The sequence below is a fragment of the Mesorhizobium sp. M1348 genome (assembly GCF_040317925.1).
Lineage (GTDB): Bacteria > Pseudomonadota > Alphaproteobacteria > Rhizobiales > Rhizobiaceae > Mesorhizobium.
Genome location: NZ_JAMYLH010000039.1, coordinates 1 through 48,072, shown reverse-complemented (window position 1 = coordinate 48,072; position 48,072 = coordinate 1). Strand labels below are relative to the sequence as shown.

General features: G+C 61.2%; 35 protein-coding genes and 7 pseudogenes. 24 read left to right on the top strand and 18 right to left on the bottom strand.

Annotated features, from left to right (window positions below; translation table 11 throughout):
- Positions 1-57 precede the first annotated feature (57 nt).
- Together NKH13_RS32465 and NKH13_RS32460 are read left to right on the top strand one after the other, a co-directional pair.
- Positions 58-270: pseudogene (locus NKH13_RS32465) on the top strand (ATP-binding cassette domain-containing protein); the annotation flags it as partial.
- Positions 271-479: 209 nt separating this feature from the next.
- Entirely contained in the window at positions 480-2,099 is a 1,620-nt protein-coding gene (locus NKH13_RS32460; protein ID WP_352916912.1) for an amidase family protein, read from the top strand.
- Between the two features lie 182 nt (positions 2,100-2,281).
- Here NKH13_RS32460 and NKH13_RS32455 read toward each other — a convergent pair whose 3' ends face one another.
- Both NKH13_RS32455 and NKH13_RS32450 read right to left on the bottom strand, forming a co-directional pair.
- A complete protein-coding gene (locus tag NKH13_RS32455) occupies positions 2,282-2,455 on the bottom strand; it encodes a hypothetical protein (protein ID WP_352916910.1) in 174 nt (57 codons plus the stop codon).
- Between the two features lie 272 nt (positions 2,456-2,727).
- Entirely contained in the window at positions 2,728-3,033 is a 306-nt protein-coding gene (locus NKH13_RS32450; RefSeq protein WP_352916909.1) for a hypothetical protein, read from the bottom strand.
- Between the two features lie 87 nt (positions 3,034-3,120).
- Here NKH13_RS32450 and NKH13_RS32445 point away from each other — a divergent pair.
- A pseudogene (locus tag NKH13_RS32445) lies at positions 3,121-3,327 on the top strand (transposase); the annotation flags it as partial.
- A 368-nt stretch (positions 3,328-3,695) separates the two neighbouring features.
- On the opposite strand, the gene NKH13_RS32440 reads toward NKH13_RS32445, so the two are convergent.
- Positions 3,696-5,339, bottom strand: a complete 1,644-nt coding sequence (locus tag NKH13_RS32440; protein ID WP_352916907.1) for an MFS transporter — start codon at positions 5,337-5,339, stop codon at positions 3,696-3,698.
- Between the two features lie 690 nt (positions 5,340-6,029).
- Here NKH13_RS32440 and NKH13_RS32435 point away from each other — a divergent pair.
- Together NKH13_RS32435 and NKH13_RS32430 are read left to right on the top strand one after the other, a co-directional pair.
- Positions 6,030-7,988 carry a putative bifunctional diguanylate cyclase/phosphodiesterase gene (locus tag NKH13_RS32435; RefSeq protein ID WP_352916914.1) on the top strand — a complete coding sequence of 653 codons (1,959 nt, stop codon included), beginning with the start codon at positions 6,030-6,032 and terminating at the stop codon, positions 7,986-7,988.
- A gap of 5 nt (positions 7,989-7,993) precedes the next feature.
- Positions 7,994-8,685: pseudogene (locus NKH13_RS32430) on the top strand (class I tRNA ligase family protein); the annotation flags it as partial.
- A 463-nt stretch (positions 8,686-9,148) separates the two neighbouring features.
- Here NKH13_RS32430 and NKH13_RS32425 read toward each other — a convergent pair.
- A pseudogene (locus NKH13_RS32425) lies at positions 9,149-10,689 on the bottom strand (MFS transporter); the annotation flags it as partial.
- A 331-nt stretch (positions 10,690-11,020) separates the two neighbouring features.
- Here NKH13_RS32425 and NKH13_RS32420 point away from each other — a divergent pair.
- Positions 11,021-11,293, top strand: a complete 273-nt coding sequence (locus NKH13_RS32420; protein WP_352916905.1) for a hypothetical protein — start codon at positions 11,021-11,023, stop codon at positions 11,291-11,293.
- 217 nt (positions 11,294-11,510) lie between these two features.
- Here the strand turns inward: NKH13_RS32420 and NKH13_RS32415 are convergent, their stop codons facing one another.
- The 6 genes from NKH13_RS32415 to NKH13_RS32390 all read right to left on the bottom strand — a co-directional run bounded on the left by NKH13_RS32415 (position 11,511) and on the right by NKH13_RS32390 (position 17,923).
- Positions 11,511-12,986, bottom strand: coding sequence for an NAD-dependent succinate-semialdehyde dehydrogenase (locus tag NKH13_RS32415; protein ID WP_352916904.1), 1,476 nt, complete (start codon positions 12,984-12,986; stop codon positions 11,511-11,513).
- Between the two features lie 259 nt (positions 12,987-13,245).
- Complete coding sequence (locus tag NKH13_RS32410; protein ID WP_352916902.1) at positions 13,246-13,446, bottom strand: hypothetical protein; 201 nt, start codon at positions 13,444-13,446, stop codon at positions 13,246-13,248.
- Positions 13,447-13,498: 52 nt separating this feature from the next.
- Positions 13,499-14,380, bottom strand: a complete 882-nt coding sequence (gene nadC, locus NKH13_RS32405; protein ID WP_352916900.1) for a carboxylating nicotinate-nucleotide diphosphorylase — start codon at positions 14,378-14,380, stop codon at positions 13,499-13,501.
- A complete protein-coding gene (locus NKH13_RS32400; protein WP_352916898.1) occupies positions 14,380-15,921 on the bottom strand; it encodes an L-aspartate oxidase in 1,542 nt (513 codons plus the stop codon). Before NKH13_RS32400 ends, nadC begins: the two co-directional genes overlap by 1 nt.
- A complete protein-coding gene (gene nadA / locus NKH13_RS32395) occupies positions 15,918-16,892 on the bottom strand; it encodes a quinolinate synthase NadA (RefSeq protein ID WP_352916896.1) in 975 nt (324 codons plus the stop codon). The genes NKH13_RS32400 and nadA overlap by 4 nt, the downstream gene beginning before the upstream one ends.
- A 65-nt stretch (positions 16,893-16,957) precedes the next feature.
- Positions 16,958-17,923, bottom strand: coding sequence for an NUDIX hydrolase (locus NKH13_RS32390; protein WP_352916895.1), 966 nt, complete (start codon positions 17,921-17,923; stop codon positions 16,958-16,960).
- Positions 17,924-18,261: 338 nt separating this feature from the next.
- Between NKH13_RS32390 and panB the strand changes: the two are divergent.
- Both panB and panC read left to right on the top strand, forming a co-directional pair.
- Positions 18,262-19,085: pseudogene (panB, locus tag NKH13_RS32385) on the top strand (3-methyl-2-oxobutanoate hydroxymethyltransferase).
- Positions 19,086-19,101: 16 nt separating this feature from the next.
- Positions 19,102-19,995, top strand: a complete 894-nt coding sequence (gene panC, locus NKH13_RS32380) for a pantoate--beta-alanine ligase (RefSeq protein ID WP_352916893.1) — start codon at positions 19,102-19,104, stop codon at positions 19,993-19,995.
- Between the two features lie 286 nt (positions 19,996-20,281).
- Here panC and NKH13_RS32375 read toward each other — a convergent pair whose 3' ends face one another.
- Complete coding sequence (locus NKH13_RS32375; protein ID WP_352567429.1) at positions 20,282-21,169, bottom strand: LysR family transcriptional regulator; 888 nt, start codon at positions 21,167-21,169, stop codon at positions 20,282-20,284.
- 129 nt (positions 21,170-21,298) lie between these two features.
- On the opposite strand from NKH13_RS32375, the gene NKH13_RS32370 reads away from it, so the two are divergent.
- Complete coding sequence (locus NKH13_RS32370) at positions 21,299-22,210, top strand: DMT family transporter (protein WP_352916891.1); 912 nt, start codon at positions 21,299-21,301, stop codon at positions 22,208-22,210.
- Positions 22,211-22,617: 407 nt separating this feature from the next.
- Here NKH13_RS32370 and bioZ read toward each other — a convergent pair whose 3' ends face one another.
- The 5 genes from bioZ to bioB are packed head-to-tail and all read right to left on the bottom strand — an operon-like array spanning position 22,618 to position 27,626.
- On the bottom strand, positions 22,618-23,601 hold the full coding sequence (bioZ, locus tag NKH13_RS32365; RefSeq protein WP_352916890.1) for a 3-oxopimeloyl-[acyl-carrier-protein] synthase BioZ: 984 nt from the start codon (positions 23,599-23,601) through the stop codon (positions 22,618-22,620).
- Complete coding sequence (locus NKH13_RS32360; RefSeq protein ID WP_352916888.1) at positions 23,598-24,863, bottom strand: adenosylmethionine--8-amino-7-oxononanoate transaminase; 1,266 nt, start codon at positions 24,861-24,863, stop codon at positions 23,598-23,600. The genes bioZ and NKH13_RS32360 overlap by 4 nt, the downstream gene beginning before the upstream one ends.
- Positions 24,860-25,498: a dethiobiotin synthase gene (gene bioD, locus NKH13_RS32355; RefSeq protein ID WP_352916887.1), complete on the bottom strand. Its 639-nt coding sequence runs from the start codon at positions 25,496-25,498 to the stop codon at positions 24,860-24,862. Before bioD ends, NKH13_RS32360 begins: the two co-directional genes overlap by 4 nt.
- The gene (locus NKH13_RS32350) at positions 25,495-26,643 is read right to left on the bottom strand and encodes an 8-amino-7-oxononanoate synthase (protein WP_352916885.1); all 1,149 of its coding nucleotides are present in this window, start codon (positions 26,641-26,643) and stop codon (positions 25,495-25,497) included. The genes bioD and NKH13_RS32350 overlap by 4 nt, the downstream gene beginning before the upstream one ends.
- Positions 26,640-27,626, bottom strand: a complete 987-nt coding sequence (gene bioB, locus NKH13_RS32345) for a biotin synthase BioB (protein WP_352567428.1) — start codon at positions 27,624-27,626, stop codon at positions 26,640-26,642. Before bioB ends, NKH13_RS32350 begins: the two co-directional genes overlap by 4 nt.
- Positions 27,627-27,921: 295 nt before the next feature.
- On the opposite strand from bioB, the gene NKH13_RS32340 reads away from it, so the two are divergent.
- Complete coding sequence (locus NKH13_RS32340; protein WP_352916883.1) at positions 27,922-28,707, top strand: GGDEF domain-containing protein; 786 nt, start codon at positions 27,922-27,924, stop codon at positions 28,705-28,707.
- A 706-nt stretch (positions 28,708-29,413) separates the two neighbouring features.
- A complete protein-coding gene (locus NKH13_RS32335) occupies positions 29,414-29,626 on the top strand; it encodes a cold-shock protein (RefSeq protein ID WP_352567414.1) in 213 nt (70 codons plus the stop codon).
- Positions 29,627-29,814: 188 nt separating this feature from the next.
- On the opposite strand, the gene NKH13_RS35815 is transcribed toward NKH13_RS32335, so the two are convergent.
- Positions 29,815-30,123, bottom strand: a complete 309-nt coding sequence (locus NKH13_RS35815; protein WP_502899340.1) for a MucR family transcriptional regulator — start codon at positions 30,121-30,123, stop codon at positions 29,815-29,817.
- 412 nt (positions 30,124-30,535) lie between these two features.
- On the opposite strand from NKH13_RS35815, the gene NKH13_RS32325 reads away from it, so the two are divergent.
- From NKH13_RS32325 to NKH13_RS32275, 11 genes and pseudogenes are all read left to right on the top strand, one after another.
- Complete coding sequence (locus NKH13_RS32325; RefSeq protein WP_352567413.1) at positions 30,536-31,168, top strand: hypothetical protein; 633 nt, start codon at positions 30,536-30,538, stop codon at positions 31,166-31,168.
- A gap of 1,043 nt (positions 31,169-32,211) precedes the next feature.
- Positions 32,212-32,400, top strand: coding sequence for a hypothetical protein (locus NKH13_RS32320; protein ID WP_352916880.1), 189 nt, complete (start codon positions 32,212-32,214; stop codon positions 32,398-32,400).
- Between the two features lie 180 nt (positions 32,401-32,580).
- On the top strand, positions 32,581-33,480 hold the full coding sequence (locus tag NKH13_RS32315) for a DUF3991 and toprim domain-containing protein (protein WP_352916878.1): 900 nt from the start codon (positions 32,581-32,583) through the stop codon (positions 33,478-33,480).
- A gap of 336 nt (positions 33,481-33,816) precedes the next feature.
- Positions 33,817-34,422 (top strand): DUF1419 domain-containing protein, encoded by a 606-nt coding sequence (locus NKH13_RS32310; protein ID WP_352492053.1) that lies wholly within the window; start codon positions 33,817-33,819, stop codon positions 34,420-34,422.
- Positions 34,423-34,432: 10 nt separating this feature from the next.
- The gene (locus NKH13_RS32305; protein ID WP_352603802.1) at positions 34,433-34,831 is read left to right on the top strand and encodes a DUF3085 domain-containing protein; all 399 of its coding nucleotides are present in this window, start codon (positions 34,433-34,435) and stop codon (positions 34,829-34,831) included.
- Positions 34,832-34,917: 86 nt separating this feature from the next.
- Positions 34,918-40,008 carry a helicase-like domain-containing protein gene (locus NKH13_RS32300; protein WP_352916877.1) on the top strand — a complete coding sequence of 1,697 codons (5,091 nt, stop codon included), beginning with the start codon at positions 34,918-34,920 and terminating at the stop codon, positions 40,006-40,008.
- A gap of 938 nt (positions 40,009-40,946) precedes the next feature.
- Positions 40,947-41,417 carry a Ros/MucR family transcriptional regulator gene (locus tag NKH13_RS32295; RefSeq protein ID WP_352567408.1) on the top strand — a complete coding sequence of 157 codons (471 nt, stop codon included), beginning with the start codon at positions 40,947-40,949 and terminating at the stop codon, positions 41,415-41,417.
- A gap of 663 nt (positions 41,418-42,080) precedes the next feature.
- Entirely contained in the window at positions 42,081-43,823 is a 1,743-nt protein-coding gene (locus NKH13_RS32290; protein ID WP_352916875.1) for a ParB N-terminal domain-containing protein, read from the top strand.
- A gap of 97 nt (positions 43,824-43,920) precedes the next feature.
- Complete coding sequence (locus NKH13_RS32285; RefSeq protein ID WP_352567406.1) at positions 43,921-44,397, top strand: UCP036055 family protein; 477 nt, start codon at positions 43,921-43,923, stop codon at positions 44,395-44,397.
- Positions 44,394-45,277 (top strand): annotated as a pseudogene (locus NKH13_RS32280) (DUF7007 domain-containing protein). The gene NKH13_RS32285 and the pseudogene NKH13_RS32280 overlap by 4 nt, the downstream one beginning before the upstream one ends.
- Positions 45,278-45,351: 74 nt before the next feature.
- On the top strand, positions 45,352-45,600 hold the full coding sequence (locus tag NKH13_RS32275) for a hypothetical protein (protein ID WP_352916873.1): 249 nt from the start codon (positions 45,352-45,354) through the stop codon (positions 45,598-45,600).
- A gap of 13 nt (positions 45,601-45,613) precedes the next feature.
- On the opposite strand, the gene NKH13_RS32270 is transcribed toward NKH13_RS32275, so the two are convergent.
- A complete protein-coding gene (locus NKH13_RS32270) occupies positions 45,614-45,922 on the bottom strand; it encodes an alkylphosphonate utilization protein (RefSeq protein WP_352567402.1) in 309 nt (102 codons plus the stop codon).
- A 510-nt stretch (positions 45,923-46,432) separates the two neighbouring features.
- On the opposite strand from NKH13_RS32270, the gene NKH13_RS32265 reads away from it, so the two are divergent.
- Positions 46,433-47,020, top strand: a complete 588-nt coding sequence (locus NKH13_RS32265; RefSeq protein WP_352567400.1) for a hypothetical protein — start codon at positions 46,433-46,435, stop codon at positions 47,018-47,020.
- Positions 47,021-47,354: 334 nt separating this feature from the next.
- Positions 47,355-47,975, top strand: a pseudogene (locus tag NKH13_RS32260) (ArdC family protein); the annotation flags it as partial.
- Positions 47,976-48,072: the final 97 nt, after the last annotated feature.

Here is a 48,072-nt window from a genome sequence, read left to right as displayed (position 1 = left end):
GGTTGAATAGCAGGGGTCCGTCAGCGGTCGGATCGTGCTGGAGGAGCAACAGTGAACATGCATGGAACCCCGCCCGTCCCGCTTTCAGAGGTTGACGCGTTGGTGAAAAGCGCCGTTTTGCCGCAGATTGAATTCCGCAGCGTCACTAAGACTTACGGGAAGATCACTGCGGTCAGAGATTTGTCATTGACAGTTAGTCGTGGAGAGTTTCTGACCATTCTCGGTCCGAGCGGTTCGGGCAAAACTACAACCCTGATGCTGCTCGCCGGGGGATGTCCCGCTGAATGTTGAAATTGGCGACGGACGTTACTGGATTTGACATTATGCAGCTTGCTCCAAACATACAAGCTGATCGGTGTTTTCAAAACTGGCCTGATGGGCCAACAGCGCAGCTTTGAGCAATGGCAGTTGCTTGTGAGCTTTCAATCGCCGGAAACCCTTTGCCGCTTCATATGCTTCCTAGTTGTAGAGGACATGGTGTGAGTAATTCGCTACGCTTTGCCGAGACCCTCGATCTGACCCGCGCGACCGTTGCGGACCTTCAGACTGCCTTTCGATCGAGAAAGTTAAGCTCGGAGAAGCTGACAGCGCTCTACCTCGCCCGTATAAAGGCGTATGATAAACAAGGTCCATCGATCAACTCAGTAATCATGCTCAACCCCAACGCACTTCACGAGGCCCGTGCTCTTGACCGCGAGCGCAGAGCCGGACACGTGCGCAGCCCGCTTCACGGCATTCCGATCCTCGTGAAAGATAACTTCAACACCACAGATATGCCGACGACGGCGGGTTCCCAGCTTCTCGCGGGATCAGTCCCGCCAAATGAAGCTTTTGTCCTTAGGAAGCTGCGTGCGTCCGGTGCCATCATCATCGCAAAAGTTAATATGAGTGAGTTCGCCGGCAGCGGCGGCACCACCGTAGGTGCTACGGATCCGGAGATCATCAAGAAGGGTCACTGGGCGAGCGGCTTCAGTTCACTAGGCCTTCAGACGCTCAATCCCCACGCGCTCGATCGGAGTCCTTCGGGGTCCAGCGGCGGAACAGGCGCTTCGGTCGCCGCTGCGTTCGGCCAATTGGGCCTCGGGACCGACACCGGCGGCTCGGTCCGCTACCCCTCGTCCGCCAATGGGATCGTCGGGCTCAAGCCAACCTACGGTCTCGTCAGCCGCGCCGGCATCGTACCCCTTGCCCGTAGTCTCGACACAGCAGGACCCATGGCCCGCAGCGTGTACGACCTGGCGGTAGCCCTCGGGATCATGGCCGGCGTCGATCCGGAGGACCCGGCCACTCAAATGTCCGCCGGCAAGGCCGAGACCGATTATACGAAATATCTGAAGCGTGGAGCACTTAAGGGTGCACGGATCGGGATCGGACGCGACTTCATGGGCTGCAATCCGGCTGTTGACAAGATCACCGAGCAGGCAATCGCGACACTCAGGTCCCTCGGCGCAGAGATTGTCGATCCAATCAGACTTCCGGATTATCTCCTGCAAGCGCGCAGCGGCATCTACGAACTCCTCGTGAATGCGGAGTTCAAGGCCCAGATTACTGACTATCTTCAAACGTTGAAGCCGGGGTTCCCGCGCAACTTCGATGAAATCGTGGCCCTCGCCAACAATCCTGCTACCCGCTACCGCAACCCTGGCAAAGCTTTTGCTTTGAAGTACAGCCAGCAGCGTGCGGTTGGCGTTAGTACGCCCACCTATCTGGCAGCTCGATATCAGGCTCTACCTGCGATCAAGGCCGGTATGGAAGCTGTCTTTGCCGAGCAGAAAGTGGATGCCATCTTCACACCCACGATGTCACGGCTCGAGCCCCTCATAACCGAGGGGCCTCAGCCTGCAGACCAGGAAGCATCCGGGCTTGCAAGCTGCCGAGCAGATTCCCCGGGAGACCTAATAAATGAGTCATGGCTGCCGGAGATAGTTGTCCCCGCCGGAATGACCAACGAAGGCATGCCCGTCACGATTTCATTCATCGGAACCGCCTTCAGCGAAGCCTCGCTGATCGGATATGCCTACGACTTTGAGCAAGCTACACGAGCGGTCCGCCTACCAAAGAACACTCCGCCCCTGAGCAGCGACGTGATCTCCTACTAGCCGGGATCTACAATCAGCGGAGCCCGATCATGGCCCAAGCGAGGTGGACCAAACCGGTGAAGTGGACGGTGCGGCGGTCCTAGCTAGCGGGTCGCCAAGCGGCGGAAATGCTTGAGACGGCTAAAGCAACGCTCGATCCGATTCCGGTGCTTGCAGATGGCGGTGTCGTGCGGGATCAGACCTTACGATTTCGCTTGGATGGGATTACTGCCTGGCCTCCATGCTGGCGATCTGTTTTCACGTAAGCCATTGCTGTCATAGGGATGGTCGGCGAGTACCGCATCAGCCTGCTGGCCTTCCAGAAGATCCGGAGTGGCGGTGATGTCGCCGGGTGCAGGGCCTTTGTTTTCGGCCATATCGTCTCGACGGTGACGAGGCGTAACGATGAAATGCCTCGCGAGCAGGTGAGTGGGCGCATCGCGCGAAACGCCTCCGTGGCGCCCGAATGTCGTGAACAATAAGGCTTGTACGCGTCCTCAACTGCCGCAGCTTTCATCTGCTCCGCACTTCGCCATCCGGACTTGAGACAGTGCCGGCTCTGCTTCCGTGCAACCTCCGCGATGGCGGCTCGACTCCTCGGCCGAGACGCCATTTTTGGGCGGCAATTCCAGCGCCGGCCTTGAACGGATCATGCCGCATATCTTTTGGATGCCCCATCGTCGTCGTGGCCCCGCTTAACCCGGCCGGGCCTCCCGACCGCCGGATCGATAATGATGATCGCCTCTGGAGAATTGTTCTTGTTGTCGAGCGCGACGGTCTCCACCGTCTTGCCGTGTTCGACTCTTTGCCAATGGCCGGCACGCGGCCGAGCGATGTCATGGGCGTCGCAGGCCTGCGCGACGTGCTGGTCCCTGACGCCATGTAGTCTTGCGATCTCGGTCATCGGTTTGGACCAGACAAGCCCATGAAGCTCGGCACGGGTCATTTTCAGCATGTTTCTTTCCGCTCGTATCAAGTCATGAGCAACGCCAGCTAGCCTGCCGACACGTTCGACGAGGTCCCCTGCATTAAGTCTAACGTCTCGATTGGTATGCTGGAGCGGCTGAACCAGGAGATCAAGCGGCGCACCCTGGTCGTTCGCATCTTCCCCAACCCGCGGAGCTGTCTGCGGCTGGTTCGGGCATTGGCGGTGGAGATCCACGAGAACTGGCTCGAGGCGACCCGCTATCTCAACATGGATCATCTGCGCGAGCACAAGAAGGAGAGCCTGAGGGCCCTGGCCGCCTGAGCACCGTCATGTGTCCGCCGCTCCGCTAAACACGGGGGCTGCGCGGCGGACACGCCGACGTCACCGCGATGCCACGCCATTTTGCAGAACTTGACGCACACAACTCAGGTTCTGCGGCGCGGACCTTCCTGGATGCGAGAGCCAAACAGCCCGACCCACTGGGAATGCTTGCTGGCTAGACCTCGCTCCGGCCGGCCGAGGGCCCTTTGCGGTGTCGGCGGTCTATCCGGACGATCCGACGGCAACGTCGCCGAATCCGTTCATCGCTCAATCGTGATTGTCCATTCCACCGCCATCGCTTCCTCGTAAAACAAAGCGAAGGTGATGGACCGCTCAGGCCTGACGACCAGCTTTCAACTGCGGAAGCGTTACGGACGGGACACAAAGGGCACAGGCTGGACTTGGCTGCCCGGGGCTGGTCTTGTCGACCGCTCGATCGAGAGTGCCAGGCGAGGAGGACAACCACCGACCTGCAGAGCGGCAAGGCGCTCGCCTACCTCCCTGTCGGTCACCGTTAGCCGATGGTTTAGACGAAGATAGTCCGTCCATGTCGGCGTGCGAAATGTCTCTGTCCAAAGCGTGGGCTTCTGAAGGTCGCGCTGGAGGGTCCAGTCCCGCGCACCGGCACGGCTCTGAACGCGCCGCCTTTCGCGCATGCAGCGCAGAAATTCCTCGATGTTCTCCTCGGGGATCGAGTACTCCACCTTGATGACGATTGGGCCGCTCCTAGGCTTCGGATCGAGCGCCAGTTCCGGTGGCGTGAAATCGAAGGCCCCTTGATCAGATTCTTCCCATAGTTGTATCGGCAAGCGCTTCCCCGCTGCTGCAACCAGCAACAGCGCCCCTGCAGCACCTTCCAAAGCCCAGGTCAGGGAATAGTTCTGCGCGACAGCACCCCAGATCCAGCTGCCGGCTGCCATGCCGCCATAGGTCAAGGCGTAATAGATCGACAGAGTGCGACCAACGACCCATCTTGGGCTTGCCAACTGCACACACACGTCGGTTCCGGTCCAGGTGACAACCCAGCCTGCGCCACCAATTGCAAGCGCGATCGCCGCCACAGCCACCGATGATGTGAGAGCCAGTAAGAGACAACACGTTGCGCAGGCAACGGACGCGAGCGTGATCAATCGATTTTGGGACGTGATGCCTCTCAAGTAGCTATTGCTAATGCCGGCGATCAAGGCGCCTGTGCCGAAGCCGGCCAACAGGACGCCGTAAACGATTGGCCCCCCTGCCAGTTGGTCGCGAACCAGGAGGGGGAGCAGGGCAAGGATCGAGATGCTCGACAGCCCGAACAGGGTAGCACGCACAATTGCCACTCTGATCTCCGAGGAAATCGCCGTGAAGCGCATGCCATCATGAATGGCCGTTGTCATCCGCTCGCGCGGAAGAGGCGAAGAGCGAACTTGCCATTTGGAGCGGAGTACTGCGCTCAACGGGACCAGGTCGCTCAGCGCCGCGAAGACGAAAGCCGACAACGGTCCCAGCAACGCCAAAATCACACCGCCAAGCGCCGGTCCTATGCTCCGAACGACGTTGTACCCCACTGACATCAGAGTCACTGCAGCGGGTATCTCGCGCTTTTCCAGGATGTCGCCGACGGAGGCGTGCCAGGCTGGATCGTTCAACGCAAAGCCGCAGCCAGCCAGGAAACTAAGCCCCAAGATCAGCCATGGACTGACAAAGCCCAGCCCCACAGAGAGCGCCAGGACCGCGGATGCCATTGCGATCAGGCAATGTCCGGCAAGCATCACCCCGCGCCGGCTGAAGCTGTCTGCAATTGCTCCAGCAACAATCGACAAGAAGAAGGCGGGCAGCGTCGATGCAGCCTGTACGAGCGCAACCATCAGATCAGAGGCCGAAATCGTCGCCATAAGCCAGCTTATGGCAACGCTTTGCACGAGCCAGCCAAGGCTGGATATCTGCGTGGCTGTCCAGATCGAACGAAAGACCGGGTTCTGAAGCGGGATCAGTGTGGTTGCCGCGAAGGGGCGGGAATCTCGACGCATGACTTCTCACCTCCACCACGTAGTTTTTTCGCTCACTCACTTGCTGACAGCGGTGCGCTTGCGCACAGTGCGTCACAACCAAGTTACGATATCGCGCTCGCAACAAAGCCGATGTCGCATCCACGGTGCTGATGCGCGATGTGTGTGCCGGTTGGCGTCAGTTGGTCTGGGTCGCGCAGCCCGACGGGGTGCGGTCTGCCCTGCGACTCTTGGCCTTTCACGGTGCTACCGCGCGGATGGCTGCCTTGTCAAACTGCCGCGGTCCTGGCAGCGCCCATAGCATCGGCTGGATGGTTTCAGGCAAGCAACGATGACACGAAAAGGGTGAACAGCGAAGCCAGTTGACGTCCAGCGAAGACCGCTGGACATGTCCGATCTGCCCGGCCGACTACCTGCATGCTCGCGAGACATCTCCCTACCGTTGCTAGACTTAGCCACACCTTCGCGCGCCGCTCTGCATAAATGCGCCCGAGCCTCATCGTCAGGTAGAGCCGGCTATCGGTCAGCGCCTCAAGCATTTTTTCACTTGCGAAAACGTGGATCAGGTTGGGTGGGCGTTTCCGCTTATCTTCGAATTTCCGCGGACCTTTCCCCGCCAAAGTTGCGGTTGAAATTTACTTTTTCCGAATTGTTCAATGCTACGGACCAACACGCAGCGACTTACTCTGGGGCGGGGGAGTGAAACCAGTGATGCAGCGTCTGTCTACCGCAAGGTTAGGTGACCTTCTGGCGGGAGATCTGCGGGCTTTTGGCGGGCCCACGACGATCGAACCACTTGCCGGCCGAATAAGGGCGGAGCAGGTCAGTATCGTCCTTCGCAACACATCTCTTGGCATGGTTGCGAATATACTCAATGCGGCGACTTTTGTTATGGCGGTCTGGGGCTCGCCCGACCAAACGAAAGCCATTCTCTGGGCGAGTGTCATCATCGTCGCCGCTGGGTTCGTAGGCCTAAAAGCGAGATCATCGTTTCAGTCAGTCAAACCAAGGTCAGTGTCTCGCCGGACAACCCAAAACCTGGTGCGGAACGCCCTCTTGTTCGGCGCTTGGTGGGGAGCACTTCCCGTTCTGTTCTTCAGCGGGGCAACAAGCGCAGCCCAGGTTGTCATAACCTGCCTGAGCGCGGGGATGATCGCAGGTGGTGCCGCTTCTTTTTCTACAATTCCTATTGCGGCCATCGCCTATACGCTACCGATCTTCGTCGGTTCGGCGGTCGCGATTGTGTGGGTGGAAGACGCCGTCAACCTGCCCGTCGCGATCCTGATAGTGAGCTACGCCATCACGCTGTTTCGTGCAGTGCTTGCTCACGCGTCCGAATTTACCCAACGCTTCATTCTGCAAGCGGAAAGCGAAAATGCCATTCGCAGGGACGTTCTAACCAGTTTGCCAAACCGGTTCAGCTTCAACGAGCGGCTGGAGAACGCGTTGGTGGACGCAAAGCAGTTTGACCAGCACTTTGCGCTGCTTTTGTTCGATCTCAGCAATTTTGACGAGGTGAATGATCACTTTGGCCGAGCCATGGCGGATGCCGTTCTGGTCGAAGTCGCTGCGCGACTTCGCAAATCGACACGGGAGAGCGACGGCATCGCCAGATTGGAGGGTGGCGAATTTGCAATAATCGCTGCGCGTGATATCAGGCCAGATCAAATCAGGTCCTTGGCCAAACAGATCATAGATGCCATGCGCGGCCCCTTCTTGATCGAAGGGCGCGAGATATATTGCAGGTCCTCTCTCGGCATCGCTTTGGCGCCCACTGACGGTTTGGATGCCAACCAACTCCTACGGTGCGTCGACACCGCGCTACACAGGGCGAAGACGCTGGGGGCGGGCTCCATCCAGTTTTTCAGCCCAGGCGACGATGAAGCCGCTGCAAGGCGCCATGCTCTTGAACGCGATCTGGCTTCTGCGCTGGCCAATGACCAGCTTTCGCTCGCTTTTCAACCCTTTCTCGATCTTGCCAGCGATCGCATTCGAGGTTTTGAAGCCCTGCTGCGGTGGCAGCATCCGACCCTTGGCGCGATCCCTCCGTCGGAGTTCATACCTATCGCTGAAGAAACGGGTTTGGTTCACTCCATCGGACACTGGGTCGTCAAAACGGCTTGTTTGGCGGCTGCGCGCTGGCCGCGCGACTTGCGGGTCTCCGTCAATTTGTCGGTAGTGCAGCTTAAGGACAAGGCCTTGCTGGATGGAATTGAAGTGGCCTTGGCTGAAGCCGGGTTGGAGCCCCGAAGACTGGAGGTCGAGATCACGGAAACTGTGCTGATTTCGAATTTTGAGGAAACGATTTCATTATTACAATCCTTAATTTCGTTATCCGTCACAGTTGCACTTGACGATTTTGGCACCGGCTATTCGTCACTCACTTACCTTCGTAAATTGCCTCTTTCGCGGCTCAAGATCGACCGATCTTTTGTCCAGGATATGCTGACCGATGCGGACTGCGCCGCGATTGTAAGATCATTGATTGAACTGGCGCATGAGCTTCGAATTGAGGTAACAGCCGAAGGCGTGGAAACTCCACAACAGCTCGAGTATCTGCGCCGCGTCAGATGCGATGAAGCTCAAGGCTATTTGATCGGGAAACCTGTGCGGATAGACGACATTCCTGGCATTGTTACGAAGCCGTCTGGTAAGGAGCTAAGTACTTGAATAGCGACTGGTACCTGGAACTGCTGAAGCCGATGTTCATGGGCGCCGACGAGGCGGCCAAGGCCGAGAGCCGCGCCTGCGTCGCCATTGTGCTCGAGGTGATCTTTTAGCTCCTGCATCCGATGATGCCGTTCATGTGTGAGGAACTGTGGGCGCAGACCGCGGGCGAGGACAAGGAGCGCGCCTCGCTGCTGTGCCATTGCCGCATGGCCGTCGCTGGACTTCGAGGACGCTGAGACGGCCGCCCGACATCGACTGGCTGGTCGACCTCGTCTCCGGCATCCGCTCGTTGCGCTCGGAGATGAACGTGCCACCGGCGGCGATCGCGCCGCTCGTCGTGGTCGGCGCCAACGACGTCACTCGTGAGCGGCTCGCACGCGAGGATTCGGCGATCAAGCGGCTGGCGCGGGGTCGACGCGGCACCCAAGGGCTCCGGCCAGATCGTGCTCAACGAGGCGACGATCTGCCTGCCGCTTGGCAGTCTAATCGACCTGTCTGCCGAAAAGGCGCGTCTTGAGAAGGCGATTGCAAAAACCGAGCAGGAGACCGCTCGGTTTGCGGCAAGCTTTCGAACGAAAAGTTCGTTGCCAATGCGAATCCAGATGTGGTGGCCGCCGAACGGGAGCGTCTCGGCGAACTGGAAGGACAAAATGCCAGCCGCAAGGTTGCATTGGCCCGGATCTGCGAAGCGGCCTGAGGAAGACTTCAAACTCAGGCTCGGCACGCGGCGATAGTCGTGCGCTGTTGCAGTCGCAGGCTCCGCCAGCACAGGAACAGCGGTTTTCCTTGGTTTGTCATGGACAGTTTGACACGGCAGCTTCAATCCTGGAGCAGTCGATATGTCCTCTGCAGTCATGTTTTATAAACAACTCGCGGCGGCTTGGCAGTCGATGCTCTTCAAGCGGGGCCGATCGGTCGCACTCGCAGCCTATTGTTCTTCTCCGCCACTGACCATCGCATCTTGGTGGATCGTCCGCCTTCGCCCCGCACCATTTGAGCGCGATAGGTAAGCGATCGCTGATGCCCAGATATGTGCCGGCCAGGCTTCAATGACGGGGATGGCGAAAAGCTGAGTGCTCGGGCTTGCGGGCCGAGCTTGTCGGCCGCTCGATGGAAAGTGTCATTTGAGGTGGGGTCTCGGCCGCGTGCAGCTGAAAGACACGCTCGTCCAGTTCCTTGTCCACTTCCGTCAGACGATGATTGAGGCGAAGGTAGTCCGTCCAGGTCGGCGTGCGAAACGTTTCTGTCCAATGCATAGGCTTCTGCAAGTTCCGCTGGAGCGTCCAGTTCCGAGCACCGACGCGGCTGTGTACATGGCGCCGCTGCCGCATGAGGTCGAGAAGGCCTCGAGATTTCTCTCGGCTATCAGATATTCGATCTTGACCACGATCGGGCCGCTCCTCGGCTTCAGATTGAGAGCGACAGCTGGGGCATCGAATTCCTCCAAGGGATCGGGCTCGGAGTCGCGGCGCTCTCGAAGCGGAAAGAGAACGCCGGCTGCAGCGACGATCAACAGGGCTCCAGCGGAACCCTCTAGCGCCCAGGTCAACGAATGGTTTTCGGCCACCATGCCCCACACCCAGCTGCCGAGCGCGATGCCGCCGTCTATCAAAGCATAGTAGATCGAGATGGTGCGCCCCACGACCCAGCGCGGGCTCGCCAGCTGTACGCTCACACCAACCCCGGACCAGGCGGTCACCCAGCCCGCGCCGCCCAAGGCGAGTGCAATTGCCGCCACGGCAATCGAAGATGTCAGTGCCAGGGAGAGAGAACACGCCGCACAGGCGACGCAGGAGAGCCTCATCAGCCGCTCCTGCGACAAGCTCCGTCTGAACAGGCTGTTGGAGAGGCCGGCGAAGACGGCACCGGTCCCGAAGCCGGCCATGAGCGCGCCATAGGCGAGCGGGCCTCCTCCCAGCTGGTCGCGGACAACCACCGGCAGCAGCGCGAGTATGGCGATGCTCGCCAAGCCAAAGAGGGTTCCGCGCGCGATCGCTGCCTTGATCTCCGATGACATCGCCGTGAAGCGCAGCCCGTCATAAATTGCCGTCCTCATCGACTCGCGGGGAAGAGGGGAAGAACGAACCTTCCACTCGCAGCGCCAAATAGTAGCCAAGGGTACGAAATAGGTGAGCGTGGTTACGGCGAATGCCGCCATAAGGCCAAATGAGGCAACCACAATGCCGCCGAGCGCCGGACCCACAGTCCGGACGGTGTTGAAGCCAACAGAAAGCAGGGTGACGGCAGCGGGAACATCGCGTCGATCCACGATATCGCCAACCGACGCTTGCCAGGCCGGATCATTGAGAGCACCGCCGCTTGCGATCAAGAAGCTGAAGCCGAGGATCATCCACGGACTGACAAAGCCCAGCGCCACGGATGCGGTCAGCATCGCGGACGCAATCACCATAAGGCACCGACCGGCGAACATGACCTGGCGCCGGCTGAAATTGTCGGCGAGAGCCCCGGCAAAGACGGACAAGACGAAAGCGGGCAGGTTCGATGAAGCCTGCACCAACGCAACCATCAGATCGGAAGTCGAGATCGTTGTCATCAGCCAGCTGATGGCGACAGTCTGCATCAACCAGCCGAGGCTTGAAACCTGCGTCGCGAGCCAGATCGAACGAAAGGTGGGCTGCAGAAGTGGCCCAAAGGTCGTTGGTGCAGCCAAATCTTCGTTTGATCCAGCCACCCTACTCATTTTGCGAACCTTTGCTTTCCGTTATTGTCGCTTCCCATGTAATCTAGGCTGAACCGTGGCGGCTGGAAGAATAGATGGAGCCATTTGCCCCCGACAAATGTGGCCACAGTTCCTCCTGGCCAATGGTCAGGCGGCCGAGACGCAGACGTGGGCCGGCTCACTCGCCTTCGAAGACATCTTGGTGAGCCGGGATTCACATGGCATTGGAGGCGCCATGCTTGATCGACGCCGCTGCCGAGATTTTTTCGCGAAACGCGACCCTGTTCTTTTGTTGGAACTCACTCATCAGCGGCGTTCGATGCTGAGTGTGGCTTCCGGAGAGTGAGGACGCTTGCCGATCTTTGACAGGATCGAATCACTGATAGACTTGGACGATTGCGGGACCGCGATAGAAGAGGCGCGCGCCTTGCTCCTCCGATTCGAACAAAGGTCCGATGCGCTCACGCATGCGATCGACGAGTTTCTGCTCGACCTGATAACGCTGGCTTTCATTGTTGAATGTTACGGACACGGCTTTGAACTTTTGGCGCGAACGCTTGCCCGTAGAAGGCTGGCGAAGGTCAGGCTTTTGTCGGAAGGGGTCGATTCCGCCAGAGAGAAATGACGCCCAAAGCTTGTTGCTAACCGGCTATCCCGCCGCGTTCCGCCACAGTGACGAAGGCAATTGACGACGTTCGACCGCCAAAAAAATAAGGCGCAAAACCGGGGCCCTTTATGAGGCAGACTGGGTGTGAATTGTTCCGCGAATCTGAAACTGCGGGTCGATTTCGTGGCGTCCGGCGGTCCGCTGGCCTTCATCGCGGCAGTCGCCGCCCGCCGCCTCAGATGCCGCCCATGCAGAGGTACTTCATTTCAAGATAGTCTTCGAGGCCGTGGCGGGAACCTTCCCGCCCGATGCCGGACTGTTTTATCCCACCGAAGGGCGCGGCTTCTGAGGACATTCGTCCCGTGTTGATCCCAACCATGCCGTATTCCAGGGCCTCCGCTACACGCCAGACACGCTTCAGGTTTGAAGCATAGAAATAGGCGGCAAGGCCGTAGATCGTGTCGTTGGCCTCACGCACGACCTGATCGGCATCCTCGAAGCGGATAATCGGCGCCAAGGGTCCAAAGGTCTCTTCTTGTGCCACGGTCATCTCCCTTGTAACGCCGCTGAGGACCGTAGGCTGGAAAAACGTGCCGTCTCGACCCATCCGGCCGCCGCCACATCGGATCGCGCCGCCCTTGGCGAGGACATCTGCAATGTGAAGTTCGATCTTGGCCAGGGCGTGCCTGTCGATCAGGGGCCCGATCGCGACACTTGGATCGAAGCCGTCACCAACCTGAAGCTCACGGACACGCTCAATGAATTTGGCGACGAATTCCTCATGGACGCCCGACTGGACGTAAAGCCGGTTGGCGGAAACGCAGGTCTGGCCGGCATTGCGGAACTTGGCCTGGATCGCACCGTCGACGGCAGCATCAATGTCGGCATCATCAAAGACGATGAAAGGCGCATTGCCACCCAACTCGAGACTGACTTTCTTGATCTGGTCCGAGCACTGGCGCATGAGCAACCGGCCGACCTCGGTCGAACCGGTGAAACTGATCTTGCGGACCTTGGGGTTGAAGCAGAGTTCGCGACCGACCGCATCACCCTCGCACGCATAGATCAGGTTGACGACGCCTTCGGGAAACCCGGCAAGGTGGGCCAGAGCAAACATTGCACCCGCCACCAGCGGCGTCTGTTCAGCAGGTTTGAGCACAATAGTGCAGCCGGCGGCGAGAGCCGGCGAAATCTTGCGCGCAACCATTGAAGCGGGAAAGTTCCATGGCGTGATCGTACCAACAACGCCGATCGGCTGTTTGATAACCAGCATACGACGGTCTGTAGAGGGCGCCGAGATCGTCTCGCCGTAGATGCGGTTAGCTTCTTCGGCGTACCATTGCAGATATGCGGCCGCATGCGCCACCTCAGACTTCGCTTCGGCTAGCGGCTTGCCCATCTCCGCAGTGAGGATCGCTGCAAGATCGTCGGTGTGGTCGACGATCAGTTGGTGCCAACGCCAGAGGATGTCGCTGCGCTCGCGCGCGGTCAGTGCGGCCCATTCAGGTTGCGCCACATGAGCTTTGTCGATTGCGGCGCGCGTCTCCTCAACACCCATGTCGGGCAATTCCGCCAGCACCTCGCCGGTCGAAGGGTTCGATACCTCGAAGGTCCTCTCACTTGCTGGCATGCCAAGAGCCGGCACCCGGTCGATGGCTCCGAACAGCTCGGGAGATTTCAGGTGGCGAAGCAGTGGCTCGTACAGGGGCAAACCCGAATCCTCCTCGATGCGTGTTTAAACGCGACGTATTTTGGATTTATCCGCGCGCCTCAGCTATCGCATAGGGCCTCGGTGAAGGGCCACTAGGCCCACTCGGTTCCACTCTGGGCATCGACCCATATCGTTTGAGTTCGCGCAGACGAAGTCACCCTGCCGCGCTGTCAAATACTCCAACTGATCGTTGCGGCCAACCGCTCAAGGTTGGATCGTGTGAGCTGAAGCTGCACAGGGCTCAGTTCGCACCGCGGGGCTATCCCTGATCTACGATCTTGCTTTGACGATAAGAGCGTTCCTTGCGGACCATATCGTACGATTCGATGTAGGCCATCCCAAGAAGGTATCCCAGCAAGTGCAGTTTGTGAGAGGCTGCCACCAGATGCAGTTCTTTGAGATTGGCACTGATGAAGGCAAGTGCCTCGCCACGGTTGCTAACCAGTCCCTTCTTTTTCATAGCACGAACCCTGCTGCCACAATTGATCCCACCTTGATTGAACGCGCTCTCATCAGTTCAGATGCTTCTGGACGCATGCATCGATCGGCACATCCATGCCGATGTCGAGGATTGGCGCGCTATGCGTAAGCCACCCAACAGAAATGAGATCGACTCCCGTTGCCGCGATGGCTGGTGCCGTTGCCGGCGTTATGCGCCCCGAGGCCTCGGTGGTCGCGCGCCCGTCGACCATTGCGACCGCCTGGGTGAGTTGCTTGACCGACATATTGTCCAGCAGGACGGCGTCGACCCCGGCGGCTAGCGCTATCTCGAGCTGGTCCAGTGTGTCGACCTCGACCTCGACCTTGACCATATGTCCGACGGCGGCGCGCGCGCGTTCAATGGCCGTGCGGATGTCGCCGGCAATGGCGATGTGATTGTCCTTGATGAGCACCGCATCATCGAGCCCGAAGCGGTGGTTGGCGCCGCCGCCAGCGCGCACGGCGTATTTTTCCAGCGCGCGCAGGCCGGGCGTTGTCTTTCGCGTGCACACGATCCTTGCTTTCTGTCCACGCACCGCCTCGACAATCTCGGCCGTTGCCGTCGCAATGCCGCTGAGATGGCATAGAAAATTGAGCGCTGTACGCTCGGCCGCAAGCATCCCACGCGCCGGTCCGCTCACCGTTGCAATGGTCTCACCCGCCGCGACCCTGCTGCCGTCCAGGCGTCCAAACTTTATGTCGATCGACGGATCAACAAGCATGAAAGCGTAGGCTACCAGATCAAGCCCGGCGAGAACGCCAGACTGCCGTGCTCTGAACGCAAAGATGGCCCTGCAGTCAAACGGCACAATCGCGTCGCTGGTAAGATCGCCGGCTTTGCCCAAATCCTCCAGAAGAGCGCTACGCACGATCGGTTCGATCACGATACCCGGAAGAGGTGGAGGTGACGTCATCAGGCACTCCGTTCCGCGAGCCGCAGACTAAGTTCGGCCGCAGCCGTCATCGCTGAGGCGAGGGTCAAGCGCGAAGACCGGGCCTGCGCGCTGCGTGTGGGGAAGTCCGACCTGTAATGCGAGCCGCGGCTTTCCTCGCGCCGAAGCGCTGCAATAGCGATCATCAGCGCGATCAAAGCAGGATCGGAAGCGGCAGTGTTGCGAACCGCGATCGGCAGCAGCATTTCCACGGTGTCGGATAGTGCTTGCCCGTCCCGTATAACACCGAGCCCATTCGAGACCACGTGGCGAACGGAGGAGGGGTCGGGCCGCGGGGGTGCGGTTGCGACAAGCCTTGGCCACTGCCAGCCTGCAGGAGCGGCAGCTACGCTTTGCGCGACCCACAACGAGGTCGTCACGGCCTCGGTCAGCGAGTTGCTGGCAAGCCGGTTCGCCCCGTGCAGACCGGTGCAGGCAACCTCGCCGCAAGCCCACAAACCCGGCACCGTGCTGCGGCCCGCGGCATCCACGGCCACGCCGCCCATATGATAGTGTGCCGCTGGGCGAACCGGGATGGGCTCGACTGCCGGATCGATTCCGGCGTCCCGGCAATGCCGGGCAACAGCTGGGAAGCGCTTGGCGAACTTCTGGCCGAGGGACTGCCGGGCATCAAGGTAAACACGATGTCCGGTGGCAAGCTGCTGCCACACGGCACGCGCCACGACATCGCGCGATGCCAGCTCGCAGCCAGGCGTATCGCATAGAAAGCGGTGCCCGCACTCGTCGATCAGCACTGCGCCTTCGCCGCGGACCGCTTCGCTCACCAACGGCATAGGCCGCTGCGAAACGTCGAGCGCCGTCGGGTGGAACTGGATGAATTCCAGATCGGCGAGTTCTGCACCAGCGCAGGCGGCGAGCGCCAGGCCGTGCCCAAATGAGCCGGGCGGGTTAGTCGTGTCTCTGAACAGCGCGCCGATACCGCCAGTCGCAAGAACGACGCGGCGGGTCGGAAAGACAATCGCCTGTGCACCTTTTGCCGCCAGCACGCCGCTGACGGCACCATTTTCCACAATCAGCCGGCGGGCTTCCATGCCTTCCAGAATTGTGACCGAAGGCGTTCGCCTCACAGCGATGATGAGCGCGCGTACAAGCTCGCGGCCCGTAGAGTCACCCCCGGCATGGACGATCCGGCGACGGGAATGCGCTGCCTCGAGCCCGAGCCGCAGTGTCCCGTCCCACGAGCAGTCGAAGGCGACGCCCAGGTCCATCAAATTCTCGATGGCTCGGTCTGCCGCATTCAAAACGCGTCTGACCACACTTTCGTCGCAGAGGCCATCACCTGCAGCAAGCGTGTCTGCAAGATGGAGGTCTGGACTGTCGTCAGCGCCGAGGCTTGCCGCCAGCCCGCCTTGCGCGAGTGTGCTGGAGGCTTCGGTCCCGAGCCGCGTTGGGGACAAAAGGTAAACGGGATGCGGCGCCAGATGAAGCGCGGTCATCAGCCCGGCAACGCCAGCTCCGATGATCACGGGCGCTCCCCTGATGTCGCCGACCTCTGGCGTCATACGGCAAGCATCCGCTCGACCGCACGCCGAGCACCATCAACCACTCGAGCATCGATGGTCACGATGTGGCGGGTTTCTTGCAGCGCCGTGCGAATGTTGGCGAGCGTGATACGCTTCATGTGCGGACAGAGATTGCAGGGGCGCACGAACTCGACGTCGGGGTGCTCGATGGCCACGTTGTCGCTCATTGAGCATTCGGTCATCAACACGACGCGCGCAGGCTTGTGCCGTCCGACATAGTCCGACATCGCCGCGGTCGAGCCGGCGAAATCCGCAACCGCGACAACTTCCGGCGGGCATTCGGGATGGGCAAGCACGGTAACGCCAGGATAGGCATCGCGCAGCTCGCGAATGTCGGCTGGCGTGAAGCGCTCATGCACTTCGCAATGACCGTTCCAGGCGATGATCTCGACCGAAGTCTGTGCCGCGATATTTCTGGCCAGGTATTCGTCGGGCAGCATGATCACTCGCTGCACGCCGAGCGAGTCGATTACCGCCAACGCGTTGCCAGAGGTGCAGCAGATGTCCGACTCGGCCTTCACGGCTGCGGACGTGTTGACGTAGGTCACGACCGGCACGCCAGGGTAGCGTTGCCGCATCAGCCGCACATCGTCCGCCGTGATCGAGTCAGCCAGCGAGCAGCCCGCGCCAAGATCCGGAATGAGCACCGTCTTGTCCGGATTGAGAAGCTTCGCCGTCTCGGCCATGAAATGCACGCCGGCGAGCACGATGATGTCCGCATCGACCGTCATTGCCTTGCGGGCCAGCGCCAGGCTGTCGCCAACGATATCGGCCACGCAGTGGAAGATCTCCGGTGTTTGATAGTTGTGGGCCAGGATGACGGCGTTGCGCTCGCGCTTGAGCTCGAGAATAGCCTCGATGTCGTCGCTGAAAGCTACCCATTCCACTGGGGGGATGATGCGCTGGACGCGCTGATACAGGGACGCGGCCGAAGGTAGCGTGCCACTCACCGGCGCCTCCCAATTATAATCTGTTTGACTATAAGGGGAATATATCTACGTCGACTATAAGCGTGTCAACCCCGGGCCAGCGGCAATTTTGTCCCCGCCACGGCTGTTTCGTCCAGCACGACATGGCGGAACTGATAGAGCTTGGCCGGCCGGCCACCCGTATCCAGGGACGTCTCGCCAGTCTCTTCGACCAGCTCTTGCTGCTCGATCAATCGGCGAAAGTTGGGCTTGTTGATCAGCCGGCCTGCCAGGGCTTCCACGGTCCGTTGCAGCTGTAGCAGCGTGAACACCGGCGACATCAGCTCGAACACAACTGGCCGGTATTTGATCTTCGAGCGCAAGCGCGCAAGGCCGGTCGCCAGGATGCGGCGATGGTCGGCAACCATCGTTGTCCCGGCTGTTGAGTCGGATGCGATCGACCGTTCGTCGCGGGTGGCCTCTGCCACCAGACCCGCCTCGTAAAGCAGCTCATAGCGCTGGAGCGCCAACTCTTCATTCCAGGGTCGGTCCTCGAACGCGAAAGCAATGGCAGCCCGCCGCCGTCGTTCACGGACAATCGCAGCCTCCTCAACTGCAGCCGCCCAGGCAAGCAGACGCGGCTTCAGAACATCCGCAATCAGTTTCGGTGTTCCGAGGCGGTGGTCCTCCCACGGAAAATAATCGTACCAGCTCCGCCAGGCGCAGGCGGATGCGCCGGTGGCATGTTCTTTCCGGGTCAAAGCGAGATAGCTGATGGAAATGACGCGCTGCTGACGCCCGTCGGCGCGGTCGCGATCAGCGAACGTATAGAGCTGCTCAATATAGCCCAGGGGATGACCAGTCTGCTTCTCGACCCACGCCCTTAGACCTGACTGCAGCGATCGATGCTCCAGCGCGAACGGCCCCGAGGGTAGGCAATCCGCCTCCCCGATGGTGAGGACCGCTGGTTCACCGTCATTGACGGACACGACAACGGCAATCAGCTCCGCTTCGACTTGCTTGGCCTTTGCGGCGGCCCTACCGTTGCGTGTTGCTTTTGGGCGATCGTCCATGGTTGCCTGGGTTGGGCAGAGTTCCGTGAGAAGCTTCTCAATCGATTTAACCAGCGTGTAGCAGCCCCTTTAGCCTGTCAACACCACACTCTCCGTAAAGGCCTAGACCTTCGGTCTACACGAAGAGTGTCGCAAACGCGAAGCCGCTCGGCAGTGACGCAAGGGAAGTGGACTGGGCGCGAGATTAAGAACCCGCTTTCGCACTCGTGCGCATTCGAAGCGGCGTCGCAGCTCGCGGAATAAATAGTCAGCAAATTATTGTGCACTGCAATTTCTTCTTCGCATCTGCACAAATTTGTGGCAGATGGCTTCGGGTTGACGTCACGTGAGGGAAGTCGGTGAGCGCAACGCGAGCAATCAGGGCCTTGACCCCACCGGACATTGCCGCGCGCAAAGGTGCGACGCCGTTGGTCTGTCTGACGGCCTATACAACGCCCATTGCACAACTGGTCGATGCTCACTGCGATGTCGTGCTTGTCGGGGACAGCGTCGGCATGGTGCTTCACGGCCTGCCTTCGACGCTCGGCGTTACGCTTGAGATGATGATCATGCACGGACAGGCGGTGCGGCGAGGCCTCGAACGGGCGCTGATGGTCGTTGACATGCCGTTCGGCACCTATGAGGAAAGTCCTGGGCAGGCCTTTGACAATGCCGCCCGCGTGATGGCGCAAACCGGCTGCGCGGCGGTCAAGCTCGAAGGCGGCGAAAGCATGGCCGCGCGATACGCTTCCTTGCTGCGCGTGGCGTGCCGGTGATGGCTCATGTCGGGCTGACGCCGCAGGCGGTGAATGCACTCGGCGGCTACCGCGTCCAGGGGCGAGGCGACGATGCTGACCGCATCCAGCGTGATGCGGTCGCGGTGGCCGAAGCAGGCGCCTTCGCGGTCGTGCTGGAGAAGACACCTGAAGCCCTGGCGCGGCGGATCACGCAAGAGATCGCGATCCCGACCATCGGCATTGGCGCCTCGCCGGCCTGCGACGGCCAGATCCTGGTCGTTGACGATATGCTGGGCCTGTTCGGCGCCTTTCGTCCAAAATTCGTCAAGCGATACGCCGAGCTGGGCGAGGCGGCTTCCGCGGCAGTCTCGGCCTACACGCATGACGTTCGTGAGCGCCGCTTTCCAGCTGCAGAACACGTGTTCGGCGACGAGCCGAAGACCTGAAAAGAGGAGATCCAACGTGGGCATTCCCATTATTCGGACAGTTGCTGAACTGCGCAGCATCGTGGCCGTGTGGCGCCGGGATGGTTTGAAAGTGGCGGTCGTGCCGACCATGGGCGCTCTCCACGAGGGTCATCTCAGTCTTGTGCGAGCCGCCCTCGCAAAGGCCGATCGGGTGATCGTCACGCTCTTTGTCAATCCGAAGCAGTTCAATAGCCCGGCGGATCTGATCGCCTATCCGCGAACCGAGTATGATGATGCCGCCAAACTGGCGCCGCTCGGCGCGCACATCCTTTACGCGCCGGATGCGGCGGATGTATATCCGCAAGGTTTTGCCACGACGGTTTCGGTGAGCGCGGTGAGCGAGGGCCTTTGCGGCGCGTTCCGGCCGGGTCATTTCGACGGGGTGGCGACCGTCGTCACCAAGCTTTTTCTCCAGACCGGTGCCGAAATGGCATTCTTTGGCGAGAAGGATTTCCAGCAACTACACGTGGTGCGCCGGCTTGTTCGCGATCTCGACATCCCGATCGACATCATCGCGTGCCCGACGGTCCGCGAAGACGATGGACTGGCGATGTCGTCGCGCAACGCGCGGCTGTCGGCCGCTGAACGAAAAGCAGCACCCCGCCTGGCCGAAATCCTGTTCGAGACAGCCCGACGGCTGAACCGCGACCACTGCATCGACCGTGTGCTCGACGAAGCACGGCAGGCCATCCTTGCTGCGGGATTTTCGCAAGTCGAGTATCTTGAGCTGCGCACGGGCGAGGACCTGGCTGTCATCGCCATTCCCAACCGACCGGCGCGACTGCTCGTCGCCGCCTGGCTTGGCCAGACTCGGCTGATCGACAATGTCGAGGTGTGGCCGCCACGAGGCAGGGTCGAAGGTTTCGTGGAGGCCGCGGCCGCCGCGTAAGCATCCTTTTTTGCTCGAGGCACAATAGGAGCGCCTGCAAGCTGGTCACGAACAGAATACCCTAGCAGCCACCGGCGGAACGATCTTACGCACCACGCGGGGTCTGACTAGCTGCGCCCTTGAAGTAGGCACCCACCACCAGAGCGTCTCGCTGCAAAACAGGCCGCACCGTTGACTTGTTGGTGTAATCCAGAAAGCCGACTACATGCGGCAATCAGTGACCGCCGCGGGAAGGGCTTCCCTGATCCGAATTGCCCGTGAGTTTTTTTGGGATCGGCCAAGTCGATCAGGGTGTCCCAGCGGCGAGCCGTGAAAAATCGAAGGTATTCACATAATCGCGAAATGCCACTTGCGCCTTGGAATGGTTCTTCAGGTGCGGGAAAATGAGCATCATTTCATAGGCTGGGATTTCCCAGTCCGGCAGTACCTCTACAAGCCGGCCGACGGCCAGGGAAGGTTGGCAAACATAAGCGGGGAGGAGGGCAACCCCGCCGCCGGCGATGCAGGATTGCAATAGGAATCCCATTGAATCCGAGGTCGCGGCAGGCGGTGGCCGTAGAACGAGCGGTGTGTCGTCCGACGAGAATACCCATTCGGGTTGCGCATCATGCACCAGACAGCGCCGCCGGAGCAGATCGGTCGGTTCCCGAAGAGGAATGCCACTTGCCAGAAATGTTGGCGCGGCCACAAGCACCCGTTTTATGGAGGAGATACGCCGAATGATTATGTCCTGACCTGTGGTTGTGCCAACGCGAAAGGCGAAATCAACCCGCTCGCGGATGATGTTGAGATGCCGGTTTGTGGCGATCAACTCGATGGCGATGCCGGGAAACTGGGTAGTAAATCCGTGTAGAAAGCTCGGCATGAAATACGTCGCTGTCACCTCCGGGCAGGTGATCTTCAGCTTCCCGACAGGCTGTTCCCTAAGATTGGTCATCGCCATATTCGCGGCGGAAACCTCTGCACGAACGCGGCGGCAGTATTCGAGATAAATTTGACCGCTGCCAGTCAGGCTTACGTGCCTGGTGGAACGGTTGAGGAGCCGCAGTCCCAAACGTGCCTCAAGCTGGGCGATGCGCTGGCTGACCGTGGACTTAGGCATCCCGATCCGCTCCCCCGCGCGCGTAAAGCTGCCCGTTTCAGCGACTTCGGCCAGAAGTATCATGTCGTCCACGCTATCCAACGACGCATCCCCGTGTTCTCGCCGATTGTACAATGGCACGGACAGTATGTCCGTTCGATCGGAATTGTTGGAACGCTCTGGGCTGGGTAGCGTCGACTCGGTAGCGCAAGGAATGTGAACATGTCGATCCGTCAAATGACCGCTGGGACGGACAGGGTAGGCATCGCCGTCACGGCGATGATTTTCACTGACCTGACGCTTTCGATCGCAGATGCGATCATCAAGATCACGGTCTCGGACATGCCGCTGTCGCAGTTCATCTTCTTGCGGTCCTGCGTCACCGTCCCATTGTTGATCTTGATCATCAAATGGAGGTTGCCGCAGGTATCGCTGAGCCCAGCCAGCCCTGGCTGGGCCATGGTTCGAAGCAGCCTGCTTCTGTCCAGTCTGCTGATCTACTACGCTTCGCTTTCGCGGCTCGATTTCTCGATAGCGGCCGCGGTCTATTACACGATCCCGCTGTTCATTACGCTGTTTGCGGCCTTCTGGGTCCGCGAACCTGTCGGCCTGCAAGGTTGGCTCGGAGTGGCGCTCGGGTTCGTAGGGGTACTACTCATGCTGAAGCCGCAGGCCGGCGACATCAGTGTCCACACCCTCATGCCCCTGGCGGCCGCCATTCTTTATGCCCTGGCGATGGTGCTGACGCGGACCAAAACTCGCGCTGAAAACCCGTTCGTTCTGGCGCTCACATTCAATCTGATCGCGATCATTGTGGCAGGTGGGGCAAGCCTGGCGGCAATAATTGCCGGCAGCGATGGCGGGCAGAGTCTGATGATAGGCGAGTGGGTACCGATAGGCTGGAGCCAATGGGGGCTGATGGTGCTGCTAAGTATCACAATGTTGATCGGCAGCGTCGGCACTGCTGTCGCGTACCAGTGGGCACCGTCGGCCATGATCTCAACCTGCGACTTCTCCTATCTGGCATTTGCGGTGTTGTGGGGCGTCCTACTGTTCTCGGAACGTCTGGACGGCGCTTCCATGCTCGGCATAGGTCTCATCGCACTCGCCGGCATCATCGTCATTCGACGTTAGCCGGACTGGAGCACCCAGTTCAGCGATCTTCGGTTGGAACGGTCGGTGCTGGCACCGCTGCACCTGCACCGACGACGGTGCAACGAACGCGGCCGAGATGCGCCCAAAGCCAGACTCACAATCGATTGCAGGCGGTTTGCCTGAAGGCCTGAAGTGGTGCGGGGTGAAGCTCATTCCACCGCCGCCCGAGGCGCGTTTGTGACGGCCGTGCGCGAAGCAGACATTTTGCGAGGCGATTGATGGATGCCGGGAGCCCGCGCCAGACTGTTCCAGGAGTATCTTCCGACCGACATTCGCTGTTCCTTATGGTGCAGGATGACAGCTGACCGCTCTCTTCCTACTAGGCAAACATCAACGCCCAGAGAGCCGTTCGCCGTCACTTCTTGCAAGCGCACTAGTCATTGCCCCTAGACGCCGATCACGAGTGCGCCGCCGGTAAGCCCGGCGCCGGCCGCGGCGAGCAAAAGCCTTTCGCCAGGCGCAAACGGCTTGGCCTGATGGGAGAGGGACAGCGACAGGGCAATTGTCGCGGCAGAGGAATTGCCGAACTCTGCAATGCTTCTCACCACCTTCTCAGGGCCAATATCGAGCTTGTCGGCGACGGCATCGAGAATGCGGGCGTTGGCCTGGTGTGGAACAAACCGATCCACGGACTGAGCTGAAACGTTCGCTACTTCCAGCGCCTCGACCGAACAGCGCGTCATCATCTCGACCGCCTTGGCGAATACGGTGCGTCCGTCGGCGATCGTCATGCGAGTCTCGGCAATGTCGAAATCTCCGGCAAACGGCCGGCAGCTGCCGCCTGCCGGGATCTGAATCAGGCCGTAACCCGATCCGTCGGAACGCAGCGAAGCGCCGAGGACACCGCGATACAGGTCGGACGACGGGACCAGCAAGAGCGCGCCTGCGGCGTCGGCGAAAAGCACCGCGCTGGCGCGTTCGGCTGGGTTGATGCGGCGGCTCAGAATATTGGCGGCAATGACCAGCGCCGGCTTGCCGTGGGTGCGCACGAAGGCGTCGGCGAAGGTAAGCGCATAAACGAAACCGGCGCAGGCGCCGGCAAGATCGACCGCGCCGGCATGAGCAAGGCCGAGACGGTGCGCGACCAGCGGCGCGCTTGGCGGCAGCAGATGATCGGGAGTCGATGTTGCCAGCAGCAGCAGGCCGATCGAGGCGCGGTCGATGCCAGCCATGTCCAGTGCCATGTCTCCTGCCTTCCCGGCCAGGCCCGACAAGGTGTCGGAGGGCTCCGCCCAGCGACGCCACCGGATGCCGGTCCGCCTCTCGATCCAGCCGGCCTCGAGGCCAAGCGAGGCCTCGATCTCGGCATTCGGCACGACCCGCGCCGGCGCGTGGTGGCCGAAACCGGTGATTTTCGCGCCTCGGATCATCGGGCTTGCCCAACAAGGTCGGCGGCCTCGTCGATTGCGTCATGCAGGCGACCAAGCTCGCTGGCGCTTACGCAATAGGGCGGCAGAAGATAAATCACATTGCCGAGTGGGCGTACCAGGAGATCGCGCTCAAGGAAGAAAGCGCGCAGCTTCGGGCCGATTTCAGCCAGGTAGCCGGAGTTGGCGACCGCCAGTTCGAAGGCGGCAATCGTGCCGGTCACCCGGACATCGGCGAAGCGGGAATCTTCGGCAAAGCGGCGAGCCCCTTCGGCTTGCAGTCGCGTCAGTGTTGTGACGCGCTCGATGACCAGCTCATCGCGCCAGACAGCGATGTTGGCAAGTGCGGCCGCGCAGGCGATCGGATTGGCGGTATAGGAGCTCGAATGAAAGAAGGTGCGACTGCGGTCCGGCGAATAATACGCCCGAAAGATGGCGTCAGTGGCGAGCGTGGCGGCAAGCGGGATCGCGCCGCCGGTCAGCCCTTTCGACGTGCACAATATGTCGGGCGCAATAGCTGCTTGCTCGCAGGCAAACAGGGTGCCTGTCCGGCCCCAGCCGGTCATCACCTCATCGGCGATGAACAACGTCCCTGAGGCCTCGGCGATATGTTTCAATTCAGCCAGGATGCTGGGCGAATACATCCGCATGCCGCCTGCCCCCAGGACCAGCGGTTCGACGATCAGGGCCGCCGCCTTGCGATCACGGCTGAACGCCTCGAAGGCGTCGAGGGTTTCCTGCTCGCGGCCGTTGGCAGGGAAGGGGATGGTATCGACGTCAAAGAGCAGGGATTCATAGGGTGCGTTGAAGACGCCGCGGGCGCCGACGCTCATCGTCCCGATCGTGTCGCCGTGATAGCTCGATTCCATCACAACGACACGCGAGCGCGGCACGCCGATGTTGCGGAAATAGCCGAGCGCCATTTTGAGCGCCACTTCGACGCTGGTCGAGCCGCTGTCGGAATAAAAGACCCGGTCGAGTCCCTTCGGCGCCAGGCCAATGAGCGCGCTCGCCAGTTCTTCGGCCGGCGCGTGGGTGAGACCGGCGAATATGATCTGGTCGAGCGTTTCGGCAATTGAGCGGATTGCCTTGACGATCGCCGGATGGCGATGGCCGTGGGTCACCACCCACCATGAGGATATCGCGTCGAGGATACGCCTTCCGTCATCCGTCTGCAGGTATGCGCCTTCGGTCCGAACGATCTTCGGCAGGGCCGGTTCGACGGCGTGCTGGGTAAAGGGATGCCAGACGGCTGAGCGGCTCATACGCAGGGTTCCTGGAACGGCGCCATGTCGAAATGCGCTGCCATGGCCGACAGGAGAGTGTCGGGCGCCAGCAAATCGAGGAAAGGCAAGCGGCCAAGCACACGAACATTCCCGATCGCAGCGATCGTGCATTCAGTGTCGGGCATCGCATCGCCGATGAACGCAACACCCAGAAGCGGGATATCGCGCCGGCGCAGCGCCTCGATCGACAGAAGCGTGTGGTTGATCGTACCGAGCGCGGTGCGCGCACAAAGCACGACTGGAGCGCCCCAGCGGGCGAACATATCAATGAACAGGCTGTTGCGGGTGAGCGGCACCATGAGACCGCCGGCTGCCTCTACGATCAGTGGGCGCGACACTACGGGCAAAACGAGGCGGTCGGGATCAATCAAAACGCCATCGAGTTCGGCAGCGCGATGCGGCGAGAGCGGCCGCACCAGCCGCCAGGCTTCCGGGACGATCCGCTCTGGCGACAGCTCCGCGAGCCTCGCTACCGTCTGGGTGTCGGTTTCGCCGTCTAGCCCCGACTGCACCGGTTTCCAGTAGGCGCCGTTGAGCAGACCGGTAAGGCCGGCAGCGAGAACTGTTTTGCCGATGCCGGTGTCCGTACCGCTGATGACGAAGGTTTGGCTCATTCCGCCATTCGCTCCCATTCCTCTGCCAGTGCCTTGATCATCGCAGCGACGTCGGCCTGCTCGACATTGAGCGTCAGCGAAATCCTGAGCCGAGCCGTGCCCTCGGGCACGGTTGGCGGGCGGATACCGCGCACATCGAAACCGCGCGCCTGCAGCGCGCTGGCGAGCGCCATGGCGCGGGCGTTGTCGCCCACGATCACCGGCAGGATCTGCGAGCCGCTCGGCATGATTGCGCAGCGAGCTTCGATCTCCCGGCCGGCGAAGGCGACGAGTGCCGCCAGCCGCTCGCGGCGCTCGGGTTCGTCACGAAGGATGGCAAGCGCCTCGGTTGCAGCGACCGCCATCAGCGGCGAGGGGGCGGTGGCATAGATAAACGGTCGGCAACGGTTGATGAAATAGTCGATGATTGCCGTGGGTGCGGTCACCAGCGCACCGGAGACGCCAAGCGCCTTGCCGCAAGTGTGCAGCACGACAACATTGTCGCGGCCTTCGAGGTCGTGCGCAAGGCCGCGTCCGTCGGGACCATACACGCCGGTGGCATGGGCCTCGTCAATCAGCAAGAATGCGTCGTGTCGGCCGGCGAGCACTGCCAGATCGGCCAAGGGCGCGCGGTCGCCGTCCATGGAATAGAGGCTCTCGACCACGATCCAGGGGCGCCCCGTGCCGCCCGACCGCCGCCAGGCCAAGATGGCGGCTTCGAAGCCGCCGACGTCGTTGTGGGGCGCCTCCACCATCGCCGCCCGCCCGGCCCGCGCGCCCTCGTGGGCACTGGCATGGATGAGTGCGTCGAGGACGACGAGGTCGCCCTTTTGCGGAAGGGTCGTCAGGACGGCGAAATTGGCGACATAGCCCCCGCCGAAGAAAAGCGCACGTTCGGCGCCGAAGAAGCGCGCAGCCTCGGCTTCGAGCGTCTCGTGCTCTGGCGTATTGCCGCGCAACAGGCGAGACCCTGTGGCGCCGATCGGCGTGCCAGCTGCGAGTGCTGCGGCGACGGCTTCGGCAAGGCGCGGCGAGGCTGCCAGTCCCAGATAATCATTGGAGGCGAAATCAAGGCCAGCCCGCGGCGACAGCGCGCGCAACCGGTTCTTGCGCGCGAGCCCATTTAGCGTCGTCTCGTAACGGTCGAGCAAACCCCCTGCGCTCACCGGGCGGAAAGCTCCATTGGTTCAATACCGAGCTTGCGAAAGAGCGCAGTGTCCTTATCCTCACTCGGGTTGTCCGCCGTCAGCAGCGTATCGCCGACAAAGACGGAATTGGCGCCGGCAAAGAAGCACAGTGCCTGCATTTCCTCGCTCATTGCCGTGCGGCCAGCCGACAGGCGAACATGGGATTGCGGCATCAGGATACGGGCAAGCGCAATGGTGCGCACGAATTCGATCGGCTCTATTGGCCGCTCATGACCAAGGGGTGTGCCTTCAATCGGGATCAGCATGTTGATCGGGACGCTGTCGGGCGGCTCGGGGAGATTGGCGAGCGTCACCAGCATGTCCACGCGGTCGACCGGTTCCTCGCCCATGCCGACAATGCCACCGCAGCAGACTTTGATGCCGCTATCGCGAACATTGTCCAATGTTTCGAGCCGGTCGGCGAACGAGCGCGTCGTGATGACTTCGCCGTAATAGCGCTCGGACGTATCGATGTTGTGATTGTAGTAGTCGAGCCCCGCTGTCTTTAGCTGCTGCGCCTGCTCAACATCGAGCATGCCTAGCGTCATGCAGGTTTCCATGCCGAGCGCCTTGACGCCTTCGACCATGGCGACCACGACCTCCATGTCGCGCGCCTTGGGGCTGCGCCACGCCGCGCCCATGCAATAGCGCGTCGCACCCGCATCGCGCGCCTTGCGGGCTTCCTCGATGACGCGTTCGACCGCCATCAGCTTGGAGGCCTTCAGTCCGGAATTGTGGTGCGCGGACTGGCTGCAATAACCACAATCCTCGGGGCAGCCGCCGGTCTTGATGCTCAGCAGCCGGCTGAGCTGAACGCGGTTGGGATCAAAGTTCGCACGGTGGACGCAATGTGCGCGAAACAGCAGTTCGTTGAAGGGAGACTCGTAGAGGGCGCGGGCCTCGGCTTGGCTCCACAGGCGGCGGCTTCTGGCAGCTCCCCTATCTGCGGCCGAACCTTCCATGGGCGAAACAAGCGTCATGATTTCCCCTATCCGTGAGCAGGCCCGCGCTGTTTACAGCAGGCGGCGGGTTTTTCCAGCCAGAATTTGAAATTCACTGCGGGTCAAAATGTCATTTCCCTCGCGGCCAGCATAATGGGCCCAAGAACCGACCGAGGCGAAGTGTCGGCAGGACGCGGGCGCATTTGCTCGACCTGGCCTTGAGGACCGCGCGGGTTCGGCTCCTCGCCGGTGTGTCCAGAACAATCCTAATCAAGCTGGTAACATGTCATTCAGCCGGATTGTCTATAGCAACACTATGACGCCGCGCGGCAAACGTATTCTGGGCAAATCTACAGTCGTGACGATAATTGCAGTCGTCGCGACTTTCGGCCTGTCGTTCACGGCAAGACTTGGCCTGCAGATGCCGATCGATTGGCTGAGTTGGGTGGAATGCACCGTCATCCCCATCCTGATCGGAATGCCCGTTAGCGCCTTTATCTTCACCCAGGGGGAAACGATTCAGGAAACATGTGACAAGTTGGAGAAATCATACACAGCCCTGAGAGAGGCGCACGACAGGCTCACCTTCGTATCCAGTCACGACCCGATGACAGGCCTTCTCAGTCGCGGTGAATTTATCGCGAGGATGGATAGGAAGCGTGACGAAGGTGAATGCGACACACTGCTCCTGATCGATCCGGATCACTTCTCTTTGATCAACGACCAACACGGCCATTGCAAAGGTGACGAGGCATTGGTTCGAATTGCAAAGGCGCTCGTATATCTGACACGCCCGGGAGACTCGATCGGTCGTCTTGGCGGAGAAGAGTTTGGTGTGTTGTTGCGCAGCGCGCGTAAAGAACAGGCAGCTACCATCGCGGAAAACATACGCCGTCTTGTCGAGGCGGGTCCGATGGCGAAAGGCCAACAGGACGGCGTGAAAGTGACTGTCAGCATCGGCGGCGCGGAAATCTCTCCCGATGCAGATGCTCAAGACGTCCTTCGCACCGCCGGACGATGCCTTTTTGAAGCGAAACAGCGTGGACGAAATCGTGTTTCGTTCGACTATGAATCGACCAAATTGCGGGCCGTGACGCCATAACCCAGTTTGGGCCCAGCCTGACGCGGGCAGAGTGTTGCCCGAAACCGGCCTGCCTTCGGCCTGCCCATTCGCACGACCAGCCCCAGCCACCTCACAAGCCGCACAGCCTTGCGGACCGTTTTCCTGTAGACAGCATTGTTGGAGCCGTCTCCCAAGTGACACAAAAAAGCCCGCTCCATTGTCTGGAGCAGGCCTTTGTGTGCGGTACTCAGAACCTTGCCGCTGCGCGAAAGATAGAAGCGAATGGTAAACACCGACTGAAGGTCGATGCCGTTTTGATGGCCTTTGAGCTTCCGGCCCTGCCAGCCGACAAATGCTGGCGAGTTGACAGCTTGCTCAATGCAGGCCGAACTCGCGCAATCCCTCCCCTCGCGATAGCACAAACCGGCTTTCACCTAACTTGAGTTCGTGGGGAACGATGACCATGGATCGGCAGCCACTCCCTGCTTTCCATCCAGCTCCGCCACGCGGCAAGCTGGATTGATCTTAGGTTCGGTTGACAGCCGCTCATTGGCCGACGCACCCGGCGTATGGCTGCCCAGCAATTGCGCAGGGTCGCGGTGTTGTCTTAACTGACCGGTCGTGACGCCCATCCGAACAATGTTGCAATTGTTTCCTTGCTGCGTCTAATTTCAATGCCTTGATATGAACCGGCCTGGCACAACGGCCAGGCCACAATGCAATTGTTACGAAGGAATGCGTAGATATGGCGACCGGGACCGTGAAGTGGTTCAACAGCACCAAGGGATTTGGATTCATTCAGCCCGACAATGGTGGTCAGGACGTTTTCGTCCACATTTCCGCTGTCGAACGCGCGGGTATGTCGACCCTCGCTGACGGCCAGAAGATCAATTTTGAGATCGAGCAGGACCGCCGAACCGGCAAGTCCTCTGCGGGCAATCTCAGCAAAGCCGGCTGATTTTCTCCTGCATCCCGGCAGGCCCAACCGCAAAGCCGGGGCAGCAGATTGCTGCCCCGGCTTGCGAATTCCTTATGAAATAGCTTTTTTAAGGGAAGGCGGCGTTGGCCCCGCCTTTTCATATTCCCGGCAGATGCAGATTATGCCGATGGCAGATGCGCGCTCCAGCACGAATCTAGTTGCCGAAACTAAGCTGCGACCTTCTTGCGCGTCCGCTTCGCCGGCAGCGGCGGCTCTGCTGCGGAGACGCTACCGCTTGTGCCTAGGGCCTCGTACACCTGGCCGATCAGGGCAGGGAGGTCGCCCACCGGGACCGGATTGCTGGAGACGTAGGCTGAGACGACATCTGCGGCGCGAAAAATTTTCGGCCAAGTGTTGGTGCTAGTGTCGGTTGTCGCTGAAAGCAATGAATGTGTCGGCAGTTGTTGCAATGTTCGTCCGGCTAGGGCTGCCTCCCCCGTCGTGCACAAGCTGACCGGCTCGCCGTTGGCGGCCACGTCACCGGCTTTGGCACTCCGATCCTCCGTGCAATTTTTCAAAATGGAAGTGCTGCAGTATATCTTTTGCGCTGTCCCATGAAGCGTTCAATGTCCCGCTTACGAAGCCTCGCATCAGGGATTGAGTGATCAGGTTTCTGCGTAGGATCCAGTGAAATGGGCAACCATGCTCTACTTGATCTGCGCCTTCCCCTTGGTTCCGCTATGAATCATGGTGATCGCCAGCATGTTTCGTGTTCACATGGCAACCGCCGGCCGCAAGGTCAGAAAAGGAGTTCCCTGATTATTCTGTCAGTTGCCGGTTTCGCAGCAACATACGCACATAGTCATGACGTGAGTTTGGGGGCTTCCAAGCGCCGATTTGGCCGGTTAGGGTTTGCCGGGGGTGAACAACCGGATTACGAGCGGGATCATGCTGGAAAAACTGCGCGCCTATTGGGGTTTTAGCCCCACCGGCAATAGGAACGTCGCTCTGGTCGAAGGCTTTCTGAAGGGCAAGCGCTTCGCCGACCTGGCGCAGGAACATGGCTTGTCGACATCCAGGGTGGGCCAAATCATCGGAAGTGCCGATCAGTTCGTGGGCGGCGGCATTCTGACCGAGGCTAAGCCGTCCAAGACCTCGCCTCGAACCGAATTCATGGCCGACTATCCCTATGTGTGGAACCTCGCCCAGATGCACAGGCTCGGCAGGGTCACGCCGCACCATTTTTTTAGGGAGTTGGGACGCGCGGGATCGCTGGAGCGGCTGATTGACGAGATGAAGCAATTGCCAAGCCGCACACGAACAACACATGAGTTGGCGCGCCTCGTTTGGCTAAAGGAGAAGGGCGAGAGCCCATGGCCTGCAATGAAGCCATCAAGCATTGCGATCGTGCAACCAGGCTACCCGGTCAACCATCCGGACCGCGGCCCTCAGTGCCAGCTCGCCTTGGGTCCGGCCCTCCAACAATTGGTTCAGCGAGCAGGGGAATCCGGCTGGACCGAGGACGAGATAGCCTGCGCGCTCCTCGAGTTCGCCCGCGTGCGCCTCAAGCAGGGAATGTAGCCATATTGCCAAAAACAGCTATTTTACCGATTTTACGGGTCAAGCCGGGATGACCAGCTTTACGCTAACCGACCTCGGCAACAAGTCCAGCGAGGTGTCGAGGCGGCATACCGAGGGCCTGTCGAGAACACAAAGCGCGGCAAGCGCAAGATGTGCTCCTGACCGCTGAGCAGTTCGACCGATTGTCGGGACGAAGCGCACAGCGGGCGTATCGTGTCGAAGACCACAAGGGAGCCGAGCGTGATGAAATTCTCGCTGGCCTGGACGCCGTCACCTTGAGGGATCGCGGAGAATGACCGAGCTGAACACGGCCCGTCGTTCTCTATTCCTACCTGTGAGCGCGAGAATTCGATCGCGGTGAAGAAGTGGCCGAAAGGCTCGGCCGACTTGCGTGATGGCAATCGTCAGAGGCAAGAATGGCCGCACGCGGCCTCCGCTTTTCCGATTACGAGTAAGACTCCGGGACCTGACGGCGTTGCGTGCAGATCTTGGATCTTGGAAACTGAAACGAAGTATCTACGATGCGCGCGCAGGATTGTGCCGGTCGACTATCCAGACTCCCCTATCGATACCTGCAAAATCCTGGAACGCGGCTTTTGCAGCTCCGACCCTAGGCGACAACGCTATCGGCGGTCAGCCCGATCAGGCTTATGGGCCTCTCGTATTCTCGTCGGTCATGGTTATTGCCCGGATGGGGTTCTTGTGCGGACGCCACTATCGTGGCGGTCTCGTCGGTACAGGAAGAACGGTTTTTTCGCCTAGGCCTTGACGAAGCCAGCATAAGTCAGCCGCAAGTGCCGCAGGCATGAATCCGCGCGGTTTCGTGACGAGTGACTTGGCTCCTGTCCGGAGCCCATTTCCCGCTCTTTCGGCTTAATTCCCTTGTTCCAGCCCGGACCTTGCCGATCAACCCGCTTCGGGGTCGGACTACGCAAGCGTGCCGTCGCTCAAGGCTTCGCCATCGCGATGATCGCGGTCCCGGCTGGACCCGACGGGCGCCTGTCGAGCGGGGAATGGTCCCCGCGAACACGGGAGCCAAACAAATGTCGCACGAACTCAGCCTCGCTCAGAGCCACGCCTGGAACCTCGCTCGCAGCCTGATGACGCCGGTCATCCTGTTCAAGGTCAATGACAACGAGTACGGCGTTCTCCCTGCCGAAGACCTCGACGGCGACGAGGTCGAGGCGATCGCCGAATACTGTCCATACACAGGAGGCCGGCCGGTTCATTGAACCGGCCTCTATGCCACGGCGTGCCGCTTGCGAGCGGCAGGCCGCAAGGGAGGCTGCGCCGCGGCGAAAGCCGCGCCCTTGCGCCCTTTGCTCTTCGCGGTGGTTGGGGAGTGTTCCGCCAATTGTGCGGAACAAATTGACTTGAAGAAAGGCCGGCCGGAAGGCTCTCGGGAGAGAAAAATGGAAAAGACGGATATAGAAGCGCTGCGCGGCCGGGTCGGCTGTGCCGCGGTGCTGGAGACCAGCGGCTTTACGGTCGACCTAAAGGAAAGCACTCGCAAAGCGGTCAAATACCGTCATGGCGACGATATCATCATCGTCATCCATGACGGTAAGGGATGGTTCGACCCGTTGTCGAATGCAAAGGGAGATGTCTATTCGCTGGTCCAGCATCTGGACGGCGGCGATTTCCTGGAAGCCCTCTTGCAGGTAGCCTCGCTTGCGGGGTTCGTGCCGAGCGAGCCGGCATGGAAACTGCAGTCTCGGGAGACCCGACCCGACCAGTCGGTTCCGAAGCGATGGGCGGCCCGACGCAAGCCGTGGCGCGGGTCGACTACCTGGCGCTATCTGCGCGATGAGCGGCGCATTCCCGAACAGGTCATCGCGACTGCGATCGCTCAGAACGTTCTGAGGGAAGGCCCGCGCGGCAGCATGTGGGCCGCCCACAGCGACGCAGCCGGTCTCGTCACCGGCTGGGAGGAGCGCGGACCGCAATGGCGTGGCTTTGCGGCCGGAGGCGGCAAGGTGTTGTTCCGGTTGGGAACGGTAAAGGCCACCCGGATCTGCGTCAGCGAAGCTGCGATCGATGCCATGAGCCTGGCCGCGCTCGAACGGATCCGGCGCGACACGCTGTATGCCAGCACCGGCGGCGGCTGGTCCCCGGCGACGGACACAGCGCTTCGCATGTTGGCGGGGAGCCCGAACAGGCGGCTTGTAGCGGCCACCGACGCCAACCCGCAGGGCGAGGCATTCGTGTCGAGGCTGCGTGAGCTTGCCGGCGACGTGGCCTGTGACTTCGAGCGGCTGAAGCCGCTCGCCGAAGACTGGAACGCGATGCTGCAGGACGCGGCATCCGCCTGACGGCGCCGATCACTCAACCGCAGCGCAGAAGCGAAGATCGCCGGCCCGGGATTTGCCATGGCCATGTCAACTCGAAACGGTGCGGCCACGAAGCCATGACAGCCGGTTCGCACCGCCAAGTTATGGAGGGCAGGGAGAAAAGAAAATCAAACCAAACCCGGCTACCGCATGCCCGCCGGTCGCGTGCAAGGGTGAAGCTTCGCCCGGCTGCGCCGGCCCTTGACCCGCCCGGGCGGAGAGGCGGCCGCAGGGGAGGGGTCATGAAGGGCTGAAGATGATGGGCATCCACGAGGATGCTGCGCGCTCAGGCCCGACGAAGGCTGAAGGAGCCCGAGGATGAACCCCTTTTTTCCCAATCGTAAAGTCTACCAGGGCATCGCCGACCGCCGGCAGATGTTTCGCATGTTCGATCGCCATGCGCAGCGCCCGGAACGAGATCACGTCGATGCCGGATCTCTTTATAGCGGGGAGTGGTTCGAAGTCGGCCCCGTCGAGCACGACTACATGCTGGAGATCCTGCCACCGCTCTGGATGCGAGGCGAGATGTTCGCGCTGCGCGAGTTCCTTACCGATAGCATTACCAGCGTCTTCTACACGCTGCGCATCGACGGCAGAACGCGTTACTTCCATGCCTATTGCGATCTGAATGTGGCGCGATCGCCTGCCAAAATGCGCGATGCTATCGTCGAGCGCGAGACCTGGCCGGTGAAGGCGATGACGCGCGAAGAGCGGCTGGAGCATATCTGGAGCGCCACGCACGACGAGTACCGCGGCTATGCCGGGGACCGCTGGCTGCCGGAGCATTGCGGCAAGCGCACGGTGCTCTGTTATGGCGGCCGGCAGGGCGCCATGCCGAAGCTGCTCGACGAGCTCACCGATGATGAGATCGCGGCGAAGCTGCCGGTGCATCTGCGCCACCTTCCCCTGGCCGTTGCCGCGTGAGGAGGATGCGATGTTCACTTTTCCCATTCTTGCAGTTCGCAAGGTCATCGAACGCGGAAAAACCGATGCCGCCAACAACGGCGGTTTTCGCAATCCCTATTATGGCCTCAAGCCCGGTCAGGGCGAGATCCCCGGCCTGTGGCTGGTTGGAGACCAAGGTGTCTACCTATTGTCGAACGGAAAACTCGCAGACGGCGAGCGCCCGCTCGTCCTCTATTCCGAAGAATGCCACCCGATCGGCAACCCCGACTGGTTTCACTACAAGCAGCGCCATTTCGGTGGCGACGACGGCATCGAATTCATCGAAGCCGAGCAACTGATCCCGCTGTTCGATCGCAACCTTCGCTGCACGCATCTCAACGTGCAACTCACCGAGACCGAAGTCTCGCTCTCGCTGATCGCCCGCTAACCCCCAGCAAACCTGCCAGCCCTTTCACGCGGACGCCAACGCCGTCCGCCCGATCGTGCTCGCCCTCAAATCCAAGGAGATTTTCCATGGCTCATGACGACCCCTTTACCATCGACCTGTTCGGCAGCACGGCAATTTCGTCCGGACTTGGCCTTGGCGTCACGGCCTTCGCGGCTGACTTCCGGTCGGGCGATGAAGATGATCCCGATTCCTCCGCGCCTTCGCCGGTCACGCCGGCGGTTGCAGCCAGGCAACCGACGTCGAAGCCTCGACGGGTTCATGGACTGAACTTTCATCTTGCCGGCGATCGTGGGCTGGCCCGTGGCTGGAAGGATCGGGCCCGCGACAACATCGCTTCGATCCAGCTCGCCGCCGAGATCGAGGCCGATGAGCGTCCTGCCACGCGTGAGGAGCAGGAGCGGCTGATCCGGTTCACCGGCTTCGGCGCGTCCGACCTTGCCAATGGCGTCTTCCGCCGCCCCGGCGAGCTCGAATTCCGTAAGGGCTGGGACGACATCGGCTCGGACCTGGAAGATGCCGTCGGCGAGATCGACTATGCCTCGCTCGCACGCTGCACCCAATATGCCCACTTCACGCCTGAGTTCATCATCCGGGCGATCTGGTCAGGTCTCCAGCGTCTCGGATGGCGCGGCGGTCGGGTTCTTGAACCGGGCGTCGGAACCGGCCTGTTTCCGGCGCTGATGCCGCAGTCCCTGCGCGGCGTCTCCCACGTCACCGGGATTGAACTCGATCCCGTCACCGCGCGCATCGCGCGGCTGTTGCAGCCGCAAGCGCGGATCATAGCCGGCGATTTCGCCCGCACCGACCTGCCGGCTAGCTTCGACCTCGCCATCGGCAATCCGCCGTTTTCGGATCGAACCGTGCGCTCCGATCGGGCGTATCGGTCGATGGCATTACGGCTGCATGACTATTTTATCGCGCGCTCCGTCGACCTGCTGAAGCCGGGGGCATTCGCCGCCTTCGTGACCAGCTGCGGCACTTTTGATAAGGCAGACAGCACCGCGCGCGAGCATATCGCGAAGACCGCCGACCTGATTGCCGCGATCCGCCTGCCCGAGGGCAGTTTCCGCGCCGACGCCGGCACGGATGTCGTGGTCGACATCCTGTTTTTCCGCAAGCGCAAGATCGGCGAGCCAGAGGGCGACCTGTCATGGCTCGACACCGAGGAGGTCCGGGGAGCAACTGCAGATGAGGGCGCGATCCGCGTCAACCGCTGGTTCGCGCGCCACCCGGATTTCGTGCTCGGCACGCATGCCTCGATCTCGGGGCCTTACGGCGAGGCCTATTCCTGCCTGCCTCATCCCGGTGTCGATCTGGAGCGGGCGCTCGCCGCGGCGATCTCCCTCCTTCCGGAAGCCATTTATGACGGCGAGCCGGACGAGATTGATCATGACGCCGAGGACAGCGACGATGTCGTGGATGCCTTCCCGGAAGGCGCCGGCGTGCGCGAGGGCAGTTTCTTTGTCGCGAAAAATGCCGCCCTGGCGCAGATGATCGACGGTGCTGCCGTCACCATCACCGTGCGCAACGGCCGGGCGAGCGAAGGCGTGCCGGAAAAGCACGCGCGTATCATCCGCAAATTGATCCCCATCCGTGATGCCGTGCGTGAAGTCCTGAAGGCCCAGGAGTTCGACCGGCCCTGGAAGCCGGCCCAAGTCAAGCTGCGCATCGCCTGGTCGAATTTTGTGCGCGCCTTCGGCCCCATCAACACGGCCGTCGTTTCAACCACCGAGGACGCCGAGACCGGCGAGGTCCGCGAGGCGCATCGCCGGCCGAACCTGCAGCCCTTCCTTGACGATCCCGATTGCTGGCTGGTGGCCTCCATCGAGGACTACGATCTCGAAACCAATACCGCCCGGCCGGGTGCGATTTTCACCGAGCGCGTCGTCGCGCCGCCCGCGGCACCCATCATCACAAATGCTGCCGATGCGCTTGCCGTCGTGCTCAACGAACGCGGCCATGTTGATATCGATCACATCGCCGAGCTGCTGCACGCCGATGCCGAAGCAGTCATCACCGAACTTGGCGACGCCGTCTACCGCGATTCCGAGACCGGTTCCTGGCAAACGGCCGACGCCTATCTCTCCGGCCAGGTCCGCGACAAGCTCAAGGCCGCAAAAGGCGCTGCCGCCTTCGACTCCGTCTTCGAGCGCAATGTCCGTGCCCTCGTCGAGGTTCAGCCGGCCGATCTTCGGCCTTCCGATATTACGGCCCGTCTTGGCGCACCATGGATCCCCGCCGCCGATGTTGCCGCCTTCGTCAAGGAGACTATGGGCGCCGAGATCAGGATCCATCATATGCCGGAACTGGCATCGTGGACCGTAGAAGCACGGCAATTGGGATGGATGGCGGCCGGCACGTCCGAATGGGGCACCGATCGGCGTCATGCCAGCGACCTCCTGGCCGACGCGCTGAACAGCCGGGTGCCGCAGATCTTCGACACTGTGAAGGAGGGCCCTGCTGAAAAGCGCGTGCTCAATGTCGTGGATACGGAAGCCGCCAAGGAAAAGCTGCAGAAGATCAAGACCGCTTTCCAGAACTGGATCTGGTCCGATCCCGACCGGACCGACCGGCTGGCGCGGGTCTATAATGACCGCTTCAACAACATCGCGCCCCGAAGATTCAACGGGGATCACCTGCAACTTCCAGGCGCCTCCGGCGCCTTTTCTCTTTATGGGCACCAGAAGCGCGGCATCTGGCGCATTATCTCGGCTGGCTCGACATACCTCGCCCATGCCGTCGGCGCCGGCAAGACCATGACGATTGCCGCGGCCGTCATGGAGCAGCGCCGGCTTGGCCTGATCGCCAAGGCCATGTTGGTCGTTCCCGGCCATTGCCTGGCACAGGCGGCCCGCGAATTTCTGGCGCTCTACCCGACCGCGCGAATCCTGGTGGCCGACGAGACGAATTTTTCTTTAGCCAAGCGACATCGCTTCCTGTCACGGGCGGCGACCGCTGCTTGGGACGCGATCATCATCACGCACAGTGCCTTCCGCTTCATCGGCGTGCCGTCGGCATTCGAGCAACAGATGATCCACGACGAACTGGAACTCTACGAGACGCTGCTGACCAAGGTCGAGAGCGATGACCGCGTCTCGCGCAAGCGTCTCGAGCGGCTGAAGGAGGGGCTCAAGGAACGGCTGGAGGCGCTGGCGACCCGCAAGGACGACCTGCTCACCATCTCCGAGATCGGCGTCGACCAAGTCATCGTCGATGAAGCCCAGGAGTTCAGGAAGCTCAGCTTCGCCACCAACATGTCGACGCTCAAGGGCGTCGATCCGAACGGCTCCCAGCGGGCCTGGGACCTTTATGTCAAATCCCGGTTTGTGGAGACGAGGAATCCGGGCCGGGCGCTCGTGCTGGCCTCGGGCACACCGATCACCAACACGCTTGGCGAGATGTTCTCGGTGCAGCGCTATCTCGGTTACCAGGCGCTGCTTCAGCGCGGGCTGCACGAGTTCGACGCTTGGGCTTCGACCTTTGGCGACGTCACGACTGAACTCGAATTGCAGCCATCCGGCAAATACAAGCCGGTGACGCGCTTCGCCACCTTCGTCAACGTGCCGGAGCTGATTGCGATGTTCCGCTCCTTCGCGGATGTGGTGATGCCGCAAGACCTTCGAGACTATGTGAAGGTGCCGGCGCTTTCGACCGGCGCACGTCAGATCATCACCGCCAAGCCGTCCGCCGCCTTCAAGCGCTACCAGATGGTGCTCGACGCCCGCATCAAGGCCATCGAGGAACGAGACCGTCCGGCAGAAGCTGGTGACGACATCCTGCTGTCGGTTATCACCGATGGCCGGCACGCTGCTATCGACCTGCGCCTGGTTGATCCCGACAATGACAATGAGCCGGACAACAAGCTCAACGATCTGATCGGCAATGCCTTCGGTATCTGGCAAGAAACAGCGCAAAGCAGCTATGTCCGCGCCGACGGCAAGCCGTTCGAGCTTCCTGGCGCCGCGCAGATGATTTTTTCCGATCTCGGCACGATCAGCGTCGAGAAAACCAGAGGCTTTTCGGCCTATCGCTGGATCAGGGACGAGTTGGTCCGCAGGGGCGTTCCGGCATCGGAGATTGCGTTCATGCAGGACTTCAAGAAGTCGGAGGCCAAGCAGCGCCTGTTCGGAGATGCGCGGGCCGGAAAAATCCGGTTCCTGATCGGCTCCTCCGAAACGATGGGCACCGGCGTCAACGCGCAGCTCCGCCTCAAGGCGTTGCATCACCTCGATGTGCCGTGGCTTCCCTCCCAGATCGAGCAGCGCGAAGGTCGTATCCTGCGGCAGGGCAACCAGCACGATGTCATCGATATCTTCGCCTACGCCACGGAAGGATCGATGGACGCCCAGATGTGGCAGAACAACGAGCGCAAGGCCCGGTTCATCGCGGCCGCCCTCTCCGGAGACACGTCCATTCGGCGGTTGGAGGATATGGGTGAGGGGCAGGCCAACCAGTTTGCTATGGCCAAGGCGATCGCCTCGGGCGATCCGCGTCTGATGCAGAAGGCAGGTCTGGAGGCAGACATTGCCCGCCTGGAGCGCCTTCGCGCGGCCCACATTGATGATGAGCACGCCGTTCGGCGGCAGATCCGCGACGCCGAGCGCGATATCGAATACGCGACCCGGCGCATCGGCGAGGTGGCCAAGGATATGCAGCGCCTCGTGCCGACGACCGGCGATGGGTTCAGCATGGTGGTCGGGGGCGACGTGTTCACGGAGCGCAAACTCGCCGGTCGTGCGCTGATGAAGGAAATCCTGACTCTCGTGCAGCTTCAGCAGGAGGGCGAAACCACTATCGCCTCCATCGGCGGTTTCGATGTCGAATATTCGGGCCAGCGTTTCGGCAAGGACGGTTACCGCTATGCCACCATGCTGATGCGCACCGGCGCCGATTGTGAAATCGAGCTGCCGGTGACCACTACGCCGCTTGGTGCGATTTCTCGCCTCGAGCATGCCTTGGCCGGCTTCGAGGGCGAGCAGGTACAATACCGCCAGCGTCTTGAGGATGCCGAGCTCAGGCTCACCTCCTATCGCTCGCGTCAGGGTGGCGAGTTCGGATTTTCTGGTGAACTGGCTGAGAAGCGCCGGCAGCTTGCGGAAATCGAAAACGATCTTGCGTCTTCGATTGATGGCCAGGATCCGCGTGCAGCCGCATAGCAGGCTCGATACAGGCTGCCGCTCATTGTCTCAGGCATTGACCGGCGGCAAAGGTTCAAGGTGGCTCGGGTGCAGGCGATGCAGGAGGCGCGCTGAACTGCTTAACATGTTGATGCCACGTTTCGGTCATGCTCGGCTCCGGCCAGCCAGACCACATGACGTTACGTCAAGAATCAGCTAACTGGATCATCGCGGCGGACCTGATTGGACCGTCCGGCTGGCGCCTGCCAGAGCCCCCCGCAAAAGCAGGCGCCGGCCTTTTATCGCTTGAAAGATCGAGCAGTCATATTGTTTCGTCTTGTCCCCATCCAGAGGCGAGGCAGTTGCGACGGACGACACCAAAGGCGGCGCAAACCACACGTCCGTTGAGATAGTCGAGGCCATGGGCGAGTGGTTCGTCCGTGTTGTTGGGGACGGCGAAGAACTTACCCGGTCATTCGACCTGGAATCGTTCGCCCTTGCCTTCGCGGAAAGCCAGCGGATACGCCTAGGGCTTAAGGACTTCAAGCGGGTCTGACCCGACTTCCGCGTTCACACCATAGCCGCCTAAGTTCAGTTTGCTATTGATCCGTTGCGGGATGGCCCTATGTCGTGCCGATCAACTTCCGTTCTTCACCATAAGACGGCAAGACTAAAGTCTTGCACCACGCAAGCAAAGGTCTAACGTAACCGCTTTGGTTCCGTACTTGTCCGTTGGACGTTCCGTTATTTTAGCTAATCGGCATATAATAGGTCCGTCACTTAGATGGCTGATAGGCCGTCAGTTTTATTGGTCTACAGCAAAGCCGGGGCCAAAAAGAACGCATCAATTTCGGCGTCGCTCTTGCCCTACGCCGCAAAGCCAGATGCCATCATTGGCTTAGAATAGATCAGGCCCGGTTGCGTACTGGACATTGGTCAAATAGAGATGGGACAAATCAGACAAAAGGACCGACACATTGACAGAAGAATCCGACCACCGCGGCGCCGAACTAGCCGAGCTTACTGCGGAGATTGTGTCCGCCTACGTAAGTAAGAACCCTGTACCGGCTACCGGCCTGCCTGAACTAATCGCATCCGTGCACAAGTCTCTGTCCGGGCTTGGTACGCCGATCGCGCCTGTCGTTGAGCCGCAAACTCCCGCGGTCAACCCAAAGAAGTCGGTGACGCCAGACTTCATTATCTGTCTCGAAGACGGCAAGAAGTTCAAATCCCTGAAGCGTCACCTGAGCACGGACTTCGGGCTGACGCCGGACGCTTATCGCGAGAAGTGGGGCTTGCCGCGCGATTATCCGATGACGGCTCCGAATTACGCCGCTCAGCGTTCGCAACTGGCGAAGTCCATCGGGCTTGGGCGCAAGGCTGAACCCGTCGCACCAGCCAAGAAGGCACCCGCGAAGCGGAAAACCAAAGTGTCCGCCACCACCTGACGCTACGTAACGACTCAGCTATGTCAAGGCGCGGCGGATCCCAATCCCGCCCGTGGCCGGCGCCATTCGGATAAGCTTCAGCGAGGGCGCCGGCCTTTGTTCTTAGCGTGGCGGAACTCGCCGGGCGAAGAAACCCCAACCACCTCAGGCCCGGCGAGCCTAGACCTGATCAAAATTCGCGATCAGGACCGGGATCAACCGGCACCACGTCCGAAGCAAGCGCAATGCCAGTACTTTGGTCCCGAAATGAGACAATGCCAGGTTCCCTCGCTAGCACCCGGGTTTCTCTTCAGAAAAACCAACGTAGAACAAAAACCCTGTGAGCTTTCGCCACGGAGCGGCCGCGCCAAGGCAGAGAACCGTTCCGCTTATCGCCATGCCCCGATCTACGTCGCAGGGTTGAGGAAAGGAAAACTTAGGAGGAATAAAACCCGCTCGCAGATCGGGCGGGCCGCTGACGCTGGCGCTCAACCGCGCCGCTCGCGATCCCGGCCGCGTCGTCCTGCGCAGGGCTGTTAGCCCCGCTCGGCCAGCCGGGCAGGGATGCTCGGCCGCAGGTGCACCGGCCCGCCCGCTCCGCGGGCCGGGGGATGTCTTCAGGAAGAAGACGAGGAAGGACGCAGCGATCAGCGGTGTCCGCAAAACCCTTGAAGGAGCATCCCCATGGAACTGAAGTTTGTCGACCCGCGCGCGCTGAAGGATAACCCTGACAAGGCGCGACGCTCGAAATCGAGTCCGCAGGCCGACGCGCTGCTGCTGGCTACGATCCGTGCCGTCGGCATCGTGCAGCCGCCTGTCGTCGCGCTGGAGACCGATGGCGGCAATGGCTACGTCATCGATGCCGGCCATCGTCGGGTGAAGCAGGCGATCGCGGCCGGTCTCGAAGAGATCGCCGTGCTGGTGATCGAGAGGACCGAGGATGGCGGCGCCATGCGCTCGCTAGCGGAAACGCTCGCTCACGAGCAGCTCAATCCCGTCGACCAATGGCGCGCCATTGAGCGGCTGGTCGCGCTCGGCTGGACCGAGGAAGCGATCGCCGTCGCTTTGGCGCTGCCCGTCCGCCAGATCAGGAAGCTGCGCCTGCTGGCCAACGTTCTGCCGGCCATGTTGGAGCAGATGGCCAAGGGCGACATGCCCAACGAGCAGCAGTTGCGCACCATCGCCTCGGCTTCGCTTGATGAACAGAAGGAGGTCTGGAAGAAGCACAAGCCCTCCAAGGCCGATCCCCAGGTGTCGTGGTGGAGCGTGGCGCAGGGCCTGACGAAGCGCCGCATGTACGCGCGCGACGCCAGCTTCGGTGACGATCTCGCCCAGGCCTACGGCATTGCCTGGGTCGAGGACCTGTTCGCTCCGGCCGACGAGGACAGCCGCTACACGACGGATGTCGAGGCCTTTCTTGGCGCCCAGCAGGAGTGGATGGCAAACGCTGTGCCCAAGCGTGGCGTGATCGTGGAAGCCGGTCAGTGGGGCGAGCCGAAGCTGCCGGCCAAGGCCGAGCGTCTGTACGGTAAGCCGTCGAAATCCGATCACACCGCCATGTATCTCGACCGCGACGGCAAGGTGCAGTCGGTCGCGTATCGTATGCCGGCGGTCAAAAAGTCCAAGGACAAGAATGGCGCTGATGTCGAGGCCGATGGCGATGATATGGTCGTTACGGCAAAGCCGCGTCCGGACGTGACGCGCAAAGGCATGGAGATGATCGGCGACCTTCGTACCGACGCACTGCACGAGGCGCTGTCGCGCGCACCGATCGAGGACGACACGCTGATGGCGCTGCTCGTTCTCGCCTTCGCCGGCCAAAATGTGACAGTGGCATCTGGCGCCCGCGACATCTCCTCTTACGGGGCGGCAGGCCTCGGCGAACATGCCGCGCGCCTGTTCGACCAGGAGGGTAAGCTCGCGTTCGACATGGACACGCTGCGCATTGCCGTGCGTTCCTTGCTGATCGACGTTCTGTCCTGCAGGGAAAATCGCTCGGACAGCGGCGTTGTCGCCCGTGTCGCCGGCGACGTCATCGCCGCCGACAGCTTCTTAGCCAACATGGGGACGGAGGATTTCCTGTCATGCCTGTCGCGGCAGGCATTGGAAAGCGCCTGCGCGGATACATCCGTCCTGCCCCGTCAGAAGGTCAAGGATACCCGTGCGGCCCTTGTCGAGCATTTCAAGGAAGGCCGCTTCATCCACCCGTCGGCGCTGTTTGCGCCCACTCCGGAAAAGCTGACCTCCTGGCTGAAGAAGAACGAGGCCAGGGAACAGCCTGACGACGGCACGCCGGAGGACCAGGACGAGCTCGAAGGCGATGCGGTTCTCGAGCCCGCGCATGACAACGTTGGCGACGACTCCGCTGCGCAGGACGAGGACCTCACGGACGAACAGATCGAGCCTTACAAGGTGGCCGCCGAGTAGGCGGCTGCGCCTTGCCTTTCCCTTCGAACGATCATTCCGCCGCCGGCACATCACCGGCGGCGGTTCTGTTTCCACCATGAGCACCACGGAGAAAACTATGTCCGCCCAATTGATCTATGACCTTGTTCCACTCGCATCCATCGTGACTTATTCCGACGGATCCCCACGCCCGCCAGAGCGGCATCGCAAGAAGCTCGCAGCCTGGGAAAATCGCAACGGCGGCGGTCGCCTGGTCCGCAAACAGGCCGAGGCCCGCATCGGCAGTACGACGCTGCCCGCCTCGATCACCCTGCACAAGGGCGACTATGGCAGTCAGGGAACCATTGTGCTGCGCGTCCACCAGACGTTTTCGGTGAACAGCGACCTGAAGTTTTCGGTCAAGGAGCGACCCGCAATCGGCTCCGTCCTGGTGCTCGACCGCGCCGGCGACGATGCGGAGCTTGTCCATCTTGCCGCCAATCGCGCGGCCGCCGAGGAATGGCTGACCCGCCACGGCTATCCGAACGCCGTGTTTCAGCAGGTCGTGGCCGACACCGTAGCGGCGGACACCGTAGAAGGGAGGACGGCAGCATGACTGCGCGAACTTCTGAAACCCATGTCGTCGAACCCCCCGGTTCTCCGGAAGTTACTTTTGGCCGAAGCGCCAATGGGCTTTGCGTTGCCCTTGTCGGTGAGCACGCCTTCGCCATGGCTCCGGCCCGCGATGGCCGGCACTATCTTGTCACGGGCTGGCGTATCGCCGGCCCATGGCCGAATGGACGCGCGGCGATTTCTACGGCCATGCCGGAGAGCTTGCCGATGAGGCGGCGTTTCGCGCGCATGTCAAGGAGAGCGCCCTCCACCAGCAGCAGCGCGCGGCTCTCGGACGTCGCGAAATCCACTCCCGAGCCCACACGCCATGGGGAACGTCGCAGGGAGCGACCGTCTATGCCGAGGGCGTCGTGGCTCACTCGACGGCAAGCCATGGCGGGTTCCATCTGTCGGCGGAGCGAAATCGCAAAGTCCATGAGATGCTCCGTGCCAATGATGGCTGGTATGAAGAGGACTGCCATTGGGCGGCCGTCGCCCAAGCCTTCCCCCAACTCTTCACGGACTTCGAGAGGGCTTGTGCGGAAAAGTCGATCCGCGACTGGTACCCGGATGCCTGGGAGGCGATCCACGGGAGGGTTCTCGAACCCGGCCAATCCGCGAAAAAGGACGAGCGGGCATTTTTCGAGAAGCATACCGATGACTGGATCGTGGTGTCGGCGATCCGTTCCGGGCACCAGCCCGGTTTCACCGAGGTTATCGCGACCCCTGGCGGCAGGCGCGGACCGGGCACGGAGGAACGTCGCTTTCTCGTTGCGACCGACGAATACCATGTCGGCCGCTTTGGATTCGTCATCGACGTTGCGCGCCATCGCGTCTATGGCGGGACTTCGAGCTTCATGGATTGGCAGGGGAGGGACACATAATGTCCGTCTCCGGTCGCCGCGCACAGCTCTTTCGCATGGAGGAGGCTCGGCGCCAGACACAGCGCCAACTCGAAATGATCGACCGGCAGATCCTGAGGCGGATGACGGCGATTATTCCGCAATTAAAGCCCCAGCGTACCGACCCCCAACGCCGAAACGCTGCTGATGCCAGGACCTTTCTGAAACGGTATCGATCGAACCTTGCCGCGATCACACAGGAAAGGCAGCACGAAATCGATGCGCTCTCACGCAAACTGGCCAGGCAGGACGCTGCAATCGCAGCACTGCGTGACAGGATCCCGCAGGACCTGCTGCGTGCCTAATACTGGTGTCTGATCAGCGCTTGCGGACGAACTCCGTTCGCAACACCAGCCCCTTGATCGCATCATGTCGGCAATCGATTTCTTCGGGATCGTCGGTGAGCCGGATCGACTTGATCACGGTCCCCTGCTTCAGGGCCTGGCCGGCACCCTTGACCTTGAGGTCCTTGACGAGGACGACGGAGTCGCCGTCGGCGAGCACATTGCCGGCGGCATCGCGCACTTCAATTTTCCCGGCAAAAGCTGCAATGGCAGCCATCTCCGATGCTGGTCGCCATTCCCCTGTCGTGTCGTCATAGACGTAGTCGTCATTCTGATCGGTCATTGCTGGCCTCGTTTCGGAGTTGAACACGCTACGCTGCCAGCCCGACATGGGAGCAGGCCAAAGAGTTGATCCGCAGCGGCGGACCGGCGCAGCTCATCTATACCGGCAGGAGCCGAAGTTCAAACCGCTGACGTCCCTCGCGCAGCCTGGCGGGCAGGCGGATTGGCGGCGGGAATGAACACTGCATTTCCTCGCGCATGCCGATGTCCGAATTCATCCCTTGCCCGTCTTCCCGGCGGGTTTGCTGCGGTCTGAACCGGCCGCTGTCCGCTTCAAGGCCGCTATCGCGCCGCGGGGCGGCCGGATCCCGCCGATCTCGGCAAGGCTGGCCCGCGTCCCGCGCAGGGCCAGTGAAGAACTGACCCCGCTTGTCCGCAAGCCAACCTCGCTCGCCTGGCAGGCTCCGGACCCTGAAGCGTCCAGCTTCCGCCGGTTCCTTTTGACCGCACCCGCAGGAAAGACCGGCAAGGGCCGGAACACCTGGAGGGCATCGCTAGAAAGGAAAGCTCAATGTCCAGTTCAACCCGCTCCACCAAGGCCAAGGCCCGCGTCGTCCAGCTCCGCAAGGGCACAACCCTCGAAATGGTCCGGCTCTGCTGCCCGGATGGCCGCCAGGCCACCCTCATTTCCGAAAGCTTCGGCCTCTCCATCCTCGACAGTGACGGCATCCGTGAATTCCACGAGCGCAGTCTGATCGAAAGCGCCGATACGCTCTCCGAGGGCCTTTCCGAAAAGGCCATGCAGATCCACCTGCAAAGAATCGTCGGGTCCCATGTCGGCTCCGCCTTTGGAGCAGGCCAGTTCTACTCGAAGGCCGTCACCGAGGCGAAGGATGCCACGGCCAAGCTAGCCAATGACACCCGCGACGAGGACATTGACGGTCCGGTCGGCTTCGACAGCAAGGCCCAGCGCAAGCGCGAATTCGCCGCCGAAATGGGCCTTCAGGCACATGCCCTGCGCATGGCCGCCGAGGGCGCCGTTGCCGCCTACGAGCACATCGTCGGCGAGAGCTGGAAGCCCTACGAACGCCAGACCGAGAACCCCGGCCAGACCGTCAACCGGCAGGCAGCCGATCTCCAGATGGCGGCCCTTGGCTAACTGCCATCGGGCGGAGCTTCGGCTCCGCCCGATCTTTTCATACTGAGGCTGGTGTCCGTTCGGGAGCCGGCCTCTTTGCTGTGCCAAAGGCACCCGGCTCAAAGATGGACACGGCAAGTGATCAAGACCGCGCCAATCGCGGCCGTCACGAATGATGGTCCTGCTCCGGTCCTCGTGCCGCGAAACGGCTGCGCCGTCCTCCACTGACGTTGCGGCCCACAAGCGATGGTCCTCAGCTTCCCCATCGATCCTCCGCGGGTTCGCGGACCTGCGGTCCTGCGCGTGCGGACCTCGTGACGGCCGCGATTGGCGCGGCCTCGAATGGAGGTTTGAAATGGACAGGAACAACAACAAGCCCCGCGTCGACATCTACGCGAAAATCACCGATCGTATCGTCGCGGATCTGCAGAAGGGCGTGCGTCCCTGGGTCAAACCGTGGAGCGTTGCGAATACGACCGGTCGCATCACACGGCCGCTCCGTCACAACGGCCTGCCGTATCAAGGGATCAATACACTGCTTTTGTGGTCGGAGGCGGTCGCGAGGGGCTTTGTCTCTCCGGTCTGGATGACGTTCAAGCAGAGTGCGGAGCTCGGGGGTCATGTTCGCAAGGGCGAGACCGGCTCCATGGTTGTTTACGCCAGCCGCTTCACCAGGACCGAAACCGACGCGCATGGCGAGGAAGTCGAGCGAGGTGTTCCGTTCCTCAAGGCCTACACGGTGTTTTGCGCCGACCAGATTGAAGGTCTGCCGCCGCACTATCATGCGGCACCAGAGCCTGCTGCCGATCCTGTCCAGCGCATCGAGCATGCCGACCGTTTTTTCGACAACACTGGAGCGGTTGTGCGGTATGGCGGAGACAAGGCCTATTATTGCCCCTCTGCCGACCATGTGCAGCTGCCCTCACCGGAAGTTTTCCGGGATATGGCTTCATTTGTCGCCACGAGAGCACACGAGTTAGGTTTCATCGCAAGTGTCCTCCTTGTCGCGACGCCTGTTGCTGGGAGGGCCTGACCATGGCTTCTCTCGATCGCGCGGATGTCTACGCCCGCAT

Coding starts and splice junctions, on each gene's coding strand:
- NKH13_RS32390 (WP_352916895.1), bottom strand. CDS start 17,923: ATGGACGATCGCCCAAAAGCAACACGCAACGGTAGGGCCGCCGCAAAG.
- NKH13_RS32450 (WP_352916909.1), bottom strand. CDS start 3,033: ATGCTGAAAATGACCCGTGCCGAGCTTCATGGGCTTGTCTGGTCCAAA.
- NKH13_RS32315 (WP_352916878.1), top strand. CDS start 32,581: ATGGAAAAGACGGATATAGAAGCGCTGCGCGGCCGGGTCGGCTGTGCC.
- NKH13_RS32270 (WP_352567402.1), bottom strand. CDS start 45,922: ATGACCGATCAGAATGACGACTACGTCTATGACGACACGACAGGGGAA.
- NKH13_RS32265 (WP_352567400.1), top strand. CDS start 46,433: ATGTCCAGTTCAACCCGCTCCACCAAGGCCAAGGCCCGCGTCGTCCAG.
- NKH13_RS32370 (WP_352916891.1), top strand. CDS start 21,299: ATGTCGATCCGTCAAATGACCGCTGGGACGGACAGGGTAGGCATCGCC.
- NKH13_RS32440 (WP_352916907.1), bottom strand. CDS start 5,339: ATGCGTCGAGATTCCCGCCCCTTCGCGGCAACCACACTGATCCCGCTT.
- NKH13_RS32300 (WP_352916877.1), top strand. CDS start 34,918: ATGGCTCATGACGACCCCTTTACCATCGACCTGTTCGGCAGCACGGCA.
- NKH13_RS32410 (WP_352916902.1), bottom strand. CDS start 13,446: ATGAAAAAGAAGGGACTGGTTAGCAACCGTGGCGAGGCACTTGCCTTC.
- NKH13_RS32455 (WP_352916910.1), bottom strand. CDS start 2,455: ATGGCCGAAAACAAAGGCCCTGCACCCGGCGACATCACCGCCACTCCG.
- NKH13_RS32340 (WP_352916883.1), top strand. CDS start 27,922: ATGACGCCGCGCGGCAAACGTATTCTGGGCAAATCTACAGTCGTGACG.
- NKH13_RS32335 (WP_352567414.1), top strand. CDS start 29,414: ATGGCGACCGGGACCGTGAAGTGGTTCAACAGCACCAAGGGATTTGGA.
- NKH13_RS32310 (WP_352492053.1), top strand. CDS start 33,817: ATGAACCCCTTTTTTCCCAATCGTAAAGTCTACCAGGGCATCGCCGAC.
- NKH13_RS32360 (WP_352916888.1), bottom strand. CDS start 24,863: ATGAGCCGCTCAGCCGTCTGGCATCCCTTTACCCAGCACGCCGTCGAA.
- NKH13_RS32305 (WP_352603802.1), top strand. CDS start 34,433: ATGTTCACTTTTCCCATTCTTGCAGTTCGCAAGGTCATCGAACGCGGA.
- bioZ (WP_352916890.1), bottom strand. CDS start 23,601: ATGATCCGAGGCGCGAAAATCACCGGTTTCGGCCACCACGCGCCGGCG.
- NKH13_RS32275 (WP_352916873.1), top strand. CDS start 45,352: ATGATCGACCGGCAGATCCTGAGGCGGATGACGGCGATTATTCCGCAA.
- bioB (WP_352567428.1), bottom strand. CDS start 27,626: ATGGAAGGTTCGGCCGCAGATAGGGGAGCTGCCAGAAGCCGCCGCCTG.
- NKH13_RS32285 (WP_352567406.1), top strand. CDS start 43,921: ATGTCCGCCCAATTGATCTATGACCTTGTTCCACTCGCATCCATCGTG.
- NKH13_RS32320 (WP_352916880.1), top strand. CDS start 32,212: ATGTCGCACGAACTCAGCCTCGCTCAGAGCCACGCCTGGAACCTCGCT.
- nadC (WP_352916900.1), bottom strand. CDS start 14,380: ATGACGTCACCTCCACCTCTTCCGGGTATCGTGATCGAACCGATCGTG.
- NKH13_RS32325 (WP_352567413.1), top strand. CDS start 30,536: ATGCTGGAAAAACTGCGCGCCTATTGGGGTTTTAGCCCCACCGGCAAT.
- NKH13_RS32435 (WP_352916914.1), top strand. CDS start 6,030: ATGCAGCGTCTGTCTACCGCAAGGTTAGGTGACCTTCTGGCGGGAGAT.
- bioD (WP_352916887.1), bottom strand. CDS start 25,498: ATGAGCCAAACCTTCGTCATCAGCGGTACGGACACCGGCATCGGCAAA.
- NKH13_RS32290 (WP_352916875.1), top strand. CDS start 42,081: ATGGAACTGAAGTTTGTCGACCCGCGCGCGCTGAAGGATAACCCTGAC.
- NKH13_RS32400 (WP_352916898.1), bottom strand. CDS start 15,921: ATGACGCCAGAGGTCGGCGACATCAGGGGAGCGCCCGTGATCATCGGA.